The organism is Paracoccus caeni, from assembly GCF_016629665.1.
In the GTDB taxonomy this organism is placed as follows: domain Bacteria; phylum Pseudomonadota; class Alphaproteobacteria; order Rhodobacterales; family Rhodobacteraceae; genus Paracoccus; species Paracoccus caeni.
On the sequence record NZ_JAEPRQ010000005.1, the window covers coordinates 109,347 to 163,665 of the forward strand.

55 protein-coding genes, 2 tRNA genes, 2 pseudogenes and 1 riboswitch (2 of these 60 only partly in view) are annotated in these 54,319 nt (G+C 62.7%); of the genes and pseudogenes, 33 read left to right on the forward strand and 26 right to left on the reverse strand.

The features are described from left to right. Positions 1–32: pseudogene (locus tag JJJ17_RS13985) on the reverse strand (transposase) (its annotated part extends 196 nt beyond the left edge of the window); the annotation flags it as partial. A 515-nt stretch (positions 33–547) separates the two neighbouring features. On the opposite strand from JJJ17_RS13985, the pseudogene JJJ17_RS13990 reads away from it, so the two are divergent. From JJJ17_RS13990 to JJJ17_RS14000, 3 genes and pseudogenes are all read left to right on the forward strand, one after another. Beyond that, positions 548–1,198: pseudogene (locus JJJ17_RS13990) on the forward strand (IS5 family transposase); the annotation flags it as partial. Positions 1,199–1,228: 30 nt separating this feature from the next. After that, positions 1,229–1,873 (forward strand): hypothetical protein, encoded by a 645-nt coding sequence (locus JJJ17_RS13995; protein WP_200687717.1) that lies wholly within the window; start codon positions 1,229–1,231, stop codon positions 1,871–1,873. A 156-nt stretch (positions 1,874–2,029) separates the two neighbouring features. Next, positions 2,030–2,509: a hypothetical protein gene (locus JJJ17_RS14000; protein ID WP_200687475.1), complete on the forward strand. Its 480-nt coding sequence runs from the start codon at positions 2,030–2,032 to the stop codon at positions 2,507–2,509. A gap of 85 nt (positions 2,510–2,594) precedes the next feature. Here JJJ17_RS14000 and JJJ17_RS14005 read toward each other — a convergent pair whose 3' ends face one another. Both JJJ17_RS14005 and JJJ17_RS14010 read right to left on the reverse strand, forming a co-directional pair. Further along, positions 2,595–2,894, reverse strand: a complete 300-nt coding sequence (locus JJJ17_RS14005; RefSeq protein WP_200687477.1) for a hypothetical protein — start codon at positions 2,892–2,894, stop codon at positions 2,595–2,597. A 105-nt stretch (positions 2,895–2,999) separates the two neighbouring features. Then, positions 3,000–3,073 (reverse strand) — tRNA-Cys (locus JJJ17_RS14010). A 124-nt stretch (positions 3,074–3,197) separates the two neighbouring features. On the opposite strand from JJJ17_RS14010, the gene JJJ17_RS14015 reads away from it, so the two are divergent. The 4 genes from JJJ17_RS14015 (at position 3,198) to cobT (ending at position 8,049) form a co-directional block, all read left to right on the forward strand. After that, entirely contained in the window at positions 3,198–3,851 is a 654-nt protein-coding gene (locus JJJ17_RS14015) for a protein-L-isoaspartate O-methyltransferase family protein (RefSeq protein ID WP_200687479.1), read from the forward strand. Continuing rightward, on the forward strand, positions 3,851–5,245 hold the full coding sequence (locus tag JJJ17_RS14020; RefSeq protein ID WP_200687685.1) for a TolC family outer membrane protein: 1,395 nt from the start codon (positions 3,851–3,853) through the stop codon (positions 5,243–5,245). The genes JJJ17_RS14015 and JJJ17_RS14020 overlap by 1 nt, the downstream gene beginning before the upstream one ends. Before the next feature lie 23 nt (positions 5,246–5,268). After that, on the forward strand, positions 5,269–6,066 hold the full coding sequence (locus JJJ17_RS14025; protein ID WP_200687481.1) for a hypothetical protein: 798 nt from the start codon (positions 5,269–5,271) through the stop codon (positions 6,064–6,066). A gap of 114 nt (positions 6,067–6,180) precedes the next feature. Further along, a complete protein-coding gene (gene cobT, locus JJJ17_RS14030; RefSeq protein ID WP_200687483.1) occupies positions 6,181–8,049 on the forward strand; it encodes a cobaltochelatase subunit CobT in 1,869 nt (622 codons plus the stop codon). Between the two features lie 40 nt (positions 8,050–8,089). Here the strand turns inward: cobT and JJJ17_RS14035 are convergent, their stop codons facing one another. Beyond that, positions 8,090–8,905: an NAD-dependent epimerase/dehydratase family protein gene (locus JJJ17_RS14035; RefSeq protein ID WP_200687485.1), complete on the reverse strand. Its 816-nt coding sequence runs from the start codon at positions 8,903–8,905 to the stop codon at positions 8,090–8,092. Beyond that, a complete protein-coding gene (locus JJJ17_RS14040; protein WP_234464106.1) occupies positions 8,905–9,786 on the reverse strand; it encodes a glycosyltransferase in 882 nt (293 codons plus the stop codon). The genes JJJ17_RS14035 and JJJ17_RS14040 overlap by 1 nt, the downstream gene beginning before the upstream one ends. Before the next feature lie 139 nt (positions 9,787–9,925). Between JJJ17_RS14040 and JJJ17_RS14045 the strand changes: the two genes are divergently transcribed. The 8 genes from JJJ17_RS14045 to JJJ17_RS14080 all read left to right on the forward strand — a co-directional run bounded on the left by JJJ17_RS14045 (position 9,926) and on the right by JJJ17_RS14080 (position 18,449). Further along, positions 9,926–11,305 (forward strand): FAD-binding oxidoreductase, encoded by a 1,380-nt coding sequence (locus JJJ17_RS14045; protein WP_200687486.1) that lies wholly within the window; start codon positions 9,926–9,928, stop codon positions 11,303–11,305. Positions 11,306–11,351: 46 nt separating this feature from the next. Then, on the forward strand, positions 11,352–11,621 hold the full coding sequence (locus tag JJJ17_RS14050; RefSeq protein WP_200687488.1) for a hypothetical protein: 270 nt from the start codon (positions 11,352–11,354) through the stop codon (positions 11,619–11,621). 213 nt (positions 11,622–11,834) lie between these two features. After that, positions 11,835–12,617, forward strand: coding sequence for a glycoside hydrolase family 25 protein (locus JJJ17_RS14055; RefSeq protein WP_200687490.1), 783 nt, complete (start codon positions 11,835–11,837; stop codon positions 12,615–12,617). Continuing rightward, positions 12,590–13,252 carry a CPBP family intramembrane glutamic endopeptidase gene (locus JJJ17_RS14060; RefSeq protein ID WP_200687491.1) on the forward strand — a complete coding sequence of 221 codons (663 nt, stop codon included), beginning with the start codon at positions 12,590–12,592 and terminating at the stop codon, positions 13,250–13,252. Before JJJ17_RS14055 ends, JJJ17_RS14060 begins: the two co-directional genes overlap by 28 nt. Before the next feature lie 68 nt (positions 13,253–13,320). After that, entirely contained in the window at positions 13,321–15,096 is a 1,776-nt protein-coding gene (aspS, locus tag JJJ17_RS14065) for an aspartate--tRNA ligase (protein ID WP_200687689.1), read from the forward strand. A 74-nt stretch (positions 15,097–15,170) separates the two neighbouring features. After that, positions 15,171–16,529 carry a DUF1800 domain-containing protein gene (locus JJJ17_RS14070; RefSeq protein WP_234464107.1) on the forward strand — a complete coding sequence of 453 codons (1,359 nt, stop codon included), beginning with the start codon at positions 15,171–15,173 and terminating at the stop codon, positions 16,527–16,529. Between the two features lie 4 nt (positions 16,530–16,533). After that, entirely contained in the window at positions 16,534–17,712 is a 1,179-nt protein-coding gene (locus JJJ17_RS14075) for a DUF1501 domain-containing protein (RefSeq protein ID WP_200687493.1), read from the forward strand. A gap of 20 nt (positions 17,713–17,732) precedes the next feature. Beyond that, entirely contained in the window at positions 17,733–18,449 is a 717-nt protein-coding gene (locus JJJ17_RS14080; RefSeq protein ID WP_200687495.1) for a GNAT family N-acetyltransferase, read from the forward strand. Between the two features lie 3 nt (positions 18,450–18,452). Here the strand turns inward: JJJ17_RS14080 and JJJ17_RS14085 are convergent, their stop codons facing one another. Beyond that, positions 18,453–19,187 carry a response regulator gene (locus tag JJJ17_RS14085; RefSeq protein WP_200687497.1) on the reverse strand — a complete coding sequence of 245 codons (735 nt, stop codon included), beginning with the start codon at positions 19,185–19,187 and terminating at the stop codon, positions 18,453–18,455. Between the two features lie 132 nt (positions 19,188–19,319). Here JJJ17_RS14085 and mce point away from each other — a divergent pair, with 132 nt between their 5' ends. Continuing rightward, positions 19,320–19,724 (forward strand): methylmalonyl-CoA epimerase, encoded by a 405-nt coding sequence (gene mce, locus JJJ17_RS14090; protein WP_200687498.1) that lies wholly within the window; start codon positions 19,320–19,322, stop codon positions 19,722–19,724. After that, on the forward strand, positions 19,724–19,993 hold the full coding sequence (locus tag JJJ17_RS14095; RefSeq protein WP_200687500.1) for a DUF1467 family protein: 270 nt from the start codon (positions 19,724–19,726) through the stop codon (positions 19,991–19,993). The genes mce and JJJ17_RS14095 overlap by 1 nt, the downstream gene beginning before the upstream one ends. Here the strand turns inward: JJJ17_RS14095 and JJJ17_RS14100 are convergent. Together JJJ17_RS14100 and JJJ17_RS14105 are read right to left on the reverse strand one after the other, a co-directional pair. Then, the gene (locus JJJ17_RS14100; RefSeq protein WP_200687502.1) at positions 19,950–20,666 is read right to left on the reverse strand and encodes an EI24 domain-containing protein; all 717 of its coding nucleotides are present in this window, start codon (positions 20,664–20,666) and stop codon (positions 19,950–19,952) included. The two genes, JJJ17_RS14095 and JJJ17_RS14100, sit on opposite strands and share 44 nt — an antisense overlap. After that, positions 20,666–21,235 carry a nitroreductase family protein gene (locus JJJ17_RS14105; RefSeq protein ID WP_200687504.1) on the reverse strand — a complete coding sequence of 190 codons (570 nt, stop codon included), beginning with the start codon at positions 21,233–21,235 and terminating at the stop codon, positions 20,666–20,668. The genes JJJ17_RS14100 and JJJ17_RS14105 overlap by 1 nt, the downstream gene beginning before the upstream one ends. A gap of 108 nt (positions 21,236–21,343) precedes the next feature. Here JJJ17_RS14105 and JJJ17_RS14110 point away from each other — a divergent pair, with 108 nt between their 5' ends. Beyond that, positions 21,344–21,595, forward strand: coding sequence for a DUF167 domain-containing protein (locus JJJ17_RS14110; RefSeq protein WP_200687506.1), 252 nt, complete (start codon positions 21,344–21,346; stop codon positions 21,593–21,595). Here JJJ17_RS14110 and JJJ17_RS14115 read toward each other — a convergent pair. Beyond that, positions 21,592–21,837 (reverse strand): hypothetical protein, encoded by a 246-nt coding sequence (locus JJJ17_RS14115; protein ID WP_200687508.1) that lies wholly within the window; start codon positions 21,835–21,837, stop codon positions 21,592–21,594. The genes JJJ17_RS14110 and JJJ17_RS14115 overlap by 4 nt on opposite strands. A gap of 256 nt (positions 21,838–22,093) precedes the next feature. Here JJJ17_RS14115 and JJJ17_RS14120 point away from each other — a divergent pair, with 256 nt between their 5' ends. Continuing rightward, entirely contained in the window at positions 22,094–22,747 is a 654-nt protein-coding gene (locus JJJ17_RS14120) for a M48 family metalloprotease (RefSeq protein ID WP_234464108.1), read from the forward strand. Positions 22,748–23,038: 291 nt separating this feature from the next. Further along, positions 23,039–23,389, forward strand: a complete 351-nt coding sequence (locus JJJ17_RS14125) for a hypothetical protein (RefSeq protein ID WP_200687511.1) — start codon at positions 23,039–23,041, stop codon at positions 23,387–23,389. Between the two features lie 10 nt (positions 23,390–23,399). Here the strand turns inward: JJJ17_RS14125 and ilvN are convergent, their stop codons facing one another. The 3 genes from ilvN to JJJ17_RS14140 form a co-directional block, all read right to left on the reverse strand. After that, a complete protein-coding gene (ilvN, locus tag JJJ17_RS14130; RefSeq protein WP_200687513.1) occupies positions 23,400–23,960 on the reverse strand; it encodes an acetolactate synthase small subunit in 561 nt (186 codons plus the stop codon). Positions 23,961–24,023: 63 nt separating this feature from the next. Further along, positions 24,024–25,778 carry an acetolactate synthase 3 large subunit gene (locus JJJ17_RS14135; protein ID WP_200687515.1) on the reverse strand — a complete coding sequence of 585 codons (1,755 nt, stop codon included), beginning with the start codon at positions 25,776–25,778 and terminating at the stop codon, positions 24,024–24,026. A 170-nt stretch (positions 25,779–25,948) separates the two neighbouring features. Continuing rightward, positions 25,949–26,785 (reverse strand): arginyltransferase, encoded by an 837-nt coding sequence (locus JJJ17_RS14140; protein ID WP_200687517.1) that lies wholly within the window; start codon positions 26,783–26,785, stop codon positions 25,949–25,951. Positions 26,786–26,984: 199 nt separating this feature from the next. On the opposite strand from JJJ17_RS14140, the gene JJJ17_RS14145 reads away from it, so the two are divergent. Continuing rightward, a complete protein-coding gene (locus tag JJJ17_RS14145) occupies positions 26,985–29,783 on the forward strand; it encodes a [protein-PII] uridylyltransferase family protein (RefSeq protein ID WP_200687692.1) in 2,799 nt (932 codons plus the stop codon). Positions 29,784–29,821: 38 nt separating this feature from the next. Here JJJ17_RS14145 and JJJ17_RS14150 read toward each other — a convergent pair whose 3' ends face one another. Together JJJ17_RS14150 and carA are read right to left on the reverse strand one after the other, a co-directional pair. Next, complete coding sequence (locus tag JJJ17_RS14150) at positions 29,822–31,939, reverse strand: glycosyltransferase (protein WP_234464109.1); 2,118 nt, start codon at positions 31,937–31,939, stop codon at positions 29,822–29,824. 116 nt (positions 31,940–32,055) lie between these two features. Then, the gene (gene carA, locus JJJ17_RS14155) at positions 32,056–33,201 is read right to left on the reverse strand and encodes a glutamine-hydrolyzing carbamoyl-phosphate synthase small subunit (RefSeq protein ID WP_200687519.1); all 1,146 of its coding nucleotides are present in this window, start codon (positions 33,199–33,201) and stop codon (positions 32,056–32,058) included. A gap of 146 nt (positions 33,202–33,347) precedes the next feature. On the opposite strand from carA, the gene JJJ17_RS14160 reads away from it, so the two are divergent. Then, entirely contained in the window at positions 33,348–33,809 is a 462-nt protein-coding gene (locus tag JJJ17_RS14160) for a GatB/YqeY domain-containing protein (RefSeq protein ID WP_200687520.1), read from the forward strand. Positions 33,810–33,854: 45 nt separating this feature from the next. After that, entirely contained in the window at positions 33,855–34,043 is a 189-nt protein-coding gene (locus JJJ17_RS14165; protein WP_200687522.1) for a DUF3008 family protein, read from the forward strand. 62 nt (positions 34,044–34,105) lie between these two features. Here the strand turns inward: JJJ17_RS14165 and JJJ17_RS14170 are convergent, their stop codons facing one another. The 5 genes from JJJ17_RS14170 to lipB all read right to left on the reverse strand — a co-directional run bounded on the left by JJJ17_RS14170 (position 34,106) and on the right by lipB (position 38,255). After that, positions 34,106–34,606 carry a DUF2244 domain-containing protein gene (locus tag JJJ17_RS14170; protein WP_200687524.1) on the reverse strand — a complete coding sequence of 167 codons (501 nt, stop codon included), beginning with the start codon at positions 34,604–34,606 and terminating at the stop codon, positions 34,106–34,108. Between the two features lie 3 nt (positions 34,607–34,609). Next, positions 34,610–36,286: a cytochrome c oxidase subunit I gene (gene ctaD / locus JJJ17_RS14175; RefSeq protein ID WP_200687526.1), complete on the reverse strand. Its 1,677-nt coding sequence runs from the start codon at positions 36,284–36,286 to the stop codon at positions 34,610–34,612. A gap of 216 nt (positions 36,287–36,502) precedes the next feature. Continuing rightward, a complete protein-coding gene (locus JJJ17_RS14180; protein WP_200687528.1) occupies positions 36,503–36,865 on the reverse strand; it encodes an MliC family protein in 363 nt (120 codons plus the stop codon). Positions 36,866–37,030: 165 nt separating this feature from the next. Further along, on the reverse strand, positions 37,031–37,498 hold the full coding sequence (locus tag JJJ17_RS14185; RefSeq protein WP_234464110.1) for a c-type cytochrome: 468 nt from the start codon (positions 37,496–37,498) through the stop codon (positions 37,031–37,033). Positions 37,499–37,577: 79 nt separating this feature from the next. Continuing rightward, on the reverse strand, positions 37,578–38,255 hold the full coding sequence (lipB, locus tag JJJ17_RS14190; RefSeq protein ID WP_200687530.1) for a lipoyl(octanoyl) transferase LipB: 678 nt from the start codon (positions 38,253–38,255) through the stop codon (positions 37,578–37,580). 96 nt (positions 38,256–38,351) lie between these two features. Between lipB and JJJ17_RS14195 the strand changes: the two genes are divergently transcribed. The 3 genes from JJJ17_RS14195 to JJJ17_RS14205 all read left to right on the forward strand — a co-directional run bounded on the left by JJJ17_RS14195 (position 38,352) and on the right by JJJ17_RS14205 (position 39,779). Beyond that, positions 38,352–38,438 (forward strand) — tRNA-Leu (locus JJJ17_RS14195). A 145-nt stretch (positions 38,439–38,583) separates the two neighbouring features. Then, entirely contained in the window at positions 38,584–38,979 is a 396-nt protein-coding gene (locus JJJ17_RS14200; protein WP_200687532.1) for a hypothetical protein, read from the forward strand. A gap of 105 nt (positions 38,980–39,084) precedes the next feature. Further along, positions 39,085–39,216, forward strand: a riboswitch (FMN riboswitch). Between the two features lie 74 nt (positions 39,217–39,290). Beyond that, on the forward strand, positions 39,291–39,779 hold the full coding sequence (locus JJJ17_RS14205) for a 6,7-dimethyl-8-ribityllumazine synthase (RefSeq protein WP_200687533.1): 489 nt from the start codon (positions 39,291–39,293) through the stop codon (positions 39,777–39,779). 239 nt (positions 39,780–40,018) lie between these two features. Here JJJ17_RS14205 and JJJ17_RS14210 read toward each other — a convergent pair whose 3' ends face one another. The 4 genes from JJJ17_RS14210 to JJJ17_RS14225 are packed head-to-tail and all read right to left on the reverse strand — an operon-like array spanning position 40,019 to position 44,286. Beyond that, positions 40,019–40,966 carry a D-ribose ABC transporter substrate-binding protein gene (locus JJJ17_RS14210; protein WP_200687535.1) on the reverse strand — a complete coding sequence of 316 codons (948 nt, stop codon included), beginning with the start codon at positions 40,964–40,966 and terminating at the stop codon, positions 40,019–40,021. A 41-nt stretch (positions 40,967–41,007) separates the two neighbouring features. Continuing rightward, a complete protein-coding gene (locus tag JJJ17_RS14215) occupies positions 41,008–42,048 on the reverse strand; it encodes an ABC transporter permease (protein ID WP_200687537.1) in 1,041 nt (346 codons plus the stop codon). A gap of 25 nt (positions 42,049–42,073) precedes the next feature. Continuing rightward, on the reverse strand, positions 42,074–43,615 hold the full coding sequence (locus tag JJJ17_RS14220; RefSeq protein ID WP_200687538.1) for a sugar ABC transporter ATP-binding protein: 1,542 nt from the start codon (positions 43,613–43,615) through the stop codon (positions 42,074–42,076). After that, positions 43,612–44,286: a DUF2291 family protein gene (locus tag JJJ17_RS14225; RefSeq protein ID WP_200687540.1), complete on the reverse strand. Its 675-nt coding sequence runs from the start codon at positions 44,284–44,286 to the stop codon at positions 43,612–43,614. Before JJJ17_RS14225 ends, JJJ17_RS14220 begins: the two co-directional genes overlap by 4 nt. Before the next feature lie 610 nt (positions 44,287–44,896). Here JJJ17_RS14225 and JJJ17_RS14230 point away from each other — a divergent pair. From JJJ17_RS14230 to JJJ17_RS14260, 7 genes are all read left to right on the forward strand, one after another. Beyond that, complete coding sequence (locus tag JJJ17_RS14230; protein WP_200687542.1) at positions 44,897–46,492, forward strand: FGGY-family carbohydrate kinase; 1,596 nt, start codon at positions 44,897–44,899, stop codon at positions 46,490–46,492. Beyond that, the gene (locus tag JJJ17_RS14235; protein WP_200687544.1) at positions 46,482–47,999 is read left to right on the forward strand and encodes a glycerol-3-phosphate dehydrogenase; all 1,518 of its coding nucleotides are present in this window, start codon (positions 46,482–46,484) and stop codon (positions 47,997–47,999) included. The genes JJJ17_RS14230 and JJJ17_RS14235 overlap by 11 nt, the downstream gene beginning before the upstream one ends. Continuing rightward, positions 47,996–48,928, forward strand: coding sequence for a sugar phosphate isomerase/epimerase family protein (locus JJJ17_RS14240; protein WP_200687546.1), 933 nt, complete (start codon positions 47,996–47,998; stop codon positions 48,926–48,928). Before JJJ17_RS14235 ends, JJJ17_RS14240 begins: the two co-directional genes overlap by 4 nt. A 25-nt stretch (positions 48,929–48,953) precedes the next feature. Further along, a complete protein-coding gene (locus JJJ17_RS14245; protein ID WP_200687548.1) occupies positions 48,954–50,111 on the forward strand; it encodes an iron-containing alcohol dehydrogenase in 1,158 nt (385 codons plus the stop codon). Beyond that, entirely contained in the window at positions 50,111–51,061 is a 951-nt protein-coding gene (locus JJJ17_RS14250) for a sugar-binding transcriptional regulator (protein ID WP_200687550.1), read from the forward strand. The genes JJJ17_RS14245 and JJJ17_RS14250 overlap by 1 nt, the downstream gene beginning before the upstream one ends. A 95-nt stretch (positions 51,062–51,156) precedes the next feature. Beyond that, a complete protein-coding gene (locus JJJ17_RS14255; RefSeq protein ID WP_200687552.1) occupies positions 51,157–52,095 on the forward strand; it encodes a DnaJ C-terminal domain-containing protein in 939 nt (312 codons plus the stop codon). Between the two features lie 5 nt (positions 52,096–52,100). After that, the gene (locus tag JJJ17_RS14260; protein ID WP_200687553.1) at positions 52,101–52,463 is read left to right on the forward strand and encodes a hypothetical protein; all 363 of its coding nucleotides are present in this window, start codon (positions 52,101–52,103) and stop codon (positions 52,461–52,463) included. Between the two features lie 16 nt (positions 52,464–52,479). Here JJJ17_RS14260 and JJJ17_RS14265 read toward each other — a convergent pair whose 3' ends face one another. The 3 genes in view from JJJ17_RS14265 to ccmI are tightly spaced (at most 4 nt apart) and all read right to left on the reverse strand, a layout consistent with a single transcriptional unit that may run on beyond the window. Next, on the reverse strand, positions 52,480–52,656 hold the full coding sequence (locus JJJ17_RS14265; protein ID WP_325168818.1) for a DUF1289 domain-containing protein: 177 nt from the start codon (positions 52,654–52,656) through the stop codon (positions 52,480–52,482). A 4-nt stretch (positions 52,657–52,660) separates the two neighbouring features. Continuing rightward, positions 52,661–53,131, reverse strand: coding sequence for a Holliday junction resolvase RuvX (gene ruvX, locus JJJ17_RS14270; protein ID WP_200687554.1), 471 nt, complete (start codon positions 53,129–53,131; stop codon positions 52,661–52,663). Next, positions 53,128–54,319 carry the 3' portion of a c-type cytochrome biogenesis protein CcmI gene (gene ccmI, locus JJJ17_RS14275; protein WP_200687555.1) on the reverse strand. Its footprint extends 29 nt past the window's final position, so only the last 1,192 of its 1,221 coding nucleotides appear in the window; its start codon lies beyond the right edge, outside the window; the stop codon is at positions 53,128–53,130. Before ccmI ends, ruvX begins: the two co-directional genes overlap by 4 nt.

The window sequence follows — 54,319 nt, forward strand, 5'->3', positions numbered from 1 at the left end:
GGGATCATTGGCAGGGCGTTGCGGCTTTCGATGAAGTTGGTTGCAACGCCATCGTGAAAGGGCTGGCGGGATAGATGCCAGCCCTCTATCAACACCTTTTGATTTCAAAGGCCATTTTTCAGACTACGAATCTGGGGGTCGGGCGTTCGAATCGCTCCGGGTCCGCCATTTAATTCAAAGGGTTAGCCAGAAACGGCTAGCCCTTTATGTGCTTCCTTGAATATCTGGGTAACGCCGGGGTATCGATCTAAGCTGCTGCGCGCGATTCAGGCTTCTGTAAGCTCCGATTAGATGGTTGTACGCTCTTACAAGATTGCCAATACACTAAGGTGTATTGATACATCGTGGCGAATCGCGAACGTAAGACGAGGCATAGATCTTGCACTGCTACGCGCGGGAAAATTGAAAGTATCTGCATTTGGTGGAATTTACTGAGAGCAGCAACGTTCACATTAAATAGTTAATGCGTTTTGTGATTTCCTTAGGCTCAGGACCCATTGATTTCAGACCTTTGGCATGATTCAGGCCTCGCAAGGAGACCTGAACGATGAGCAACCTTTACTGGCTGTCCGATGCCCAGATGGAGCGCCTCAAGCCTTTCCTTCCGAAGAGCCATGGCAAGCCCCGCGTCGATGATCGTCGCGTCCTGAGTGGCATAATCTTCATAAATCGCAATGGGTTGCGCTGGCGTGACGCGCCGAAGGAATACGGCCCGGCAAAGACACTCTACAACCGGTGGAAGCGTTGGAGTATCACAGGCAAAGCGCCAATGGTTCGAGCGTGCCTGTGATGAAGGGTGTCTTCGCCCGGATCATGGTGGGCCTGGCCACCGAGAGCGCCGAACACAAGACGATCATGATCGATGTCGAGCCGTGGCAGCGCCATTGGTTCGAGCGCCACGGCGAGGGTATCTCAAGGCACACCGCACGGCGTCGAGCCTGCGGGTCAAAAAGGGGGGCGTGAACGTCAGATCGGGCGGACCAAAGGTGGCATGAACACCAAATTGCACGCCGTCGCTGATGCAAAGGGGCGGCCGATCGGGTTCTTCATGTCGGCCGGTCAAGTCAGCGATTACACTGGTGCAGCGGCTCTGCTGGGCAGCCTGCCGAAGGCGGGGTAGCTGCTGGCCGACAGAGGCTATGACGCCGATTGGTTCAGAGCTGCCTTGAAAGACAAGGGGATAAAGGCCTGTACCCCCTTCATCGCAACTCCTCAGACGAGAAAAATCATGCAGAACAATGAATCTCTGGTGGTGCCGTTCTTCAAGACGGTTGCCGTTGAAAACCCGATTGCGAGCAAGCGCCAAGGGCGTCCGATCTTCAAGGACGTTGAGATGGTCGAAATTCGCATCGCAGGTGATCGCAACTTCGCCCCGACCTTTCCGGCAAAGTCGATGTGGAAGCGGGTGGATGGCGAGGAATTATCATATGCTGACCGCTGGCCCGAAGCATATGGCCGGTTCAAGCAAGGGCAAGAGCAGGTCGCACAGGGCACGCCGCTGTCGGAACTGCCGTTCCTGACCGAAGCGCGCCGCCAAGAACTGCGGATGCTGAAGGTCTATACCGCCGAGGCTCTGGCATCGCTGGACGGCAAGAACCTGACCAACCTTGGCCCGCAAGGCCGCGAGATGAAGGATCAGGCAACCGCCTATCTGGAACGCGCTGGTGGCTTGGCAATGGATATCGCTCTGCGCGAGGAACTGGCCGACCTGCGGGCGAAGCTGGCGGAAATGCAGGCGGAAAAGAAGCCCGAGCCGGATCAGGACGAGCGCGAGAGCCTGAAAGCACAGATCGCGGAAAAGACGGGCGCGCGGCCTCGCGGCAACCCGTCAGTTGATACGCTTCGCGACATGCTGGCCGATCTGGAGGCCTGACAATGGCTGTATTCGACGCCATCAAGAAAGCCGTCCTGCGCGCTGAAGGTGCGAACATTCAGGAGGCATAAGGGGATCAAGGAGGGCAGCGCGGCTTGGAACGCCGAGATGGAGCGGATGCAGCGCCAGAACACCGATGCGCGGCTGGCAACCATCATGGCGGGCGGTCAGGAACAGCAACGCATGGTCGATATGGCGCGTCAGGCGGCGCAGTTCGGCAATGATGCGATGCTGGGTCAATTCGGGGCACAGAACACGGCCCAACTGGCTGGCGCGCAATTCGGCAACGACGCACGCACGCAACAGGGCCTGTTCGGTCTGGGCGCGCAGCAGGCGGGCAATCAGGCAGCCATGCAGTCGGCGCAGTTCAACAACGCCGCGCGGTCGCAGGGACTGCAAGAGATGACCAACATCCGCAATCAGCCGATCAACGAGCTTAACAGCCTTCTGACTTCGTCGCAGGTGCAGGCTCCGAATTATACGTCAACGCCGCAGGTTGATGTTGGGAACACGAACGTTGCTGGCCTGATAAATCAAAACTACCAGCAACGGCTGGCCCAAAGCCAGAGCATGAACAACTCCCTAGGTGGTCTGTTCGGCCTTGCTATGAACCCACTCGGCGGCTTCTTCGGATAGGGTTCGCTGCGAGCATCCGCGTCGTCCAAGTCAGTGAACGAGTAGGTCATGCAGTATTCGTCGGACGCGATTTGGGTCCAGCGGGTCATGCGGCACCTGCCTTCCGCTCTGCGCGAGCCTGTTCGCCAGCAGCGGGAACCTCGCGCAGATAGTCCAGCGAAGGGTCAAGCGGATCGACAAGGGCGGAGAGGAATGCACGGGTTAGCGCGCCAACGGCCCCACCCTCGCAAAACGGATACTTTTCGTAGGCAGCCGCAGCATAAGAGCCAGCGAGTATCACGCGGTCGGTAAGCTCTTTCTGCGCGGACGTGATCGGTTTGCCGCTCATGAACGCCTCGTAGGCGGCCAACATTTCGGCTCCGGCTTTTTCGGCGGTGAGGGTCATGCGGCACCGCCGATCAGCGAGTCACGCTGCTGCGGAACAGAATGAATACAGAACGGGAATGTTGCCAGCCGTGTTGCCACGGCACTAGCCAATTTGGCTAAGCGTTGGAGGCGGGTACCGGAATCGAACCGGTCTTCACGGATTTGCAATCCGGTGCGTAACCTCTCCGCCAACCCGCCGCCGTCGAGAGTTGCAACCGGATAATGGATTGCCGCGCGCGTTGCAAGTCAGGAACGACCGCCGTTGCCCAGCCCGGTAAATCGTGTCAATAAGTCCGCAAGACAGGCCGCAGAGGTTCCCGAGATGACCGATTTCGCCGAACGGCGCACCATGATGGTGGATACGCAGGTCCGCCCGAACGATGTCACGAAATTCCCCGTGATCGAGGCGATGCTGACAATTCCGCGCGAAGATTTCGTGCCCGCGTCGCGTCGCGCCGTCGCCTATTCCGGCGAGAACCTTGATCTTGGACGCGGGCGGGTTCTGCTGGAGCCGCGGACGCTGGCCAAGATGGTTGATGCGCTGGACATCCAGCCCGGCGATCTGGTTCTCGATCTGGGCTGTGGCTACGGCTATTCGGCCGCCGTCGTGGCGCGGATGGCAGAGGCCGTCGTCGCGATCGAGGATGATGCCGAAATGGCCGCCGAAGCCGAAACCCGGCTGGCCGAGGCGGGCGTTTTCAATGTCGCCGTCCTGAACGCCGAACTGCCCGAGGGTGCGCCGGGGCAGGGGCCCTATGATGTGGTGCTGATCGAAGGCGCGGTCGAGGAAATTCCCTCGTCCATTGCCGATCAGTTGAAGGAAGGGGGGCGGATCGCCGCCCTGTTTAGCGAGGGGTCGCTTGGTGTCGCACGATTGGGGCAGAAGCTGAACGGCCGGATCAACTGGCGTTACGCCTTCAATGCCCATGCGCCCTTGCTGGCGGGCTTCAGCCGACAACGGGGGTTCTATCTGTGATCTCGTCCTTACGAAAACTGGCCGCTGCGACCATCCTCAGCATCGGCGTGGTGCTTCCCGCCCATGCAGATTCGCTGGCCGACGCCATGGTCGCGGCCTATCGTCACTCGGCGCTGATCGAACAGAACCGCGCCGTGCTGCGCGCCGCAGATGAGGATGTCGCCTCCGCAATCGCGCAACTGCGCCCGGTCCTTGAATGGGTAGCAGGTCATTCGGTGGCCCGAAACGAGACCTCAGCGGGACATTTGACGACCCGCACGACCTCGCTGGAACTGGCGGCAAGCATGCTGCTCTATGATTGGGGGCGCTCGCAGATCGCTATCGACGCCGCCAAAGAGCAGGTTCTTGCCACACGTCAGGCGCTGGTCGCGGTTGAGCAGGACATCATGCTGGCGGCAACCAGCGCATTCTTTGATGTTCGTTCGGCGACCGAGCAGGTGGCCCTGCAACAGAACTCTGTCGAGGTTCTGGGCCGCGAAAGACAGGCGGCTCAGGATCGTTTCGATGTCGGCGAAATCACCGTGACAGACGTGGCTTTGGCCGATGCACAGCTTGCTGCAACGCAGGCAAGTCTTGCTGTGGCTCAGGGCGACCTTGAGATTGCGCGCGAAAGTTATCTGGCAGCGACAGGCCGTCGCGCGACCAATCTGAGCGCGCCGCCGCCGCTGCCACAACTGCCCGCATCGGTTGACGCCGCGCGTGAGATTGCACAGCGTAACCACCCGCTGATCAAGCAGGCGCAGCGTCAGGCGGCGGCTGCAGAATTGGCGGTCGCGGGTGCTGCGGCGGACCGCAATCCGACATTGTCTGGATCTCTCAGAGCAGGTGTTTCCCGCGGCTTTGATCAGAGTTCGCAAGACTATGACACCCGCGATAATGCCGCTCTGTCGCTCGAGATGAGGCAGACCATCTATTCCGGAGGCCGGTTGCCCTCTGCGCATCGCAAGGCGATGGCGCAGCGCGATCAGGCGCGTTCGGCGCTTTTGAACCTGTCGCGTCAGGTCAGTCAGCGTGTCGGAGAAACCTGGGCCAATATTGCGGTCGCGCGTGCTCAGATCAGCGCGATCGATGAGCAGATTTCGGCTGCGCAACAGGCCTATGACGGCGTTCGCGAAGAGGCGCTTTTGGGCGCGCGGACGACGCTGGACGTGCTGGATGCCGAGCAATCTCTGCTTGAGGCGCGCGCCGACAAGATCTCGGCTGAAGCCCAGTTGCAATTAGCACATTATCAACTTCTCTCCGCTATGGGTTTGTTGACGGTAGAACACCTGAAACTGGGGATTCCCACATATGACCCTTCGCAATACTACAATGCCGTGCGCGACGCGCCGCATACCAGCAAGCAGGGCCGCGATCTTGATCGCGTGCTGCGGGCAATCGGTCAGGACAACTGATCTTAGCGAAAAGCGGGGGCGTCATGATTGACCCCCGCTTTTCTTCCGCCTCGCGCCTTTCCGAAGACATTGGTGACGTCCTGTCCGCGATCCGCCGCATGATCGCCGAAGACGAAGCGCTTATCGCTGCCCGTGACCGTCTGTCAGAAGGCAGCAAGGTTGATGGTCCGTTTTGGCGGGATACCGTTGCCGCGGAAGAGGTTCTGAATGGCGCCGCGACCGAGCAGGCAGAGATCATCCCGCTGGCGCCGCTTCGCCTTGAAACCCCGGTTGTGTCCGATGATCCGCTGACTGTGCCTGATGGGGCGACACATCAGTTCGAAGCGCTGGTCGATCTGGAAGAGGACGATTTCGCCGAAGCCTTCGATTGGAAGCAGCGGATGCGGCCCGAAATGATCCGTCCGGTTCTTGTGCCGCCAGTGGTTCAAGATCCTGTGCCGTCTGCCCCGGAAGAGCTGGGGATGGCCGAGGCCGTGCCTCTGCTACCGAAGATTGAAGACATCGAGCCGTTGAACCGGCATCTGGCGATGTTCTCTCTGCCTTGGCGGCAAGTCACCACCGGCGCAAATCTGGACCATATGCCACAGGTCGCACCGACCGAGGATAAGGTTTCGCCGGTTACGGCAAGCGCCGACATTGCGTTGGACAAAGCGGTTCGCGAGCCGACGGAGCTGCAGGCGGAAATGATCCGCAAGATGGTCCGGTCGATGGTCCGCGATGAATTGCATGGCAGTCTTGGCGAGCGCTTTTCCCATAATCTTCACGCGGTGATCCGCCGCGAAATCGCAACTGCGATCGACGAACATCTGACATTCCGCTGACCGTGGACGCCTGATCGGGGCGGGGGCGGGTGGTGCGTCTTTCTCAAGCGATCTTCGCGCGGGAAGCATCGACTTGCCCTTGCTCCGCGCGGCGGGCGGTGGTCTATGGAGGGTATGAAAAAGTCTGACAACCCCGCCGATCCTTTCAAGAAAGCATTGTCCGAGGCGACTCGTGCGCTGGCGGATGATCGTGACCTGAACGTGACCTTCAGCGCCGATCCGGCCGGGGTCACGGGCGACACGATGCGGCTGCCGCAGATCAGTCGCCGGATGAGCCGCGACGAGATTCTGATGGCGCGGGGCACGGCGGATGCGTTGGCGATGCGGCTGCGCCATCACGATGCGGCGACGCATTCGAAATTCGCACCCTCGGGGCCGATGGCGCGCGAGCTTTACGAGGCGCTGGAAACGGCGCGCTGCGAAGCGCTTGGTGCGCGTGACATGCCGGGGGCGCTGTCGAATATCGACGCGCGGATCGGGGCCGATGCCGAGAAGAAGGGCTATGCCCAGATCAAGACGCCGTCGGATGCGCCCTTGTCCGTCGCTGCGGGTTATCTGGTGCGTCAGGCGGCGACAGGGCGCGCGCTTCCGCAGGCGGCGCAGCATGTGGCCGATTTGTGGCGTCCATTCGTCGAAAGTCAGGCTGGCGACGCGCTGGCCGGAGTGAACGAGGTTCTGGCCGATCAATCGGCCTTCGCGCGGTTGTCGCGGCGGGTGATCAGCGATCTGGGCTATGGCGACCAGCTTGGCGACGATCCCGATGAGCCCGAGGATGACGACTCGGACGAGAATGCCGAGCAGGATGAGGAAGCGGGCGACAACCAGTCGCGCGATCAGGATGACGGCGAGGACGCGGAAGCCTCGCCCGAGCGTAGTCAGGAGCAGCAGCAGGACGAGCGGCAAGCTCAGGTCAGCATGGATGACCAGTCCGAGGATGAGATGAGCGACGAGGCCGAGATGCCAGAGGCGGACACGCCCCCGGACATCCCGCCGCCGGTCAGCGACGCCTCGCCCGATTACAAGGTATTCACGCAGAACTGGGACGAAGAGATCAAGGCCGAGGATCTGGCCGATCCCGCCGAGTTGGAGCGTTTGCGCGCCTATCTGGACAAGCAGCTTGAGCCGTTGCGCGGCGCGGTGAGCCGATTGGCCAACAAGTTGCAGCGCCGCTTGCAGGCGCAGCAGAACCGAAGCTGGGAGTTCGACAAGGAAGAGGGGGTTCTGGATGCCGGGCGTCTGGCCCGCGTGGTCGCGAACCCGACCATGCCCCTGAGCTTCAAGGTCGAAAAGGACACCGAGTTTCGCGATACGGTGGTGACGCTGCTGATCGACAATTCCGGGTCGATGCGGGGCAGGCCGATCTCGATTGCGGCCATCTGCGCCGATGTTCTGGCCCGGACGCTGGAGCGGTCAAGCGTGAAGGTTGAGATTCTGGGCTTTACCACGCGCGCCTGGAAGGGCGGGCAGGCACGGGAATTGTGGCTGCAGAACGGGCGTCCGGCCAGTCCGGGGCGGCTGAACGATTTGCGCCATATCATCTACAAGGGCGCCGATGCGCCCTGGCGGCGGGTGCGGCCCAATCTGGGTTTGATGATGAAAGAGGGCCTGCTGAAGGAAAACATCGATGGTGAGGCGCTTGAATGGGCGCATCGTCGGCTGATCCGGCGCACAGAGCAGCGCAAGATTCTGATGGTGATCTCGGACGGTGCGCCGGTGGACGATTCGACCCTGTCGGTCAATCCGGCGAATTATCTGGAGAAGCACCTGCGTGACGTGATCACCATGGTCGAGCGCAAGAAGCTGGTCGAGTTGCTGGCTATCGGGATCGGCCATGACGTGACGCGTTATTACGAGCGTGCGGTCACGATCACGGATGCCGAGCAGCTTGCCGGGGCGATGACCGAGCAATTGGCGGCGCTGTTCGATAGTGATCCGCGCAAGCGTGCGCGTGTGTTGGGTATGGCGGCGATGAGGCGCGCCTGACATTGCATTCCGACGTGGCGGCCTGCCACGAGGGATATTTTCATGAAGAAGAAAGCAAATCGGGCAGCGTTGCGCGCAGTTTCGCCATGCCGCCCGGTTGCCAGCCAAGATCGTGGAGGCGCTGGCAGGACTGGACCTTGAGCGGGGTCGGGTCGGCGCGGGCGGGCAGGGGGTGCGATGAGCCGGTGAGCGACCGGACCTCTGCCAGCAGATCGTGGCGATCCAGCGTCAGGTCGCTGGCGTTGACCGCGTCAGGAAGTTTGCTTGTGCCAAGAAGCAGCAGGATCGCAGTTGCGAGATCGTCGCCGTGAAGCTCGGTCGCGATGCGGGGAGGTATCGGGCGTCCGGCGAGGTAGTCGTTGAAAAGCCCGTGCCATTTATGGCCGCGACCGGGGCCATAGATGCCCGTCGCTCGGATCGAGCAGGTCGGCAGCGGCATAGCCGTCAGATATGCCTCGGCTTCGGCCTTGATCTGGCCGTAGAGATTGGCGGGGCGGGGTGGAAGGTCGTCGGGAAGCGTCGTACCTTCCGGGTAGCCGTCATGGACCGCGCGGGATGAGAGGAACAGGATACGCCCGACGCCGTCACGGTGCGCGGCATCGAATAGCGTTTTGCTGCCGTCGAGGTTCAGGCGGGTGAAACTGTCGGCATCGTCGCCTTCGCCGCCGCGATAGCGACCCGGCAGATGGGCGAAGGCGCTGTGGATCAGGGCGTCGTGACCTGTCAGATCGGGGCTGTCGCCGAGGTGATAGCCGGTGGCGCGGTCAAGTGCCGCGACCTGATGACCTGCCGCCCGTAATCCGCGCAGGATGAAGCCGCCGACGATGCCCGTCGCGCCAGTCAGGGCGATGCGCATCAGGCTGCCGGACGCTCCTGCGCCATCAGGTCGGGGACTGGCTGACCGGACGCGACCGAACGCCACAGATCGATCAACGGGCGCACCAGATGCGCCTTGTCATGGTTCTGCCACGGCTTCTCATACTGGAAATGAAGGATGCGGATGTCTTTCCAGCTCCACAGGGCCGGCAGCTTGAACCAGACATACTGCATCGTGTTGTGGTGGATCGAAAGACCGTGCCAGTCGGGGAAATAGGTCTCAAGGAAGGTCTGGTCGGTGCGCCGCCAGAAGACGCCGGGGCGGTCAAGTTCGGCCAGCATGTCGCGATAGGTTTCAGGGTTCGGGCGCGCGGTGAAGACGCCGGAGTTCATCCGGTGAAAGCCGTCCAGCCCTTCATAGACGTTCGGCGCGGCACAGAATTCGGGCATCTCGAACAGCTTCTCGACCTCGCGCAGCACGATCGCATCGGCATCGATGAAGACGCAGCGGTCGTAATCAAGCTGCCACAGCCGTAATTTGACGAAGTTCTCCAGCGGAGTGTGGAAATCGGGCTTGGCGCCGCGGGTGAAGGCAGCGCGGGCGTGCAGTTCCTCGCGCGCATGAGCCTTGTCGAAGGCGGCTGAGGTCGGCAGCAGATCGGCGGCGATCAGCCGCGCGCCAAGTGCTTTCAGCCGGGCTTTCTGCGCGGGTTCGATGGTGCGGTGCAGCACGACCAGATCGGCCTTGGTGCCGGTGAGGTTCAGCGACCGCAGCAACGCCTCGGCGCCCACGACATAATCGGGATTGCTGACCAGCGTGACATAGGCGTGATCGCTGCGGGCCGGGCCATCGGCGATCAGGCCGTCGGGCAGGCTCGCGCGCGCGCGCATCGGAGAAGAGTTCAGCGACGAGGGTTCCATATTCGCTCCTGCACGGTTTGAAGCCTTCCGGTCGGACATATATGACGTCATGATCGTGATGCTGTGATGACAGAACGCCGAAGGGTTTGCCAAGGATCCCATGTGCGTCAAGTCATTGAGAATAAGCGGAGTATTGCCGATGTCTTTGCCCGAAAACCTGCGCAATCGACTGTGCGACCTGTTGGGCGACCGCCTGTCCGAGGGCGCTGCCGACCGTGATCACCATGCGCAATCCGAAAGCTTCCACCGGGCGCCACCGCCGGATGCCGTCGCATGGCCTGAAACCACGCAGGAAGTCTCGGCGATCCTTGCCGCATGCGATGAAGTCGGGGTTCCGGTGATCGCATGGGGGGCGGGCACCTCGCTGGAGGGGCACGCTTTGGCGGTCAGGGGCGGGCTGACGTTGGATTTCGGGCGGATGGATCGGGTGCTGGAGGTCCGGCCCGAGGATATGACCGTCTCGATCCAGCCCGGCGTCACACGAGAGGCGCTGAATCAGGAATTGCGGGCGACGGGGTTGTTCTTTTCGGTCGATCCGGGCGCGAATGCCAGCCTTGGCGGGATGGCCGCGACAAGGGCCAGCGGCACGACTGCGGTGCGCTATGGCACCATGCGCGACAACGTGCTGGCGTTGGAGGTGGTTCTTGCCGACGGGCGGATCATCCGCACCGGCACGCGCGCGGCGAAATCCAGCGCAGGTTACGACCTGACCGCGCTGTTCGTCGGGTCCGAGGGCACGTTGGGCATCATCACCGAACTGACCTTGCGTCTGCATGGTCAGCCCGAACAGGTTGCCGCTGCCGTCTGCGCCTTCGACGATCTGGACCGGGCCGTCGAATGTGTCAGCACGACGATCCAGTCGGGCATTCCGATGGCGCGGATCGAATTCGTCGATGCCGCCACGGCGCGGGCCTTCAATGGCTATGCCGGGGCCAGCCTGCCGGAACTGCCGCATCTGATGGTTGAATTTCACGGCTCTCCCGGTGCTGTGCGCGAGGATGCCGAGCGGTTTGGCGAGATCGCAGCCGATTACGGCGCGAAGGGTTTCGACTGGGCAACCACGCCCGAGGATCGCGCCCGGTTGTGGCGGATGCGGCATGGTGCTTATCACGCCTGCCTGTCGCTGAGGCCGGGTGCCTCGGGGGTGCTGACGGATATCTGCGTGCCGATGTCAGAACTGCCCGCTGCGGTTCACGCCGCCGCCGAGGATATCGCGGCCAATGGCTTCATCGGTCCGATTGTGGGCCATGTCGGCGATGGCAATTTCCACTCGATCCTGCTGGTCGATCCCGGCGACGAGGCCGAGGTGGCCCGCGCAAAAGAGGTCGCGTTTCGTATGGCCGAGCGTGCGCTGGCCGTCGGCGGCACGATTACCGGCGAGCATGGAGTTGGCTTGGGCAAGCGCGCGTTGATGCCCGCTCAGCATGGCGAGGCGTGGCAGGTGATGGGCGCGATCAAGGCCGCTTTGGACCCGCGCGATACGCTGAACCCCGGCAAGCTGGTGCCGGATCGGAACTGATTCGCGGCGCTGCCGTTGGGTTCGGGCAACCGAAAGGGAAAGCGCCATGTCCAGCAATGAACCGAATGTGCCGCAAGAGGCGCGCCGCCACCGGCCCGCGATCATCGCCATCGTGATCGCGCTGGTCGTCGCGGTGCTGGCCTTTCTGATTCTCAGCCCCGGAGCGGATGAGCAGAACGACGGCATCGCCACGACCGAGCCGCCCGCCGGAACCACCCTGACGCCCGCAGAAGGCACTGATGGTGCAGCAGAACCTCAGATTGCGCCCGATGATGCGGCACCGACCGATCAAGAGACGGCACCCGCCACGAACTGAGCTTTCCAGCATCGACGACGGATTTAGCCCGGCCTTTTCGAAGGCCGGGTTTTGCATTTGCGACACCCCTTTCGACACGCCCTTTGCGCCGGTTCGCCCAATCAGATCATGACGCAGACGTGAGCGTCACGGCCCGGTGACTTTTGCTCACGTCTTTGCGATAACCAGTGTTAAGGCGCGGAAAGCGTCATCGGGCAGACGATCGAGGACAGGATGCGAATTTTCACGAAATTTCTGCTGGGGTTCATGCTGGTGCTGGCGGTTGCCTGCGCCCGGACTCCGGCGCGGGGGCCGGCACCGGGGCCGGGGGCCAATCCGCAACTGGGCGATTCACAGCCCCATGCATGGTCGTCGGGCAGCCCCTACGGCCATCAGGTCCACGGGATCGATATTTCCCGCTGGCAGGGCCATATCGACTGGAATCAGGTGCGCGGGGCCGGGATCAGCTTCGCCTTCATCAAATCGACCGAAGGCGCCGATCACAGCGATCCGAACTTCCAGCGCTACTGGCGCGAGGCGGCGAATGCGCGCATCCCGCGCGGCGCCTATCACTATTACTACTTCTGCCGTTCAGGCGCGGAACAGGCCGCATGGTTCATCCGCAACGTCCCGCGCGAGATCGGTTCGCTGCCGCCGGTGATCGATCTGGAATGGACCAATTCGCGGACCTGTCCGCGCCGTCCGCCCCCGCAAGAGGTGAAACGGGAAGCGTCGATCTTTATGGATATCGTGGGCCGCCACTATGGACAGCGTCCGATCATTTACACGACGGTCGATTTCTACAGGGATAACCAGTTGGGCGACATGCGGGCCGAATTCTGGCTGCGTTCGGTCGCGGATCATCCGCGCGTGCGTTATCCGGGCCAGCGTTGGGCCTTCTGGCAATATACCGGAACCGGCATCGTGCCGGGGATCCGGGGCGATGTGGACCTGAACGCCTTCGCGGGGTCCAGGGCGGATTGGGCAAGATGGTTGCAGACGCGACTGACACGTTAAGATCAAACCTCTGGCTGAGGATCGAGTTCGCGGCGCTCTATATCGGGGCGCCGCTGGCTATTGCGCTGTTTCTGCCGCCGCGGCAGATGTTCAGCGCGCTGTTTCTGTTCACCATCGCTGGCCTGTTGCTGCTGTGGCGAACCGGCAGGTTCGACTGGCGCACGCTGGTTCGCGGGTGGAGCAGGGTCGGCTGGCTTTTCGCCGCGCTTTTCACCCTCGCGGTCGGGGTTTTCGGCTACAGCCTGATGAGCGCCACGAATGCCGACTATATTCTTGAGCCGACACCCGCCCGCCTGCGTTTTCTGGGGGTGATCTGGGTGCTTTACCCGCTGCTCTCGGCGCTGCCGCAGGAGCTGATCTTCCGGGCGCTGTTCTTCCACCGCTACGGCTCGCTGTTTCACGAACCGCGCATCGCAATTCTGGCGAATGCTGCGATCTTCAGCTTCGCGCATCTGATGTATTGGAGCCTCGTCGTCAGCATCATGACCTTTGTCGGCGGGCTGATCTTTGCGCTGGCCTATCGCTGGCGCGGCTTTGCATCGGCCTGGGTGTTGCATGCGCTGGCGGGCAATATGCTGTTCTCGGTCGGGATGGGCTATTATTTCTGGTCCGGCAACGTCGTGCGCCCCTTCTGAGCGGTTGACTTCCGGCCCATCCCGCGCTTGATGCGTGCCGGAACAAGAGGCCCGGAAGGGGAATGATGATGCACGCCTATCGCAGCCATACCTGCGGCGATCTGACCGCCGCCAATGCCGGTGAAACCGTCCGTTTGTCGGGTTGGGTCCACCGCGTGCGCGACCACGGCGGCGTGCTGTTCGTTGATCTTCGCGACCATTACGGCATGACGCAGGTGCTGGCCGACAGCGACAGCCCGGTCTTTGCCACGATGGAGAAGCTGCGCGCCGAAACGGTGATCCGTATCGATGGCCGGGTGAAACTGCGCGATGCCTCGCTGGTGAACCCGAAGCTGCCCACCGGCGAGATCGAGGTTTATGCGACCGATCTGGAAGTGCTTGGCCCCTCAGACGAGCTGCCGCTGCCGATCTTCGGCGATCTGGACTACCCCGAGGAAACGCGCCTGACCTATCGCTTCCTCGATCTGCGCCGCGAGTCGCTGCACAACAACATCATGCTGCGGTCCAAGGTGATCCGCAGCTTGCGCAACCGCATGTGGGACACCGGCTTTACCGAGTTTCAGACGCCGATCATCACCGCATCCTCGCCCGAAGGCGCGCGCGATTTCCTTGTCCCCTCGCGTCTGCATCCGGGCAAATTCTACGCGCTGCCGCAGGCACCGCAGCAGTTCAAGCAGTTGATCATGGTTGCGGGCTTCGACCGCTATTTCCAGATCGCCCCCTGCTTCCGCGACGAAGATCCGCGCGCCGACCGCTCGCCCACCGATTTCTATCAACTCGACCTCGAAATGTCCTTTGTCGAGCAGGAAGATGTTTTCGCCGCGATCCAGCCGGTCATTCAGGGCCTGTTCGAGGAATTCGGCGGCGGTCGCGCCGTCGATGCCGACTGGCCGCGCATTCCCTATGCGGTGTCGATGCAGAAGTACGGCAGCGACAAGCCCGATCTGCGCAACCCGATCGAGATGCAGGACGTATCGGATCATTTCCGCGGCTCCGGCTTCGGCATCTTCGCCAAACTGCTGGAACAGGACGGGACCGAGGTTCGCGCCATTCCCGCCCCGACCGGTGGCAGCCGCAAATTCGCCGACCGGATGAACGCTTATGCCCAGAAAGAGGGTCTGCCCGGCATGGGCTATATCTTCTGGCGCAAGGCCGAGGATGGCTCGACCGAGGCTGCTGGCCCGATTGCCAAGGCGCTCGGCGCCGAGCCGACAGAGGCGATCCGCGCCCAGCTTGGCCTTGGCGAAGGCGATGCGGCCTTCTTCCTTGGCGGCAAGCCCGAGCATTTCGAGGCCGTCGCCGGTCGTGCCCGCAATGAAATCGGGCGCGAGCTTGGGTTGACCGACGAGAACCAGTTCAAATTCGCCTGGATCGTCGATTTCCCGATGTATGAGAAAACCGACGACGGCAAGATCGACTTCAGCCACAACCCGTTCTCGATGCCGCAGGGCGGGCTGGACGCGCTGAACGGCGATCCGCTGACGGTGAAGGGTTATCAATATGACCTCGCCTGCAACGGCTATGAGCTGATCTCGGGCGCGATCCGGAACCACAAGCCGGAGATCATGTTCAAGGCGTTCGAACTGGCGGGCTACCCGGCATCCGAGGTCGAGAAGCGCTTTGGCGGCATGGTCAAGGCCTTCCGCTATGGCGCGCCGCCGCACGGGGGCTGCGCTGCGGGGATCGACCGGATCGTGATGCTGCTGGCGGATGAACAGAACATCCGCGAAGTGATCATGTTCCCGATGAACCAGCGCGCGGAAGACCTGATGATGGGCGCACCGTCCGAGCCGCTGAACGAACAGCTTCGCGAATTGCGCCTTCGGGTCTTGCCGAAAGAGTGATCTGACACCGACTCGCCCGCTATGGCATAAACCCCGTGAGGAATGATTTTCTCGCGGGACAAGCCAGAGGGCTGATGTTGGACTATTCCAAACTTGCCGCGATCCGGCTGGGTTACGGGCTGTCGCCAGTGATCGAATCGCCTGCCGACCCGCAGGCTTTGGTCGCGACTGTGGCTGAGGCCGGGCCGAAATCGGGCGATATAACCATGGATGTTGCGCGTCAGGTGCAGCTTCAGGTGAAGGCGATCCGGGACGAGAACGCCGATGACCGGCTGGAACAGCAGCGCGCGTTGAGCCGCGAGACGCTGACACGCGGGGCGCGTCAGGTGAAACGCCGCCTTGCCCGCGCGGTCCGTGATCCCGGCGGTTTCGGTGAGCGGCTGGTGCAGTTCTGGGCGGACCACTTTACCGTGCGCGCGGGCAACGGGATCGAGACGCTGACCTCATCCGCCATGGTGACCGAGGCGATCCGCCCGCATATCACCGGCAAATTCGGTGACATGATGTTTGCCGCCGAAACGCATCCGGCGATGGTCTTGTATCTGGATCAGCAACGCTCGGTCGGGCCGAATTCGAGGGCGGCGCAGCGCGCGCCTAACCGCAATCTGGGCCTGAACGAAAACCTTGCGCGCGAAATGATTGAACTGCATTCGCTGGGCGTCACCGCCGACTATTCGCAAGAGGATGTGCGCGAACTGGCCAGCCTTCTGACCGGGCTTTACTATGATCCCGCCTCGCCGCGCATCTTCCTTCCCGGACGCGCCGAGCCGGGGGCAGAGACGGTGCTGGGCGTTGACTATGGCGGCGAGGAACCGGCGCGGCTGGAAGATATCCGCGCCGTCATCGCGCATCTCGCCGCGCATGAGGCGACGGCGGCCCATATCGCCCGCAAGATGGCGGTTCATTTCATCGCCGACGACCCGCCGCAACCGCTTGTCGATCGTTTGACCCGGGTTTTCGCGGATACCGAGGGCGACCTTGCGGCGATGAACCTGACCCTTGCCGAAGCCCCCGAGCTTGAGACGCATCTGCGGCAGAAGGTTCGCCAACCGCTTGATTTCATGGTCGCTTCGCTTCGCGCCATCGGGCTTGATGGCCCGGACGTGATGGCCTTGACCGAGCAGGAGGTGCGGGGCTGGCTGATGCGCGGTCTGACCGCGATGGGCCAGCCATGGAGCCAGCCGCGCGGGCCTGACGGCTGGCCGGAAGAGGCGCAGGCATGGGCGACGCCGCAGGGCATCGCCGCGCGGACCGACTGGATCATCCGGCAGTTGCCACGCCTGCGCAAGGATATGCCCGATCCGCGTGATTTGATGCACGCAGCCTTTGGCGATGCCGCGTCCGAGGCGCTGCAATGGGCCGTCCCCAAGGCTGAGAATGCGCGCGAAGGTATCGCCGTGGTTCTGGCCTCGGCCGAATTCAACCGGAGGTGACATCATGCTGTCACGACGCCTGTTTCTGAAATCCGGCGCGCTGCTGGGCTGTTCCGCCGCAGCGCATCCGTTTCTCAGCAGCATCACCTTTGCCTCTGCTCCGGGCGATAACCGTCTGGTCGTCATCATCCTGCGCGGGGCGATGGATGGGCTGGACGTGTTCCAACCCTACGGCGATCCCGAACTTGCGCAACTTCGTCGTAAATTATCGGTCGGTCCGCAGAACGGCGCGCATGATCTGGACGGCTTCTTCGCGCTGCATCCCGCGCTTGGCGATCTGATGCCGTTGTGGAAGGCGGGCGAGCTTGGCTTCGTTCCCGCCGTTTCGACGCCTTACCGCGACAAGCGCAGCCATTTCGACGGTCAGGACATTCTTGAGGCGGGGTCGGGCACCGACATGCCCCTGCGTGCGCAGCGCGATGGCTGGCTGAACCGGCTGCTGCAGAACATGCCCGGCGTCGAATCGCATACCGCCTATTCGGTCGGGCTGGATGAGATGCGGATCCTCGAGGGTCCGGCAGCAACCCGGAGCTGGTCACCGGCCACGCAATTCCGGCTTAGCCCGCAGGGCCAGCGTCTGTTGCAGCATGTCTGGCATGACGATCCGCTGTTTCGCGAAGCCGGTAGTCAGGCGGTTCAGATCATCTCGGACGGGATCGAGGCTGTGAATGAACCCGGCGGGCCGACCCGTGATGCAAGGGCGATTGCCCAGTTCGCTGCTGCCCGGCTGAACGAAGAGACGCGGATCGCCTCTTTCTCGATCTCTGGTTGGGACAGTCACGCGCAGCAGGAAAAGACGTTGCAGCGGCCGATGCAAAGGCTGGCTGCGGCGATCCTGACGCTGAAAGAAGGGCTTGGCGCGAACTGGGGGCGGACAACCGTGCTGGCGATGACCGAATTCGGGCGCACCGTGCGCGAGAATGGCGGCGGCGGGACCGATCACGGCACCGGCGGGGCGATGCTGATGGCAGGTGGCGCCATTCGCGGGGGACGCGCCTTGGGCGACTGGCCGGGGCTGCGCGAATCCGATCTGTATGCCGGGCGCGACCTGATGCCGCTGCGCGATATTCGTGCCTATGCGGCTTGGGCGATGCATGATTTGTTCAACGTTCAGAATGACATTCTTGAACGCGCGGTCTTCCCCGATCTGGACATGGGCGACAATCCGGGCATTCTCGCCTGACCAAAAGTCAGGAGGCATCAATGTCCGCAACCGCGCGCAGCTTGGGGGAACAGGTCGAAACGGTTCAGGCGGTTCTGCCGGGTGAGGCCGGGTTCGATGCCGGTCCGGTCCGCTTCGAGCGTCTTTCTGCCGCGCGACATGCTGCCCAGATATTCGAAGCGCAGCAGGGGCAGGACTGGGTCTGGGATTACATGCCGATCGGGCCTTTCGCCGATGAGGCATCGTTTCGGCTTTGGATGAAGGGGGCGGAAAGCTCTGCCGATCCCTGCTTTTACGCGATCATTCGAAAGCAGGACGATAAGACGGTTGGGTATGCGTCCTTCATGCGGATCGAAGCTGCGAATGGCGTGATCGAGATCGGGAACATCCTGCTGACGCCGGAATTGCAGCGTAGCCGCGAGGCGGGGGCGGCGCTGATGGCGATGGTCGGATGGGCTTTCGAGAATGGTTACCGACGGCTTGAATGGAAATGCAACGCGTTGAACCTGCCGTCGCGCCGGGCCGCGCTGCGGCTTGGTTTCAGCTATGAGGGCACGTTCCGGCAGCACATGATCATCAAGGGCCGCAATCGCGACACGGCATGGTTTGCGATCACCGATGCCGATTGGCAGGCGCTGGCCCCTGCTTATGCGGCATGGCTGGCGCCCGACAATTTCGGGCCGGATGGAAGCCAGCGGCAAAGTTTGTCCGTGCTGACCGAAGCTGCTCTGCCGGGCCGCCGCGACCCGGCGCTTTGAACCTTACAGCGTCGCCACGCGCGCCAGACGGTCATGCACCATGCCGCTGATGCGGGCCAGATCGGTCGCAAGGGCGTGCCCCGCCTGATGATCCTGCGCCAGCGCCGTGGCTGCCTGTTCCAGCGCCTTGTCATGCGCAGAGCGCGCCACCCCGGCAAGAAAGCGGGCGATATAGTCGATCTCGGTCGTGTCCTGCGCGTTTGAAAGGATCTCTGCCACATGCGCCAGATCGTCGCGCAGGCCCGAGGGATCGGGCTGGATCACGTCGTCCGGCAGCACCCGCAGGCCCGTCGCCCGCGCCGCCTCTGGCAGGACGGACAGGATCGCCTGCTGGAACACCGCAAGATTTTCGATCGGCTTTTCCAGAAAACCGTCCGCCCCCGCCGCCATCGCCGCATCGACCAGATCGGGATTGCCCGAAATCCCAAGGATGACCGGCACCCGGGGCGAGGTCGCGGCAATCTGCCGGATCAGGCTGGCCCCGTCGCCGTCAGGCAGTCCCATATCGACCAGAACCACTGTCGGCCGATAGGTCTGAAGATGCCGCGCGGCAGAGCGCAGGCAATCCGCCCGCCTGATCCGTGCGCCTGATCGCAGGCAAAGCAGCCGCACCGCCTCGCTGGAAAAGCGCGAATCTTCTACCATCAGCACGGTCAGTCCCGTCAGCGGACGTCCCGGCATCGCCGCTCGCCATAGCGGGAAATGTTCCTGCGATCCTTGTCCCGTTTCCGTCAGCATTCTGCTGTCCCCGTCTGAACCTGTCTGACCCTCAGTGAAGCAGCGATTCTCTAAGATCGGGTTAATCCAGCCCCGGTTTTCCTTCCGTTCCCCGGTCGGTGCCGTTAAAACGACATCAGCAGGGAGAGTGTGATGATCGGACGTCTGAACCATGTGGCCATTGCCGTGCCTGATCTGGCGGCGGCGTCGGCGCAATATGCGGATGTGTTGGGCGCGACTGTCGGCGCGCCGCAGGACGAGCCGGATCACGGTGTAACCGTGGTTTTTATCGAACTGCCCAACACCAAGATCGAACTGCTTTACCCCTTGGGCGACGACAGCCCGATCCGTGGATTTCTGGACAAGAACCCCTCGGGCGGCATCCACCATATGTGTTTCGAGGTCGAGGATATCATCGCCGCCCGTGACCGCCTGAAGGCCGAAGGCGCGCGCGTTCTGGGCAGCGGCGATCCGAAGATCGGTGCCCATGGCAAGCCTGTGCTGTTCCTGCATCCCAAGGATTTCAACGGCACGCTGATCGAACTGGAGCAAATCTGATGAACCTGACCGGCGCTGTCGTCATGTATGCGATCCTGTGGTTCCTGACCCTGTTCATCGTCGTGGTGATCGGGCAGCGCAGTCAGCAGGATGCGGGCGAGATCGTGCCCGGCACCCATGCCGGTGCGCCCGCCGATCTGAATTTCAAACGGAAAGCGTTGTGGACCACGCTGATCGCTGCGGCGATCTGGGCGGTGCTGGCCTGGATCATCCTTGGCGGGGTGATCACCCGCGCAGATGTGGCGAATTTCGACCGGCTGTTCCGCTGACCAGATGAAAGAGATGGGTGAATGCCGCCGCCGCCAGCAATGGCACGGCGATATTGACCAGCGGGATGCTCAGCCCGATTGCGACCAGAATGCCGGTAAAGGCGATCCGGCCCGCATATGCTTTGCGCAGGGCCGCCGCGTCCGGTTTTGACAGATGCCGCCTTGCCGCCATCTGAAAGAATTCTCGCCCCAGCAGCCAGCCATTGACGGCGTAGAACAGGACCGGGGCCAGCGGTCCCAGAACCGGCGTCAGCAGCAGCGACAGGATCGCCACCAGCAGAACCAGCGCCATCAGGGCAATTGATTCCGATAGCCCGTCAAGGATGCTAAGCGATGTCCCGCGCCGGTCGGGATAGTGGATCTCCTCGACCGCCTCGGCGACATTTTCGGCAAATAGCCCGGCGAAGCCAGCCGCAACCGGGGCCATCAGGAAAAACCCCATCAGCGGAAACAGCGCCAGCGATCCCCATGAGAGGGCATTGCCCAGATCGATGGCACCGATCCACGGCAAGGCGAAATCCCCCGGCAGAAAAGCGCGGATTACCCAGAAAAGTCCGGTCTGCAGCAGGATGAACAGCAGGATCGTCAGCGCGATCCCGATCAGCACCAGCCGCAGGATGCGGGGTCGCAGCAGGTCGCCCCAGCCAAGCGCCAATGCGCGGAATGCCTGCATCACAGCCAGGTTGTCCGGGCAGTGACATCGGGGCGCGGCCGTTCCGGCGGGGTGTCGCCGCGGCTGCCGATATGAACCATGCCGACGATCCGCTCTTCAGCGCCAAGGCCCAGATGTGCGCGGCCAAAGTCCTGATCAAGCGCCACCAGCCCGGTCAGCCACGCAGCCCCCCAACCCGAGGCCAGCGCCGCATTCACCAACCCAAGACAGACCGCGCCTGCCGACAGGAACTGTTCCCATTGCGGAACCTTGGGGCTTTCGACGGGCGAGGACACCACCGCGACGATCACAGGCGATGCAAGGGCCGAGGCCGCTTTGTCCGCCGCTGCCTCATCCTGACCAAGGCTCAATGCCTGCGCGCGCAGCAGCGGGGCCAGCCCGTCCAGCGTCTCGCGGCCAAGGACGATGAACCGCCACGGCTCCAGCTTGCCGTGATCGGGAACCCGCGCGGCCAGTTCCAGCAAGCGCAGGATTTCGTCGCGACCCGGTGCCGGTGCCTTCAGCAGCTTCGGCGGATGCGAGCGGCGGCTGCCCAGAAATTCCAGCGCTGCCTCGTTTCGGTGTTCCATCCCGTTCTCCTTCCGCCTCGGCGATCCTTGTCCGGAGTTTTTACAGACCGGCGAAACGGGTGCAAGCCGGGGCTTGCAGGGCAGGGCGCGCGCCCCGATGCTGCCATCATGACCGATCTTTCGCATCTTGCCGTCTCCGGCGCTGAATTTACTTTGCGGGTCACCCCGAAAGCCCGCCGAAATCAGATCGCGCTGGACGAAACCGGCAGGATCAAGGTGCAGGTGACCGCCGCGCCCGAGGATGGCAAGGCGAATGCCGCAGTCCTCAAACTGCTGGCGAAATCGCTGGGCGTGGCCAAATCGCGTCTGGTGCTGGTTCGCGGTGCCAGTGCCCGAGACAAGCTGGTGCGGCTGGATTAGCTCTGCTGCTCGATCCGATAATTGCCCTCTGGCAGGTTCAGCGCCAGCCGCAGTTCGGCCAACTGATGCATGGTGAACGTGACGCGGACAACCTCGTCTCCGTCGGGGCTCATCTGTTCAACGACGACACGGTCGTCGAAGGTCAGGATCACGATATCCTCGTTCAGCGGACGGGTGTTCGGCTCTGCCTCATCGATCAGCGTGATGATGCTGGCGTCGAAGTCGTGCTCGATGGTGAACATGGCGTTCTCCTTTCACCTCCCGACATTTGCGTGAAGTTGCGCCGGGAGCAAGCCACAGTATTTGCGCACGCCCTCGGCTAAAGATAAGCTGTGCTGACTCGGTCGAACCGCGCGAAAAAATCTCGGGACCGGGCAGGCGAGCAGGGGCATTATCTTCATGAGTAGGATTGCGTGGGTCTTTTGTGTGGGTGCGCTGGCGGTAGCCGGTTGCGCGCCCGGATCGATGCAGCAGGCAAATTCGCCTGCGGGAACACCATTGCCAACGACGCCCGCGCCGGTGTTGACCAATGACGGCTCGCCGCAATCTGCGGCACGGATGTTCGTCGAGGTGATGCGCCGGATGGAGCCTGCGGTCGAACGCGAATGCCTGCAACGCCGCACGCAGCCGATCAATTGCGATTTCCAGTTCGTCGTCGATGACCGCCCGGGGATGGAGCCGAACGCCTTCCAGACCATCGATGCCAGCGGTCGCCCGATCATCGGCATGACGCTGTCGCTGATCGCGGCCACCCGCAACGGTGACGAGGTGGCGTTTGTCGTCGGCCACGAAGCCTCGCACCATGTTCTGAACCATCTCGACCGCAAGGCCGGGGCGGCGGCGGCAGGTGCCGTCATTCTGGGCAGCCTTGCCTCGGTCTATGGCGGCAACGATTCGGCGATCGAGACCGCGCAGCGCATCGGCGCCTCCGTCGGGTCGCGCTATTATTCGCGGGACTGGGAACTGCAGGCCGATTATCTGGGTGCGATCATGACGCTGAATGCGGGCTTCGATCCCGTCAACGGCTCACGCTTCTTCGAGCGGCTTCCCGATCCCGGCAATCATATCCTTGGCACACACCCGCCGCGCGCCGAGCGTCTGACGCAGGTTCGCCGCGCGGTCGAGGATGTGCGCAGCGGTCGCGCGCACTGAACGGCGATCCACAGATTCACGCTGTGTGATTCGAGCGGTAAATGTGAATGCGGCCCTTAACGACTTCATAAATCGAGTTGCTTGATTTAATCATTCCGCCCCGGACGGGTTCTGTGTTATCGTTAGCGTCGGCTAAATAGGGCGCGGGGCTGAAAAAAATGCACAGTTTGTAAAAAAAGGCTGGCATGACGGCGGATTTCTGCTTTAGTCCGTACAAATAACAATAAAATGATCAAGCATGTTGACAAAGACCGCTTGCCTTCGGGTGATCGGGGGGGAGTAAGAAGCGTAATGATTGGGGTCATTGTCTGGAGCAGCGAGGACCGCGAAAAAGCGGTCATCTGGTGTGAGGATCACGCATCGCTGGCATATCTTCAGGGAAGAAGCAGTCTGACCGATCCGCAGACCTGGCCGGGGCCGGGCGATCTGGTCGAACTGGAAAGCGAGATCGTCGGCGCGCTGCGATATGCGCGTCATGTCGCGATGGTGTCAGAAAATGGCAGGCCGGATCTGGGTGAGATGCTGAAGGCGCAGCCGGTTGCGTCCAGAGAATCCCATCTGCGTCTTGTCGCTTCAAGCGATGTCGAGCCGACGGATCGGATCGCGCGGGCGCCAGCCTGGCGGGTCGGCGCCGCGCGCTAAGTCGCGTTGTTCAGGCGCCGCGTGCCAGCGCGGCGACCCCGGTGCGGGCCATATCGACAAGGCCCAGCGGACGCATCAGATCGGCGAAGGCATCCAGCTTCGCCGGAGTGCCGACCACTTCGAAAACAAAGCTTTCCAGCGTTGAATCAACCACATTCGCGCGGAAGATTTCGGCGATGCGAAGCGCTTCGACGCGCTTGTCGCCTTGACCCCGAACCTTGAACAGGCCCAGTTCCCGTTCGACCGCCGGACCTTCGGCGGTCAGGTCGTGAACCTCATGCACCGGCACGATACGGCCAAGCTGCGCCTTGATCTGCACGATCACACCCGGCGTTCCGCGGGTGACAACGGTGATCCGCGAGCGGTGCCCGGTATGATCCACCTCGGCCACGGTCAGGCTGTCGATGTTATAGCCGCGCCCGGAAAACAGCCCGATCACGCGGGCCAGCACGCCCGGCTCGTTCTCGACCAGAACCGCCAGCGTATGGCTTTCCTCGATCTGCGCATTCGGGTCGCGAAGGTCGTAGGCCGAATGGCTCGACGCACCTTTTTGAATATTCAAAGCATTCATGGTTCTGCCTTCTTCGTTGCAGAAATACCGCGGGGGTGCGGGGGCGGCGCCCCCGCGACGATCTCAGACCAGCACTGCGCCTTCGGCCTTGATGGCGTCTTGCGTTTCGGCGTCGCCCAGCAGCATTTCATTATGCGGTTTGCCTGACGGGATCATCGGGAAGCAGTTCTCATGCTTTTCGACCAGCACATCCAGAATGAACGGCCCGTCATAATCCATCATCTGCTGAATTGCCGCATCCAGATCCTTCGGATCGCGGACCTGCGCGCCTTTGCAGCCGAAAGCCTCGGCCAGCTTGACGAAATCGGGCAGGCTGTCCGACCAGCTTTGGCTGTAACGCTCGCCATGCAGCAATTGCTGCCATTGCCGGACCATGCCCAGCCGCTCATTGTTCAGGATGAACTGCTTGACCGGCAGACGGAACTGCACCGCCGTGCCCATTTCCTGCATGTTCATCAGCCAGCTTGCATCGCCCGCGACATTGATGACCAGCGCCTCGGGATGCGCCATCTGCACCCCGACCGAGGCCGGCAGGCCATAGCCCATCGTGCCAAGCCCGCCCGAAGTCATCCAGCGGTTCGGTTCATCGAAATGCAGGAATTGCGCCGCCCACATCTGGTGCTGGCCGACCTCGGTGGTGATGTAGCGATCCCGGTCCTTGGTCAGCTCTTGCAGGCGCTGCAGGGCGTATTGCGGTTTGATGATCGTGTCGCTGTTGCGGTAGAACAGCGAGTTCTTGGTTCTCCAGCCCTCGATCTGTTCCCACCACTTGCCCAGACCAGCCTTGTTGACCTTGGACCCGCGCGCCTTCCAGACCTCCAGCAATTGCCCCAGAACCGAGGCGACATCGCCGACGATCGGCACATCGACCTGAATGACCTTGTTGATCGAGGACGGATCGATATCGATATGCGCCTTGATCGAGCCGGGGCTGAAATCGGCCAGCCGCCCGGTGATCCGGTCATCGAAGCGCGCGCCGATATTGATCATCAGATCGCAGCCATGCATCGCCAGATTGGCCTCGTAAAGACCGTGCATCCCCAGCATTCCCAGCCAGCCCTTGCCCGAGGCGGGATAGGCGCCCAGACCCATCAGCGTCGAGGTGATCGGGAAGCCGGTCGAATCCGCCAGTTCGCGCAACAACCTGCTGGCTTCGTTCCCCGAATTGATGACCCCGCCGCCGGTATAAAGGATCGGCCGCTCTGCCTGTTCGATCAGTTCGACCAGACGGGTGATCGCGCCGATATCGCCCTTGCGCTCGGGCTGATAGCGGCTTGTCTCGACCTCGGTCGGCGCGACATATTCGTCGGTCGCGAATTGAACATCCTTCGGAATATCGACCAGAACCGGACCCGGACGGCCCGAGGTGGCGACATGGAACGCCTTGTGGATCGTCTCGGCCAGCTTGCCCGTATCCTTCACCAGCCAGTTATGCTTGGTGCAGGGGCGGGTGATGCCGACGGTATCGGCCTCCTGAAAGCCATCGGTGCCGATCATGAAGGTCGGAACCTGACCCGACAGAACGACAATCGGGATCGAATCCAGCAGCGCATCGGTCAGCCCGGTGACCGCATTGGTCGCGCCGGGGCCAGAGGTAACCAGAACGACGCCGGGTTTCCCGGTCGAGCGGGCATAGCCTTCGGCCATGTGAACCGCGCCCTGTTCATGGCGGACCAGAACATGGGTGATGTCGTTTTGCTGAAAAATTTCATCATAAATGGGTAGTACCGCCCCGCCCGGATAGCCGAATACGGTATCGACGCCCTGATCGCGCAGCGCTTCGACAACCATTCTCGCACCCGTCATCATTCGGGACATGTCTCTTACTCCATTAAGTTAACCCCACCCGGACAGAATCCCGCCCGCGCGTCGGCGCAAACTATGGAGACCGCCGGAAAGGGTCAATGGGCATTCTGGAGAAAGTAACGCTGTGATGCCGAAATTTGAAATTATCTTGCGTGATTTGGTCGGGCGTATTGCGTGCCCGGCTACCGATCAAACTGCGGCAGCGCGATCCGCGCCACCTGTTCGATGATCGGATCGACCGACAGCGGATGCGCTTCGTTCGAGTGTTTCTGCGGATCGCCGATATTCTGCCAGACCCCGCCCTTATAGATCTCCAGCGCCGAGAACCGCGCCTTGTAATCCATCTTCCGGCTGCCCGGCACCCAGTAACCCAGATAGATATAGGGCAAGTTGGCCGCACGGGCGATCTCGATGTGATCCAGAATGATATAGGTGCCAAGGCTGGCCGCCTGCATCGCCGGATCATAGAAGCTGTAAACAAGGCTCAGCCCGTCATCCAGAACGTCGGTCAGGCAAACCGCGACCAGATCGTCATCGCTTTTCGCTGCCCCCGGATTGCCGCCATCGCGCCGATACTCGATCACCCGGGTCTTGACCGGGGTTTCCTCAATCATGGCGGCGAATTCGAAGATATCCATGTCGGCCATGCCGCCATCGGTGTGGCGACTGTCCAGATACATGCGGAACAGTTCGAACTGCTCTTCCGTGGCCCAGGCGCTGGTGGCGATCCGGCGCAGATCGTCGTTGCGCCGCTTCAGCCGCCGCTGCGTCCGCGACGGATGGAAATCCGCGATCCTTATTCGCGCCGACATGCAGGCCACGCAGCTTTCGCAGCTTGGCCGATACAACACGTTTTGCGAACGCCGGAAGCCCTGCCGCGACAGTGCATTGTTAAGCTCGGTCGCGTTATCCCCGTGCAAGGCCGTGAACAGCTTGCGCTCGGCCCTGCCGTGCAGATACGGGCAGGGCTGCGGAGCCGTGACATAGAACTGTGGCGCGTGGGGAAGAGTGTGCCGCATCAGGAACACACCACGCGACAGAATGGCATAACGGGACTGATCATGCGGGAAACGATGTCCGACTGCGCCTCATGGTTGAACTGGGCAAAGCCTAACAACGATTCCTGCACAGGGAAAGCCGGGAAAGGATTAAAGCCTTCATCGATATTTCGGTGTCTGGGTCGTTGACGCAACAAAGGCAATGGCTACTGTTCCCGGCATGAATTTCAGCAGCCGCATCACCCGCCATCCGATCCCCGCCGATAGCGCCCGCGCCGCCGATCTGGCGGGCCTGTTCACCGGACTGCCGGGGCCGGTTGTCGATCTGATCGCCGCGACCGCAGGCAGTAGTCCCTATCTGGCGGGGTTGCTGGCGAAAGAGGCGGAATGGCTGCCAGAAGCTCTTGATCACGACGATGTTGTGGCGCGCGAGACGGCGGGTTTCGAAGAGCTTGCACCGGATGACCTGTCCATCGCCCTGCGCCGGGCCAAGCGTCGCATCGCGCTGATGACCGCTTTGGCCGATATGGGCGGTGTCTGGCCGCTGGAGCAGGTCACCGGCGCGCTGTCGGATTTTGCGGATCGCGCCGTCGATCTGGCGCTGCGGGTCCATGTCGCGCATGAGCAGCGGCGCGGAAAGCTGCCCGAGACCCAGGCCGATGCCGGTGGCATCTTCGCCTTGGCCATGGGCAAGGGCGGCGCGGGCGAACTGAATTACAGCTCCGACATCGACCTGATCGTTCTTTTCGACGAAACCGCCTATGCCGATGCCGACCAGCAAGAGGCGCGCGCCGCCCTGATTCGTGCCACCCGCAAGATGACCGCGACGCTGTCGGACGTGACCGGACACGGCTATGTCTTCCGCACTGACCTGCGCCTGCGCCCGGACGCGGCGGTGACGCCGGTCTGCATCTCGACCGCCGCGGCGCTGGCCTATTACGAGGCCGAGGGCCGGACATGGGAACGCGCCGCCTTCATCAAGGCGCGGGCGGCGGCGGGCGACATCAAGGCGGGCGAGCGTTTCCTGCGCGAACTGCGCCCCTTCGTCTGGCGCAAGCATCTGGATTTTGCGGCCATTCAGGACGCCCATGACATGCGCCTGCGGATTCGCGACCATAAGGGGCTGGGCGGCAAGCTGTCGGTGCCGGGTCACAATATGAAGCTGGGGCGTGGCGGCATCCGCGAGATCGAATTTTTCACCCAGACCCGCCAATTGATCGCTGGCGGTCGCGACCCCGATCTGCGGCTTCGCGATACGGTCGGCGGCCTTGCGGCGCTGGCCGCGAAGGGCTGGATTCCGCCCGAAGTGGCCGAGGAACTGACCGCCCATTACCGCGAGCATCGCGATATCGAGCATCGCATCCAGATGGTGAACGATGCTCAGACCCATTCTCTGCCAAAGGATGCCGAGGGGCTGCGGGTCATCGCCGCCATGATGGGCGAGGGCGATCCCGACGCCTTCGAGACAAGACTGAAATCGCGGTTGGAGCGGGTCCACGATCTGACCGAATCCTTCTTCGCGCCCGGCGAGACCCCGGATCGCCCCGATCTGTCCGAGGAATCCCGTACCATCATCTCGCGCTGGCAGTCCTATCCGGCGCTGCGTTCCGCCCGCGCCCAGCAAATTTTCAAGCGGGTCGAGCCAGAGCTTCTGTCCCGCATGGCCCGCACCGGCCATCCGCAGGATGCGCTGGCCCGGTTCGACAGCTTTCTGTCGGGTCTGCCCGCGGGGGTGCAGCTTTTCGCGCTGTTCGAGGCCAATCCGCAATTGATCGACCTGATCGTCGATATCTGCGGCACCGCGCCGGGCCTTGCCTCTTATCTGGCGCGGCATTCGGCGGTGCTGGACGCGGTTCTGGGCGGCAGCTTCTTCGCACCTTGGCCGGGGGCCTCGGGGTTGCGCGATGCGCTGACCGCCAGCCTTCAATCCATGCTCACCAGTCCGGGCGGCGGGTATGAACAGGCGCTGGATACTGCCCGTCGCTGGGCGCATGAATGGGAATTTCGCATCGGCGTTCACCATCTGCGCGGGCTGATCGATGCGGATGAAGCCGCGTTGCAATATGCCGATCTGGCCGATGCCTGCATCGCCGCGCTGTTCCCGATCACCGCCGAGGATTTCGCCCTGCGTCATGGAGCCCCTCCGGGTCGGGGGGCGGTGGTGCTGGGCATGGGGTCGCTTGGCGCGCGGAACCTCAATTCCGGCTCGGATCTCGATCTGATCGTGATCTACGACGCCGCGGGCGAGGACAGTTCGGACGGAAAACGGCCTCTGGCGACGCGCGCCTATTATTCACGCCTGACGCAGGCGATGATCACCGCGATCTCTGCACCCACAGCCGAGGGGCGGCTCTACGAGGTGGATATGCGGCTGCGCCCTTCCGGGCGGCAAGGGCCGGTCGCGACCTCGATCCAGAGCTTCGAGAATTACCAGATGACCGAGGCCTGGACATGGGAGCATCTGGCCCTGACCCGCGCCCGTGTCGTTGCCGCGACGGGATCGGATGGCGAGGGGCTGTCCGCCGATGTCGAGGCGCTACGGCTGCGGATCCTCAAGGAACGCGGCGGCGATGCCCGCGTGCTGCCGGATCTGGCCGAGATGCGGACGCGCATTTTCGCGGCGAAAGCGACCGATGGCGCATGGGAAGCGAAGGTCGGACCGGGGCGATTGCAGGATATCGACCTGACGGCGCAAAGCCTAGCGCTTCGGGCGGGCGATCCGGCGCGATCAACGCTGGCGCAATTACGAGCGGCGCGACGGGCCGGGCTGATCGATGCCGAGACGGCCGACAGCCTGTCCTCGGCCTGGCGGTTCCTGTGGCGGTTGCAGGCCTCTGGGCGATTACTGACGGCAAAGCCGCTGGATCTGGACGAGCTGGGCCGTGGTGGGCAAGAGCTTCTGCTGCGCGAGACGGGGCAGCCGACACTCGACGCGCTGACCGATGAGCTTGCGCGAAAGGTGAAGCTGGCTGCCGGGATGATCGACGCTCTGCTGCCACCGCACGAGAGCGGGAAGTAAGGCCCGCTCCTCTGTCCCGGCCCAACGGTGTGTCGCCTTCAGGCAGTCGCTCGCTCACTTGCCACCAATGGTGCCGTGCCGGTGCCGTTTTCGGCAGCCGCCGCAACCGGCCACATATCGCAATTTGCTGCATCTTCGGTCGGACGCGCCTCGCCGATCTGGCCCAGAAACTCTACGGTAGCCGTGCCCTCGAGCATCACCACCACCGGCTGTCCCTCGGTCGCGTCATAGATGCCATGCGCCGTCTTGTCCCAGTAAAACGGCTTCACAACCACCTCGTAAATCGCCTTCCAACCGGCAAGACAGCCTAGCGGGAAATAGAAATGCATCCCCGGCACCCAGGCCAGCAAATGACGATGCTTCTTGCCGCGCACCGCCCACATGCCCACCGCGATGCTGATCAGTTCCGAGATGATGAAGGTTCCGAACAGCAAAACCGTCGCATATCCGCCCAGAACATCCTGCAGCGGTGCGCGCAACGGATGCGGCAGGCCAAGGCTGAGCAGCCAGAAGCTCCACAAGACAGGGGCCAGCAAATATTGCGACAGCGCGCCGAAAAACTGGATCTGGAAGCCTATGAAACGCCACGCGCCAAGTTCGCGCCACAGCACGACCGGCTTGCGCATATGGACGCCCCAGGTCATCGCATAACCCTTGAGCCAGCGCGAGCGTTGCTTGACCCAGGGCAGGGCGCGGCAATTCGCCTCTTCGTCGGTGGTGGTATCGATGATCTCGGTCCGCCAGCCGCGACGGGCCAGACGGACGCCCAGATCGGCATCCTCGGTGACGTTCCACGCATCCCACGCGCCGACATCTTCCAGCGGCTGGCGGCGGAAAAACAGCGTCGTCCCGCCCAGCGGCACCACCAGCCCAAGCCGCGCCACGCCGGGCAGCAGCACCCGGAACCATGTCGCATATTCGATGGTAAAGCAGCGGGCGAGCCAGTTGGTGCGCGGGTTGTAGTAATCCAGCGCCCCCTGCAGGCAGGCCACATCCGGCGGCGCGAAGTGGAAGCGTCGGGCGACCTTGTGAAGCTGATCGGGGTCTGGCCGGTCCTCGGCATCCCAGATGCCGATGATCTCGCCCCGGCAGAAGTTCAGCGCATAGTTCAGCGCGCGCGGTTTGGTTTGCACCGGGCCATCGGGCACTTGCACGACCCTGATCCAACCGGGCAGGGTGGCACCGTCCAGCGCCTTGCGGGTGACCTGATCGCTGGCCTCGATCACCAGCAGGATATCGGTCAGCTCGCGCGGATAATCCAGCCGCGCCAGCCGCGCGACCAGCTTGCCCGCCACATCGCTTTCCTTGAACAGAGGCACCATGACCGAGATCAGCGGCAGCGGTCCGGTCATCTCGGGCGCGGCGACCGCACGGCTGGCTAACGCTTCGCGCAGCGCCTGATCCTCGGCGTTCTTGGCCAAGGTGGCACGGAACGCCGCCAGCTTCAGCCCGCTTTGGGCGATCAGGCTGATCGTCGCCCAGATCGTCAGGACCGATAGCACCGCCACCGGCGTCAGGCAAAGACCCGCGACCATCAGGGCGATCAGCCCCATTGCGATCTGTCCGGTCCGCGCCTCGTTCCTTGTGCGGCAGCTTTCCTCGGCCGGGACGCGCAGTTCGGCGCGGCGGGTCAAGGCGATCCGGCGGGTTGCAAGAACGCCCGACTGCGCCTGTTCATCGCTGCAAAGCACCATGCGGACCTGCCCGAAAGAAGCCGGAAACTGTGGGGTCAGGGCTTCGAAATGTTCGGGCCGCGCGGTTGCGACCCAAGTGACACCGCCGATCCGTCGCCAAGGCAGGATGCCATGGCGCAGGCAGAATTCGGCGCCAAGCGCATCAATCAGGCGCGGGTCGGGCGGGGATTGGATTGGGTCAATGGCCGAGGTGCGCCACTGCCGGGTCAGGGCGCGCAGCAGCGCCTCGGGCGTGACCCAGCCTTGCGACAACAGGATCTGGCCCAGCCTGACATTCTGACGCTGCCGCATGACCACGGCTTTCAGCAGGTTGCCGGGATCGACTGCCTCGTCCTCCAGCAACATTCGTCCCAATTGTCGCTGATTGTGCGATGCAAGCCGGGCGACCATTTTCGCCGACGAGTCATCATCCTGCGCCGGACGGCGAGCGGTCGAATTCGGCAGGCGCGCAATCTCGGCCATGGGCGATTCCCTTGTGGATCGACCAAAGGTTGCATGGCGCGAGTTAAGAACAGGTTAAGCGTGATCTGAGGGCGTCATCGCCCGATTTAAGCTCGGGCGATGTCTAATCTCAGCCTTCAGCGGCGGGCGCGCATCGAATCGGTGAAGCGCTGGAACAGATACAGGCTGTCCTGCGGGCCCGGCGCGGCCTCGGGGTGATATTGCACCGAAAAGACCGGACGATCTTCCATGCGGATGCCGCAATTGCTGCCGTCGAATAGGCTGACATGCGTCTCGATCACGCCCTTGGGCAGGGTCTGGCTGTCCACCGCGAAACCGTGGTTCATCGAGGTGATCTCGACCTTGCCGGTCTCGACATCGCGGACCGGGTGGTTGGCACCGTGATGGCCGTGACCCATCTTTACCGTCTTCGCGCCAAGTGCCAGCGCCAGCATCTGATGGCCCAGACAGATGCCGAAAATCGGCATGTCGCGGTTCAGCAATTCCTGAATCATCGGCACGGCATATTCGCCGGTCGCCTCGGGATCGCCGGGGCCGTTCGACAGGAACACGCCTTCCGGCTCATGCGCCAGAACGTCCTCGGCCGTGGCGGTCGCGGGCAACACGGTCACATCGGCACCATAGCTGACCAGCGAGCGCAGGATATTGCGTTTCGCGCCGTAATCCAGCGCCACCACCTTGAACGGCTTGTCCTCGGTCCGCGCGGCAAAGCCCTTGGCCCATTCCCACGCACCTTCGTCCCAGTGATAGCTTTGCGCGCAAGAGACGACCTTGGCCAGATCCAGCCCAACCAGACCCTGCCAGTCGCGGGCGCGGGCGATCATTGCCTCGATGTCGAAATTGCCGTCCGGGTCATGGGCCAGAACCACATGCGGCGCGCCCAGTTGGCGGATCGCGCGGGTCAGGCGGCGGGTATCGACGCCGCCCATGCCGATACGGCCACGCCGCGCCATCCAGTCGGGCAGATCGCCTGCCGCGCGCCAGTTCGACGGCTCGGTCGGATCCCAACGGACCACGATGCCGCTGGCCACCGGATCGGCAGCTTCGTCATCTTCCGGGGTGATGCCGGTATTGCCGATATGGGGGAAGGTGAAGGTGACGACCTGGCTGGCGTAAGAGGGATCGGTCATGATCTCCTGATAGCCGGTCATCGCGGTATTGAAGACCAGCTCGGCGACGGTTTCGCCGGTTGCGCCAAAGCCCTGGCCGTAGAAGACTGTGCCGTCGGCAAGCACGAGGCAGGCGGTCGGTTTTTTGGCCATGTCGGCACCTCTGTCTGAATCAGGCGGTGAATAGGCGTCACACGCTTCAAGGTCAAGGCGTCCCGCCCGCTTGATTTATCGGCACCCCCGCCCTACATCGCGATCTTTCCCGGCCCCATGCGGGCACCAGCCGTCAGAGATGTATCATGGAACTGCGAGCCAAGCTGCAAGCTGCCACCAAAGACGCGATGAAAGCCAAGGACAGCGAACGTCTGTCAACCTTGCGCCTGATCGGCGCGGCCATCAAGGACCGCGAGATCGCGCTGCGCGGGGGCGATACCGATGGCGTGCTGACCGAGGGTGATCTGGTCGCAATACTGTCCCGGATGGTCAAGCAGCGTCAGGAATCGGCCAAGGCCTATGAAGAGGGCGGTCGTCTGGAGCTTGCCGAGAAGGAAGAGAACGAGATCCGCATCATTCAGGAATATCTGCCGCGTCAGTTGGACGAGGCAGAGACTGCGAATGCGATCGACACCGTGATCGACGATCTGGGCGCCACCGGCATCCGTGATATGGGTCGGGTGATGGCCGAATTGCGGGTGCGTCACGCCGGGCAGATGGATTTCGGCGCGGCTGGCCCCAAGGTCAAGGCGCGGCTTCTGAACTGAACCCTTCGGGGATAAACAGCGTTTGGCGGGCAGGAGGATCAACCCATGCCCGCCAAATCCAAAGCCCAGCAGCGAGCCGCAGGAGCGGCTCTTTCCGCCAAACGTGGCGAGACCAAGGTCAGCGAATTACAGGGTGCCTCGCGCGAGATGTATGACAGCATGACCGAGGATGAGCTGGAAGATTTCGCCTCGACCAAGCTGGACGGTTTGCCTGATCGCGTCGATGACGATTAACGCTGCTTGAGGTGGGTCTGCGCAGCATCGAAGGTGAACCCGGACGTGGCATTGCCCTCGACTTACCTTCGCAGCCGTCCCAGCCGATCCTGCAATTCATCCCTTAGCGCCACCCGCTCTTCGGGGGTCAGAAACGCGCCCAGCTCTACCTCGCGCTGACCGTCGGTCAGGGTCAGGTAATGCTCGACCGGGCCATTGCGCAGGCTTGCCCTGACCCAGTAGCTGTTGGTCTTCCATTCACGCACCGGGCGCTTTGGGTCATGCCGTTGCAGATGCAGCGCGTTGTGGTTCATGTCGAGAAGCTCGTAGGTCTGACCCTTCCGATAGCTGCGCTGAAGCGCGAACCAGATCGCCCAGATCGCCAGCCCGGCAAAGGGTAGCAGCCCCCACAACGCCGTCGTCCCGACCACCGCCAGCATCGGCAGCGACAAGAGCCCCGCCGTGATGCCGATGAACCAGACGAAGCCCGTGGCGGGCAGCGACTGATAAGGCCACAGCCTCAGACGATAGGAAACGGCCCCGGAATCCTCCGGGGCCGTGTCGATTTGCCATTCATAGGGCATCGATCAATGCGCGTGGCTGCGATCCCAGTCCTCACGCTTCGGAAGCTGCTCGAAAGTATGCTCCGGCGGCGGCGAGGTCAGGGTCCATTCCAGCGTGTCCGCATATTCGTTCCAGTAGTTGTTCTCGGTCACGCGCTTGCCTGCGAACAGGGTGTAGAACACGATGCCGATGAAGAACAGGAACGAGGCGAAGGACAGATAGGCGCCCAGCGAGCTGATATTGTTCCAATACGCATATTCGACCGGATAATCGATATAGCGGCGCGGCATCCCCTGACGGCCAAGGAAGTGCTGCGGGAAGAAGGTCAGGTTTGCACCGATGAACATCATCCAGAAATGCAGCTTGCCAGCCCATTCGGGATACTGACGGCCCGACATCTTGCCGATCCAGTAATAGATGCCCGCGAAGATCGCGAAGACCGCGCCAAGGCTCATCACATAGTGGAAGTGGGCAACGACGTAGTAGGTGTCATGGTAAACCCGGTCCAGCGGCGCCTGCGACAGAACCACGCCGGTCACGCCGCCGACGGTGAACAGGAACAGGAAGCCAAAGGCCCAAAGCATCGGCGTCTTGAACTCGACCGAACCGCCCCACATCGTTGCGATCCACGAAAAGACCTTGATGCCGGTTGGCACGGCGATCGTCATCGTTGCCAGCATGAAGTAGCTTTGCTGGGTCAAAGACATGCCGACGGTGTACATGTGGTGCGCCCAGACGACAAAGCCCAGCACACCGATTGCGGCCATCGCCAGCACCATCGGCAGGTAACCGAAGACCGGCTTTTTCGAGAAGGTCGCGATGACGTGGCTGATGATCCCGAAGCCGGGAAGGACGATGATATACACCTCCGGGTGGCCGAAGAACCACAGGATGTGCTGATACAGGATCGGATCACCGCCGCCAGCCGGGTTGAAGAAGTTGGTCCCGAAATTGCGGTCCATCAGCAGCATGGTGATGGCCCCGGCCAGAACCGGCAGCGCCAGAAGGATCAGCCAGGCGGTGATGAAGACCGACCAAGCGAACAGCGGCACCTTGAACAGCGTCATGCCGGGGGCGCGCATGTTCAGGAAGGTGGTGATGATGTTGATCGCACCAAGGATCGACGAGGCGCCCGAGACGTGGACGGCGAAGATCGCCAGATCCATCGAATAGCCGGTTTCGGTCGTGGAGAGCGGCGGATACAGCACCCAGCCAACGCCCGAGCCCGGCTGGTCAGAGCCGCCCGGAGCCAGCAGCGAGGCAATGCCAAGCGCCACACCGGCCACATACATCCAGTAGGAAAGGTTGTTCAGGCGCGGAAAGCTCATATCCGGCGCGCCGATCTGCAGCGGCATGAAATAGTTGCCGAAGCCGCCGAAAAGCGCCGGAATCACCACGAAGAACATCATCAGGACGCCGTGATAGGTGATCATCACGTTCCACAGATGCCCGTTCGGCGTACATTCCTGAGTCGCATCGGCAATCAGCCGCGCGCCCTCAAGACACATATACTGGACACCGGGATGCTGCAGTTCCATCCGCATATAGACGGTGAAGCAGACCGAGATCAGCCCCACGATGCCAGCGGTGAAAAGGTAAAGGATCCCAATGTCCTTGTGGTTGGTGGACATGAACCAACGGGTAAAGAACCCGCGCTGGTCGTGATGGTCGTCGTGGCCATGTGCGGCTGCGTCTGCCATACCCGAACTCCTCAAAGTATCGTCATGCCGGCGCTCTCACGCCGACGTCATCACGCTTTCTTTAGACCAGCCGACCCCACCCGGCAATCCGTCAGAGGCGTTCCCATAAACTAAGTGGGCGCATTGTATCAGAATAGTTGCCCCGAGGCGCAGCCGGGTTGCCATCTTTTCCGGGGGTGCGACGCCGGGTCGCACCCACTGGCCCGGTCGCCACCCTTACTGGCTCTCTGTCGCAGCCGTTTCGGTGCAGTCCTGCGACGTATCCGCCATCTCGTCGCGCAGCGTCGCGGTCTCGCCCTTCGACCACCATTCATACTGACCCGAGACATAGCGCGCGCCCGAGCCGGAGATCACGTTGACGAAGACGCGCTCTTCCCCGTCGATCGGCAGCAACGCCAGATTGTTGGTCTCGCTATTGATGTATTGAACCGGAAATGCCGCGCCGCCGTCGCAGGAATAGCTGGCCGAGACGATGCCGCCCTCGGCCCCGGTCTTCAGCGAAAGCGACAGGGTTGCCTCGGCGAAAGCAGGCGAAGATATTGCGCCAAGCGCAAGAAGGGGCAGGAAAAATCTGGTCATCGAAGGATTCCATTCTGGGTGTTGGATGGGGGCAAGAAAGGCAGGGCGCCCGATCGTGGTCAACACACAAGGGCGGGATCGCCCGCAGCTTCGATCAGATAAAACGAGGTTTTCTTGCTTGAATGCAGCGGGGAGAGGCGCAGTATTTCGTGCCGATCAGAGGCGCTATTCGGTCGCCGCTTCCGTCTCACCTGCACCTGACGACACGCTTGCCAGATAGGCCGCCAGATCCGCCTGACCCTCGCGCAGCCGGAAGGTCATCTTGGTCCGGGCCGCCGGATCGCCGCTTTGGGCGCGCAGCCACCCGTTCGGATCGGTGATGTAGCTGACCAGTTCATCTTCGGTCCAGACCAGATCGGGTTTAGCCTCTGCCACCTCCAGAATGCCCGGCCCATAGCGATATTCCTCGTCCGAGGCGATCCTGCGTCCGATGACATTCCACAGATTCGGCCCGGCTTTGCCGCCGCGCTGAATATCCACCCCCTGATCGTCCTGAATCATATGGCAGGCCCGGCATTTTCGAAATTCGTTCTCACCGGCGACGGGATCGCCTGCATCCTGCGCATGTGCCGGATTGCCAAACCCGGTCCAAAGAAGGACCGCAAGAAACATCAAGGGGGTCAGGGCTCGCATCGTCTTTCCTTGCTGGCTCCGGTTCATGACCCTGTTCTACGCCCGCCCGCGCCGGATGGCACCGCCGCGGAATGTCGCATCACCCGGTCGCGCCGAAAACCTGCTCGAAGCCGCGTTTCAGTGCGAGGTCCAGATCCTCCATCCCGACCGGCAGGCCCAGATCGACCAGACTGGTCACCCCGTGCCCGCTGATGCCGCAGGGGACGATGCCGCTGTAATGGGCCAGATCGGGTTCGACATTGATGGCGATGCCGTGAAAGCTGACCCACCGGCGCAGCTTGACCCCGATTGCCGCAATCTTGTCCTCGCGCGGACTGCCATCAAAAAGCGAAGGCTTTTCGGGCCGCGCCACCCACACGCCCACGCGACCGTCCCGAATTTCTCCGGTCACGCCGAACTCGGCCAGAGCGGCGATTACCCATGCCTCAAGCTGGGCCACGAACTGCCGCACATCCCGCCCGCGCCGGTTCAGATCCAGCATCACATAAACGACGCGCTGTCCCGGTCCGTGATAGGTATATTGCCCGCCACGCCCGGTTTCATGAACCGGAAACCGCGCCTCCAGCAGATCGGCGGCCTTGGCGCTGGTGCCTGCGGTGTAAAGCGGCGGATGCTCGACCAGCCAGACGGCTTCATCCGCTGTGCCCTCATGGATCGCGGCCACGCGCGCCTCCATGAAGGCCACGGCCTCGTCATAGCCGGTCAGTCCGTCCGAGATGATCCATTCCACCATGCCCGCGATCTGGGCCTTTCTCATGGCCTCGTCAAGCCACCCCGGTCTTTCGCGGGTGGCATCGAAAAAGCCTCTTTTCAATCTCCGACGCCTCGGCTATCACCCCGGCACTGCCCGGATGCGGTCGTGGCGGAATTGGTAGACGCGCAGCGTTGAGGTCGCTGTTCCTTAACCGGAGTGGAAGTTCGAGTCTTCTCGACCGCACCATTTACACCCCAGCATTTTATACGACGCGGTCGTTGTCGTGGCCAAACTGGCCGACACTGACGGCCGAGTAATGATGAGCCTCTTTACGACGGCGGCCAGATCGACTTCTGTTCGGTCTATTATTTCGACTCCAGAGGATATTTTCATGAGAAGCATATCGATTGCTGCCTGCCTCGCCTTCATACCCTCGCTTGTCTCTGCAGATTTGCCGCGAGCGGCACAATGTTCGCCGGTCGATATGTTGGGGATGCTCGTCGAGAGCGCCTCTTGGACATATGATGACGCATCGGGCGCAGCAGCGGGAACGATAACCGTTCGTGGCGAGGAGTTTCCCGCGACGACCGTCTGGCAGCGCCCACATGACGTCGGCTTCAAGGTAAATCTTCGGTTCGAAATGCCGCAATTCGGTACATACGAAGTGGTCGTGTTCCAACTCGACGCGGAGCCACGGATCGCGGTGCTTGGCTATGAGAGCCACGAGAGCGACCGGTTCGTGTCGTTCACGACCGGCTTCGCCGAAGCGACCTGTGAGTTCGGATAGGCGGCGTCCTTTCTGCTGCCCGGCGGAGAGAACATCTTTGACGTAAAGTGACGAAACTTGCCGCTTTCTTTCCCTTGGACTCGCGCAATCGAGGTGATATTTAGGTTACGTTCTCAGGGCGGGGTGCAATTCCCCACCGGCGGTTACAGCCCGCGAGCGCCTTCCCGGTTGGGAAGGGTCAGCAGATCCGGTGAAATTCCGGGGCCGACGGTATAGTCCGGATGGAAGAGAATCGTGGCTGTTTCCCACCCAGGGGCCGGTCATGATGCGTGCTCTGGGACCTGACGCAATTTAACGTAAGGTTCCGAAAGATGACCAAGACCAACCCTACCAAAACCAACGCCCGCATTGCCTTTATCAAGGCCCGCTGGCATTCCGACACCGTTGACCGCGCCTATGACGGCTTCATGGCCGAAGTGCCGAAGCTGATCCCCGGCGCCGAGGTTGACGCCTTCAACGTCCCCGGCGCGTTCGAGATGCCGCTCTTGGCGAAAAAGCTGGCCCAGACCGGCAGATACGACGCCGTGGTCGCAGCCGCGCTGGTCGTGGACGGCGGCATCTATCGCCATGATTTCGTGGCTTCCGCCGTTGTGACTGGCCTGCTGAATGTCGGGCTGGAAACCGGCATTCCGGTCTTCTCGGTCTCGCTCACCCCGCACCACTACCGCGAGGAAGAGGTCGTCGCAGGCTTCTTCCGCGAGCATTTCGTGAAGAAAGGCGCCGAAGCCGCAGAGGCCGTCCGTCAGGTTCTGGCGCTGGATGCCGAACTGGCTGCAGGCGACCGTTCGGACGCTGCCTGATCGGCGACACTGAAAGGAGTGTGCTTGCCCGGAACAAGGTGCCGCAAGCACCGCCGGGCAGTGCCTGTCCGTCCCACCGAATGGGCACTTCGTCGCCGTTTCGCGCAATAGACAAGGTTCGGCGGGATGGCACCATAAAGTGCCGGGAAAGACTGTAGCAGTGCCCATCCGACGGACGGGCACCGCTCTCATCTCGATCTTTCCGGTAGGGTGGGCTTTCGGCCCACCCCTCTGTCATCTCATTCCGACAGAACGAACGGCGAGGTATATTTGTCCGCGTTGTCTGCGGTGATCAGCAGGCAGTCGAACAACTGCTTCTCGCTATCCGCGCCGGTTTCGCCTGTCTTGATGAAGTTGTCCGCCTGACGCACCGCCTCGGCCGAGAAGATCGCGACGGGTTGCAGCACGGTATATTGCAGCTCACCGGCCTTCACCGCCTCGACCGCATCGGGCGAGCCGTCGAAACCGCCGACCTTCACCTGATCCAGACGCCCGGCCTCTTTCAACGCCGCGATCGCGCCAAGCGCCATCTCGTCATTGCCCGAGATCACGCCATTGACCTCTGGGTTGGCTTGCAGCAGCGACTGCATCTTCTGATAGCCCTGCGTGCGGTCCCAGTTGGCGACTTCATGGCCAACCTTCTGCAGATCGGGATACTGGGTCAGCACGGTTTCGAAACCGTTCGAGCGGGTCTGGGCGTTGTTGTCGGGCGGTGCGCCGAACAGTTCGACATAGGTGCCGCTATCGCCCATCGCCTCGACCCAGGCCTGCGCGCCAAGGGCCGCGCCTTGCGCGTTGTTCGAGACGAGCTGCGCCTTGGCCAGACCTTCCTGATTGATCTCGGCATTGATCAGGAACACCGGAATGCCGGCATCGACCGCCTTCTGCACAGCACCGACGGAGCCGTCGGCATTGGCCGGGTCAAGAATCAGCGCCACCGATTTGTTGGTGATTGCCGTATCGACCAGCGTGCTTTCGGTATTGGTGTCGCCGCGATGCGCGGACAGATTGGCGGTATAGCCAAGCTCTTCCGCGGTTGCCTTGGCGACCTCGCCCTCGGTGAACCAGTAGGGGTTGGCGGGATCGTTCACGATGATCGTGATCAGCCCCTCCGCCGAGGCGGCAGCCGCCATCAGCGGAACCGAAGCGGCTGCGGCAAGCAGCATCCGGCGTGTCATTTTCAACATTATCTTCCTCCCATGATGTTGAGTGATAGGCGTTCGGGGGGTCAGCTCTTGCGGCCTCCCCGCCCGTATTGAAGCGAGTTCATCAGCACGGCGAGAACGATCACCGCGCCGGTAAAGACGGTCTGCCAGTAGGATGACACCCCGACGATGACGAGGCCCGCCGACAGGAAACCGATGACGAAAGCACCCAGCATGGTGCCACGCACATTGCCGCGCCCGCCGGTCAGCGCTGCGCCGCCAATGACGACGGCGGCAATGGCCGTCAGTTCATAGGTGGTGCCCGCCGTCGGCCCGGCCGAGGTCAGTTGCGAGGCCAGAACCAGCCCCGCCACCGCCGAGAGCATTCCCGACAGCGTATAAACCACGATCTTCACCCGCCGGACCGGCACGCCCGACAGTTCGGCCGCGCGCTCGTTCCCGCCCGAGGCGTAAAGCCAGCGCCCGAAGGCTGAGCGTGACAGCATCAGCCCCGCAAGGATCGCGACCGTCGCCAGCACGATGACCGAGATCGGGATCCCCCAAAGCCGGTTGAAGCCCAGCCATGAAAAGCCGGTATTGCCGAACTCGGCCTTGCCGCGCAGGTTGTTATAGGTCAGACCGTTGGTCATCAGCAGCGCGACGCCCCGTGCCACATACATGACGCCAAGCGTGGCGACGAAGGGCGGCACCTTGAAGATCGCGATCAGCACACCGTTCAGCGCGCCCACCGCCGCGCCGACGCAAAGTGTCAGCACCACCACCGCCCAGACGGGCGGGTAAAGGATCACCCCCGCCGCATCCAGCGTGATGCCCTGCATCATCGCCCCGGCACAGACCCCGGCCAGCGCAAGGATCGAACCGACGGACAGGTCGATCCCGCCATTCAGGATCACCAGCAGCATGCCGATAGACAGGATGCCGTAGATCGCCACCTGACTGGACATGATCAGGAAATTGCTGACGGTGAAATAGTTGGGCGAATAATATGAAAACACGGCGATAATCGCGATCAGTGCCAGAAAGGCGCGGCCTTCCAGCAACAGATGGCCAAGGCTGAAGCCGCTGTTTTTCTTCTTCGGCGTGGCGGCGGTCGTCTCGGTCATAGGGTGTTATCCTTCGTCTCGATTGTCAGGCGGCCACGGACTCGCCCGAGGCGGCCATGATCTGTTCCTTGGTGACGGTGGAATCGAATTCTGCGGTGATCCGGCCCTTGTGCATGACGATGATGCGGTGGGCGATGGACAGGCATTCGCTGACTTCCGATGTCGAATAAAGCACCGCCAAGCCTTGCCGCGCCCCCTCGGCCAGTAGCCGGAATACCTCGGCCTTGGCGCCGATATCGATGCCGCGCGAGGGCTCGTCCAGCATGATGACCCGAGGGCGGGTGGCAAGGATCTTGCCGATCACCACCTTCTGCTGGTTGCCGCCGGAAAGCGAGCCAATCGCCGCGCTGCCACCCGAGGTTTTCACCGTAACCTCACGGATTGTATCGGCAATCAGCCGTTTCTCGGCGCCGCGTTGGGTGATGAAGCCCTTGGTAAATCGCGCAATCGAGGCAAGCGAAAGGTTCTGCCCGACGCTCATCGTCTGCACCAGACCGTCGCGCTGTCGGTCCTCTGGCACCAGCGCCAGCCCGCGTGCAATCCGTTCGGCGATGGAGAGGCTGGAAACCTCGCGACCTTCCAGCACGATTTCCCCGGCCGAGGCGCGCAGGCGGCCTGCACAGGTCTCCAGCAATTCGGTGCGGCCCGCGCCCATAAGCCCGTAGATGCAGACGATCTCGCCCGCGCGGACATCAAGCGACAGCCGGTCCACCAGCTTGAAGCCCGCCGGATCGGGCACCGACAGATTGCGGATCGACAGCGCGACTTCGCCCTGGTCGCTGTCGGGCGGGGAGCCCAGATCGTAATTCTCGCCCACCATGTTGCGGACAATCCATTCCAGATCGATCTCGGCCCGGGGGGCATAGGCGGTCATGTTGCCGTCGCGCAGGACCACCGCGTGATCGGTGATCGTCAGCGCCTCTTCCAGATGGTGCGAGATATAGACGATGCTGACGCCCTTGGCGGTCAGGTCGCGAATGACCTTGAACAGCACCTCGACCTCGCTGGCCGAAAGCGCGCTGGTCGGCTCGTCCATGATCAGGATGCGGCTGTCCACCGATAAAGCGCGGGCGATTTCAACGATCTGCTGCTGGCCAAGGCGCAGTTCCTCAACCGGGGTCAGCGGGTCGATATCCTCTTCCAGTTCTGTCAGAAGCCTGCGGACCTGCCGCTCTTCCTCGGCAAAATCCACTCCGGTGGCGCCGATGATTTCGCGCCCCATAAAGATATTGTCGCGAACCGACATATTCGGGGCGAGGCTCAGTTCCTGATGGATGATCGAGATGCCCCGGTCGCGCGCGTCGTTCGCATTGGCGAAGCTGACCGGCTGACCGTCAAGGATGATCTCGCCCGTCGAGGGTTGGATCACGCCCGAAAGGATTTTCATCAAGGTCGATTTGCCCGCGCCATTTTCGCCGAAAAGCGTGGTGACCTGACCGCGATGAATGTCGAAATTCACGCCCTTCAGTGCATGGACCGAACCATAGGACTTGGCGACATTGCGCGCGGCCAACACGACTTCTCGCGCGTTCGGTTCGGTGGCGGGTGGGGCGTTTTCCGGGGTCATTGGACGTTCACCTCGACCGGAGTGATCATCCAGTTCTTCGGATTGATCAGCCTGAACGCGCCCACGACCTCGACGGTCTTGCCCTGCAGCGTGGCCGTGTCGATGGGGTCAAGGATCGCGGCCTTCATGGCCCGGTTGATGCCGGAACCGGCGTCCTGATATTCGATCTGGTTCTTGAACTGGCCGAAGGCGATATCGCCCGGCACGTCACGCAATTCGGTGCCGTTGATCGCGGGGCCGGTTTGAACGCGGATGGTGATATCCTCGGGCACGCCCTCGACCGTCAATGGATAGACGCCCGAGCGGGCCTCGCCGGCGATGCCCGAAACGCGGATCGGGATGATCGCGCCGGTGCTGGCCGCGGTGCCGTATTCGGTGACGGCGGCGTCCTTGTCGGCTGTGATCGCTTCGGCCAGCGTCTGCGCATCGACGGCCTTTTCGGTGACGAACGTCTGAATACGCGGGAATTGCTCGGTCCCGTAGGTGTCGGGCGAAAACGCCTGCTGGCGCACATCGGCGTCAGAGCCGATATGAACAACCGTCGTGTCAAACGCGATCCCGGCAAGAACCAGCGCTGCGGTGGCGACTGTAATATAGATCCCGCGCCGTGAAGGTCGCAGCGCTTTGGGCGCGGCGGCACGCGGCTGGTTCGGGGCTGTGTGGTCGGTCATTCTGCAGCCTCGCGATTGGTCGGTCCGGCATTCGGCACGGTGATGCACCGCAACATGCCGATCTTACAGCGGAACTCGCCGTCGGGCGCCGTTCCTTGATCAGTTGAGGGTAGGCCAGCGGCCGAACTTTCGCAACAATCCGCCCATGCCAGAAGCGGCAGGGGGCGAGGCTGATTTCGGGACCGATTCGTGGCCGCAGGTCGATTGAACATGGCCCCTACGATATGGCCGCGACCCGATCGCGCGCCGGATATCATGGTGGAACGCCGTTCCTTACAAAGCATTTCGACCTGCCTCCCTTGTTCTTCCGTTGCAGAGATTGCCTGTCCGAAGACGCTGGCAAAAGCCGCTGTTCCGGTCGGAATCTCCTCATTCCGAATTGCCGGTTCGAGTTAACCTATCTGAATTAAATTTCTTTGTAAGTAAAAAAATACACTTCCGTGTCGGAGGTCGTGCGAATATACAAAAGTGCAGGGAAGATCGTCCGTTCGAGTTTTTCGAGCATCTCAGCGCTTTGGCCTTTATGGCGGTGCAGACGAATCGGACGGGAGGAAAAGCATGCGGCACAGGCTTCAGGCGGGCCGTAAAATGAACAGGGTCGGGGTGGTGAATGGCATCTGCTGACATCCTCATCGGGATCGATGCCGGAACATCGGTCATCAAGGCGGTGGCCTTCGATCTGCGTGGTCGTCAGATTGCGGCGGCCTCGGTGCCAAATCGTTATGCTTCGGGTGCAGATGGCTCGGCCACGCAATCCTTGCGTCGGACATGGGACGATTGCGCGACGGCTTTGCGCAGCCTTGGCGACAAGGTCGAGGGGCTGGCGGCACGGACGGCGGCGCTGTCGGTTACGGCGCAGGGCGACGGGACATGGCTGGTCGGGCGCGACGGGCCGGTGGGCGATGCGTGGCTGTGGCTTGACGCCCGTGCCGCGCCGACGGTCGAGCGGCTTGCGGCAAGCGATACCGACCGCGCCCGGTTCGAGGCGACGGGAACCGGGCTCAACACCTGTCAGCAGGGCACGCAGATGGCGCATATGGATCGCCACACGCCCGCGCTTCTGGACGGGGCCGAGGTGGCGCTGCATTGCAAGGACTGGCTCTATCTGAACCTGACCGGCATCCGCGCCACCGACCCGTCCGAGGCCAGCTTCACCTTCGGCAATTTCCGCAACCGCCGTTACGACGACACGGTGATCGAGGCGCTTGGCCTCAGCCATCGCCGCAAGCTGTTGCCAGAGATCATCGACGGGACCGTCACCACACATCCGCTGACCGCGGAGGCTGCGGCCCGGACCGGGCTGCTGGAAGGCACGCCGGTTTCCTTGGGTTATGTGGATATGGTGATGACGGCGCTTGGTGCCGGGGTCTATGGCGGGGCGGGCGATATTGCCTGCTCGACCATCGGATCGACCGGCGTGCATCTGCGCGCGGTCAGTTCAGACCGGGTGCATCTGAACGATGCAGGCACCGGCTATGTCATCTGCCTGCCGATCCCCGGCATCGTCACTCAGGTTCAGACCAATATGGCGGCGACGCTTAACCTCGACTGGATTCTTGGGGTGGCGGCAGGAATTCTGTCCGATGTCGGCAAGCCGGTCAAGCATGGCGAAATGGTTGCCCGGCTGGAAAGCTGGCTTGCGGCCAGCGCGCCGGGGCAGCTTCTCTATCACCCCTATATCTCGGAAGCGGGAGAGCGTGGACCATTCGTCAATGCCGATGCGCGGGCGGGTTTCATCGGGCTGGCCCAGCATCACCGTTTCCCCGATCTGCTGCGCGCCGTGGCGGAAGGTCTGGGGATGGCGACGCGCGATTGTTACGGCGCAATGGGACCGATGCCATCCGAATTGCGGCTGACCGGGGGCGCCGCGCGCTCGCCGGGTCTGCGCGGCATCGTCGCGGCGGCGCTGGACCGGCCGGTGCGCGTCTCGGATCGGGACGAGGCCGGGGCGGCGGGGGCTGCGATGATGGCGGCGGTGGCGAATGGCGTCTATCCCGACATGCAGGCCTGTATCGCCGAATGGGTCACGCCGCTGCTGGGCGCGCCTGAACAGCCCGATCCGAAACTTGCCGAAACCTATCAACGACTGTTCCCGGCTTTCGTCGCAGCGCGAGAGGCGCTGCCCGAGGCTTGGGAGAAACTGGCAGATGCGCGCTCCGGCGCTTCGGCCCAAGAAAAGCAGGAAGGAACGCAGGATGAGCCCTGATACCGACATGATCGACCTTTTCGTCATTGGCGGCGGCATTAACGGAGCGGGCGTCGCCCGTGACGCCGCCGGCCGCGGGCTGAAGGTGGTGCTGTGCGAAAAGGGTGATCTGGCCGAGGGCACCTCGTCCCGTTCCGGCAAGCTGGTTCACGGCGGGCTGCGCTATCTGGAATATTACGAATTCCGCCTTGTGCGCGAGGCGCTGATCGAACGCGAAGTGTTGATGCGCAATGCGCCGCATATCATCTGGCCGATGCGCTTCGTGCTGCCCCACAGCCCGCAGGATCGCCCGGCATGGCTGGTCCGTCTGGGGCTGTTTCTTTACGACAATCTGGGCGGCCGGAAGAAACTGCCCGGCACCCGCACGCTGGATCTGCGCCGCGATCCCGAAGGGGCCCCGCTGCTGGACCGCTATTTCAAGGGGTTCGAATATTCCGACTGCTGGGTCGATGATGCACGTCTGGTGGTCCTGAACGCCGTCGATGCCGCCGAACGCGGGGCCGAGGTGCTGACCCGTTCCGCATGTGTCTCGGCACGGCGAGAGGGCGGTGCCTGGACCGTCGAGACGCGCGATGAAAGAAGTGGAGAGATCCGCAGCTTCCGTGCCCGCTGCATCGCGAATTGCGCAGGGCCGAGGGTCAGCGATGTGATCAACAATGTCGCGGGTGGCAATTCGGCGCGGAATGTCAGGCTGGTCAAGGGCAGCCATATCATCGTGCCGAAATTCTGGAAGGGCAGCCATGCCTATCTGGTCCAGAACAACGACAAGCGCGTGATCTTCATCAACCCCTACGAAGGTGACATGGCGCTGATCGGCACCACCGATCTGGCCTATGAGGGTCGCCCCGAAGATGTGGCCGTCGATGAAACCGAGATCGATTATCTGCTGGCCGTGGTGAACCGCTATTTCAAGGAAAAGCTGCGGCGGGGCGACGTGCTGCACAGCTTCTCTGGCGTGCGTCCGCTGTTCGACGACGGCAAGGGCAACCCCTCGGCGGTGACGCGCGACTACGTGTTCGATCTGGATCAGAATGGCGGCGCGCCGATGCTGAACATTTTCGGCGGCAAGATCACCACCTTCCGCGAACTGGCCGAGCGGGGCATGCACCGGCTGAAAGCGATCTTCCCCGAGATGGGACCGGACTGGACCGCCGAAGCACCGCTACCGGGCGGTGAGATCGCCAATGCCGATTACGAATCCTATATCGAGCTGCTGCGAGAGCTTTATCCATGGATGCCGCGCAAGCTGGTTCACCATTACGGGCGGCTTTACGGTGCGCGGACCGGCGATGTCGTGGCGAATGCGATGAGCCTCGACGCGCTTGGCCGTTACTTCGGCGGCCAGCTTTACGAGGCCGAGGCGCGCTATCTGGTCGCAAAGGAATGGGCGAAAACGCCCGAGGATGTTTTGTGGCGGCGGACCAAGCATTACCTGCATCTGACGCCGGAAGAGCGGCAGGCATTCGCGGAATGGTTCGACAGCGCTGATCTGGCGGAGGCGGCATGAACCTGACGCTGTCCTTGAACACCAATCCGCTGGTTAACCGTTTTGCCGATCCCGATGATCTGATCGACACCGTTGCCCACCAACTGCGGATCCGCGATCTGCAACTGACCCATGAATTCATCAACCCGTCCTGGCCCGCCCCGGTCATCCGCCGTCTGACCCGGCAGATGGGCGCGGCCTTGGCGCGGACCGGGGTGCGGGTGACCAGCGGCATGACCGGGCCTTACGGGCGGCTTAACCATTTTGGTCATCCCGATGCCGATGTCCGCCGCTATTACGTGGACTGGTTCAAGACCTTCGCCGACATCACCGCCGATCTGGGCGGGCTGTCGGTCGGCACGCAATTCGCGATCCTGACCTATCGCGACTATGACGATCCCGCCCGCCGCGAGGATCTGATCCGCATAGCCATCGACTGCTGGGCCGAGGTGGCGGAACATGCCAAACGCGCGGGCCTTGCCTATGTCTTTTGGGAACCGATGAGCGTGGGGCGTGAATTCGGCGAAACCATTGCCGCCTGCATGGAATTGCAGGACCGTCTAACCGCCGCCGACATGGCCGTTCCGATGTGGATGATGGCCGATATCGATCATGGTGATGTGACCAGCGCCAATCCCGACGACTATGATCCCTATGCCTGGGCGCGGGCGGTGCCGAAGGTTTCGCCCATCATCCATATCAAGCAGTCGCTGATGGACAAGGGCGGCCACCGGCCGTTCACCGCCGAATTCAACGCGCGAGGCCGTATCCAGCCCGAACCGCTTCTGGCTGCCTTTGCCGAAGGCGGGGCGCAGGATAACGAGATCTGTCTTGAACTGAGTTTCAAGGAACGCGAACCGAATGATCGCGAGGTCATCGCCCAGATCGCCGAAAGCGTAGATTTCTGGGCGCCGCATATCTATACGGGCTCGGACAGGCTACATATTTGACATATACATTGGCTGACGAGGTTCGATGACGCTTCCCCCCTTCGCCTTCGCTACAGCCACGGAAGTTCTTTTTGGCAGGGGGCAGGCCTTGGCCGCGCCCGACCGGATTGCCGCGATGGGCCGACAAGTGCTGCTGGTCCATGGCAGCCGGGCCGAGCGCAGCGACTGGCTGACGAAAGCGCTTCAGGAACGCGGGTGCGGCGTGACCGGCTTTGCCGTGTCGCATGAGCCGGATGCGGAATTGATCGAAGCCGGTGTCGCGCTGGCGCGTCAATCGGCGGCGGATGTGGTGGTGGCATTAGGCGGCGGCTCGGTCATCGATGGCGGCAAGGCCATCGCCGCGCTGGTTCCGGCGACGCGGCCGATGCTGGATCATCTGGAGGTGGTGGGGCAGGGCCTGCCGCTGGATCATCCGCCATTGCCCTTCGTCGCCATGCCGACGACCGCAGGCACCGGGGCCGAGGTCACCCGCAATGCCGTCATCGCCATCCCCGAACACCGGCGCAAGGTCAGCCTGCGCGATGCCCGGATGCTGCCCGCTCTGGCGGTTGTCGATCCGTCGCTGACCGATGATTGCCCGCGCGCGATCACGCTGGCCTCGGGGCTGGACGCCATTACGCAGGTGATCGAGCCATATGTCTGCACCCGGGCCAATCCGCTGACCGATGCCCTGTGCCAGGACGCGATCCCCCGCGGGCTGGCCGCGCTGCACCGGCTGATGCAGGCCGAGGATGCCGATGCACGCGACGAAATGGCCTGGGTCAGTCTTTGCGGCGGTCTTGCGCTTGCCAATTCCGGGCTGGGCGCTGTCCATGGGCTTGCAGGGCCTTTGGGCGGGCTGACAGGTGCTGCACATGGCGCGATTTGTGGTATATTGTTGCCGCAGGTCATGATTGCGAACCGAACCCTCGTGACCGATCCCCGGCTCGCGCGGCGGCTGGATCAGGTCGGACGATGGATCGGTGAAATTTTTGAAGACACGGATTCTTCTGTCGAACTTGCGGCGGGCAAACTTATTTCATGGTCGCACGACGCGGGTTTGCCGGCGCTTTCGGGTCTTGGCATCGATCGTCAGGCGATGGCAGCAGCAGCCGGGGCTGCGGCGTCTTCATCATCTATGAAGGCCAATCCGGTACATTTGAGTGAGCAAGACCTTTTTGAGATCATGGAGAAAGCAGTTTGATGAGACGTCGTGGTCAGGTTGATCCGGAACAGAGCCTCGCGGTGCGCGCGGCATGGTTACACTATATTGGCGGCTTGACGCAGACGACGGTGGCGAAACGGCTGGGCCTGCCTTCGGTCAAGGCGCATCGGCTGATCGCCAAGGCGCAGGCAGAGGGGCTGGTCAAGGTTTCGATCGACGGTGACATCATCGAATGCGTCGAGTTGGAATACCGGCTCGGCAAGCGCTACGGCCTCGATTATTGCGAGGTCGCCCCCGATCTGGGCGAGGATGAATTGCCACTGCGGGCGCTTGGACTTGCGGGGGCCAATTTCCTGCGGCGCGAGATTGCGCTGGGCGAACATCGTGTAATCGGGCTTGGTCACGGCCGGACGATGGCGGCCATGGTGCAGCATCTGCCAAGGTTCGATGCGGGCGGGGTGCGGTTCGTGTCGGTGCTGGGCGGCTTGACACGGAACTATGCGGCCAACCCGCATGACGTGATGCATTCGCTGGCCGAAAAGACCGGGGCGCAGGCCTATGTGCTGCCGGTGCCGTTCTTTGCCAATTCGGAAGGCGACAGGCGGGTGCTTCTGGCGCAGCCGGGTGTGGCCGAGATCATGAATCTGTCAACAGGCGCGACGTTGAAGCTGGTCGGCGTCGGCTCTGCCGATGCCAGCGCGCAACTGGTCGCGTCCGGCATGATCGAACCGCAGGAGATCGCCGAGATCGTTGCCGCCGGGGCGGCGGGCGAGATGATGGGCCATTTCTTCGATGCCAGCGGCCGGATCGTTGAAACCATGCTCAGCGCGCGAACCCTGTCGGCACCGCTGGACGATGCCGAAGACACGCGCGTCGTCGTCATCGCCGGAGGAACCCACAAGATCGACGCGATCCGGGCGGTGCTGAACAGCGGGCGGGTGAACGGTCTGATCACCGACGAACTGACCGCGCAGGCGCTGTTCGGTTAAATCAGCCGCTGCCGGGGGCGTGTTTCGTGCCCTATTGATGAAACCGGCCCTGCGCTTATCTTGTTGAGTTGTAGCGTGTTGTGACGGGGGCCGGGATGGCGGGCGATCCATATGAAGCGTTGGGTGTGGCGAAGACCGCCTCTGACGCCGAGATCAAGAAGGCGTATCGCAAGATCGCCAAATCCGATCACCCCGACCTCAATCCCGATCCCTCGGCAACTGCCCGTTTCAAGGCGGCCTCTGCCGCCTATGATCTGCTGAAGGATGCCGAACAACGCCGCCGTTTCGACGCGGGAGAGATTGACGCTCAGGGTCAGGAACGCCCGCAACGCCACAGCTACCGCGAACATGCCGAGGCGGCGGGCAATCCCTATGCGCGCAGCTATGGCTTTGACGGCGATCCCGATCTGTCGGGTGTCTTCTCGGACCTTTTCGGGCGACGTGGCGGGCGCGGGGGTTTTTCGGGCTTCCAGCAGGAAGAGTTCAGCGATCCGCGCGACTTTCACGTTCGCGGACAGGATTATCGCTTCAATCTTGAAATCGACTTCATGACTGCGGCCAATGGCGGCAAGACCCGGATCACCCTGCCGGACGGCGGCGATCTGGGCGTCACCATTCCCAAGGGCGTTCGCGACGGCCAGACCATCCGGCTGAAAGGCAAGGGCGGCAAGGGGATCGGTGGCGGGGGGCCGGGCGATGCCTATCTGACCGTCTCGATTGCGCCACATCCCGAATTCACCCGTGACGGCAATGACGTGTTCCTGACGCTGCCGATCTCTATCGATGAGGCGATCCTTGGCGGCAAGGTGCCGGTGCCGACCATCGACGGGCCGGTCAATCTGACGATCCCCAAAGGGGCCAGTTCCGGTCGCAAGCTGAGGCTGAGGGGGCGGGGCATCAATGGCGGCGATCAGCATGTCGAGCTGAAAGTAGTGATGCCCGCGAAACCCGACGAGGCGTTGGAGGCTTTCATGGAAGAATGGCGGAAGGATCACGGCTATGATCCCCGCGCCGGAACGAAGGCCGGAGGATGATGCAGATGCCACGTTATTACAGCGAATCGCAGATCCTCGCGCTGGTGGACGATCTGACCGCCCCCCGGCTGAAGGCTTTCGTCCGCGCCCGCATCGTCACCCCTCTCAGCACCGCCGACGGTCCCGCCTATCGCGAAACCGACCTCGCGCGGTTGCAACTGCTCTGCGACCTTGCCGATATCCATGAACTGCCCGAGGACAGCCTGCCGCTGGTGATGTCGCTGATCGATCAGTTGAACACCGCCCGTGGCGATATGCGGGCGCTGATGCAGGCCGTCGCCGCCGAACCGGACGAGGTGCGGGGCCGTATCCGCACCGTCATCCGCCATATGCGGATCGTGACGGTCGAGACGGGGCAGGGCGGTTAAGCCCCCAAGTGCATTCTCAACCGGGCCGTTCGTCCAGCAACGGCTTGCGCGCGGGCAGTTCAGCCATGATCCTGCGGCGCTGCTGATCGGTCATCCCGGCCCAGCCGATGATTTCATCGATGCTGCGGTAACAACCGATGCAAAGCGTCTTCACCGGATGCATCACGCAGACATTGATGCAGGGGCTTTCCACGCCGTTAGCCGTTCAGATAGCGCAGCCGGTCAAGCGCGCCCTGCAGGATATAGCCCGCCGCAACCTGATCGATCACCTCGGCGCGGCGTTTACGTGAGGTATCGGCTTCCAGCAGTGCGCGTTCGGCGGCGACGGTCGAAAGCCGCTCGTCCCAGTAACTGATCGGCAGATCGGTGAGCCGGGTGAGATTGCGGGCGAAGGCGCGGGTGGACTGCGCACGCGGCCCCTCGCTGCCATCCATATTGCGCGGCAGGCCAAGCACCAGCCCGATCAGCCCTCGCTCGCGGACGATGGACAGCAGTTCTTCGGCATCCAGCGTGAATTTCTGCCGCCGGATCACCTTCAACGGCGAGGCCACCTGACGCAGCCCGTCGCTGACCGCCACGCCGATAGTCTTGGTGCCCAGATCAAGGCCCGCGATGGCACCTGTCGCCCGCAGCGATTTGGCGAAATCGGCGATATCTTCATGGATCATTCGTCAATCCCCGATTGTTCAGCCGCCGCGCGGATCGTCGCAACTGCGTCGGGCGAGGCTGCAAAGACCTGCAGCGCCTCGTCCCGGATCGCCCGAGCATGATCGGTCTTGCCGATGATGACCAGCGAGGAAATCAGCCGCGCCCATTCCTCGGGCGAGCCGCCCTGCTGGGCCAGCCGCGCCTCTAGCTGCGAGACCATCCCGGCGACAAATTCCTGCCGCTCTTCATCGGACATTTCAGAGGCGGCGGCGATGTCGTCGCCACTGGGGCCGGGCAGGGGATCACCCGCTTCGGGCGCAACATAGTCCGGCTGACCGGCAAGCCATGCCAGATCGGCGATGGCTGGGCGTATCCAGGTATTCCATTGCGGGTTAGACGGTTCCCGCTCCAAAAGTCGTCGCCATATCTCGAATGCCTTGTCGGGGCGGCCATTCTGCAGATGAAGAAGCCCGACGAAATAGTGGCCCTGCTGCTGATCGGGATCAATCTTGATCAGCCGGGCCAGCACGGCCTCGGCCTCGGGGGTGACAACTCCGTCTGCCGCATCTACCATCAGCGCAACCAGCCGCAGCAGATCGGCGCTGCTGGCAGCTTCGCCCCGTAGCGCGACCAATTGTTCCTGCGCCGCGCGGGCAGCAACGGCATTGCCGATCTGCATCTCCTGCATCGCCAGCAATTCCAGCCCCTGCGGATCGGGCTGTTCGGCGACGCGATCACGAAGCTGCTGCATCAGTTCGGCATCCTCGGGACGAAGTTGCGGTGCCGGCGTGGCCGAACGCTGCGCCTCGGCCTCGGCCTGTGAGGGACGGTTCTGATAGCTCCGCTCGGCCTCGGCAAAGCGGGCAGAGATCGGCTGATCATCCGCGCCCGGCGCACCCTCGGCGATGTAAAGCGCGACGCCGCCGCCCAGCAGAACCGCCAACACGGCCCCCGCAGCGACAACCTTGCCACCGGAACCGGCGGGGCGGGCGGCAGAGAGACGACGATCAGCCTCCAACACCTTACGTCCGATTTCGGTCCGCAGACGGCCAGCATCTTCGGCATTGATCACGCCACGTTCCAGATCGCGGTCCACCTCGCGCAACTGATCGCGATAGACGCGCAGGTCAAAAGCGGCGGCAGGCTCGGACGCGCTGCCCTCTTGCGCACGCAACAGCGGCGCAAGGATGGCAGCCGCCACCACCACG

Excerpts from the sequence above, each read along its gene's own strand:
- JJJ17_RS14110 (WP_200687506.1), top strand. The coding sequence starts at position 21,344 with ATGACCGATCTTTCGCATCTTGCCGTCTCCGGCGCTGAATTTACTTTG.
- JJJ17_RS14035 (WP_200687485.1), bottom strand. The coding sequence starts at position 8,905 with ATGCGCATCGCCCTGACTGGCGCGACGGGCATCGTCGGCGGCTTCATC.
- cobT (WP_200687483.1), top strand. The coding sequence starts at position 6,181 with ATGAAAAAGTCTGACAACCCCGCCGATCCTTTCAAGAAAGCATTGTCC.
- JJJ17_RS14100 (WP_200687502.1), bottom strand. The coding sequence starts at position 20,666 with ATGCAGGCATTCCGCGCATTGGCGCTTGGCTGGGGCGACCTGCTGCGA.
- JJJ17_RS14160 (WP_200687520.1), top strand. The coding sequence starts at position 33,348 with ATGGAACTGCGAGCCAAGCTGCAAGCTGCCACCAAAGACGCGATGAAA.
- JJJ17_RS14040 (WP_234464106.1), bottom strand. The coding sequence starts at position 9,786 with ATGGAACCCTCGTCGCTGAACTCTTCTCCGATGCGCGCGCGCGCGAGC.
- JJJ17_RS14215 (WP_200687537.1), bottom strand. The coding sequence starts at position 42,048 with ATGACCGAGACGACCGCCGCCACGCCGAAGAAGAAAAACAGCGGCTTC.
- JJJ17_RS14250 (WP_200687550.1), top strand. The coding sequence starts at position 50,111 with ATGAGACGTCGTGGTCAGGTTGATCCGGAACAGAGCCTCGCGGTGCGC.
- JJJ17_RS14170 (WP_200687524.1), bottom strand. The coding sequence starts at position 34,606 with ATGCCCTATGAATGGCAAATCGACACGGCCCCGGAGGATTCCGGGGCC.
- JJJ17_RS14055 (WP_200687490.1), top strand. The coding sequence starts at position 11,835 with ATGCGAATTTTCACGAAATTTCTGCTGGGGTTCATGCTGGTGCTGGCG.
- JJJ17_RS14070 (WP_234464107.1), top strand. The coding sequence starts at position 15,171 with ATGTTGGACTATTCCAAACTTGCCGCGATCCGGCTGGGTTACGGGCTG.
- JJJ17_RS14085 (WP_200687497.1), bottom strand. The coding sequence starts at position 19,187 with ATGCTGACGGAAACGGGACAAGGATCGCAGGAACATTTCCCGCTATGG.
- JJJ17_RS14000 (WP_200687475.1), top strand. The coding sequence starts at position 2,030 with ATGGCGGGCGGTCAGGAACAGCAACGCATGGTCGATATGGCGCGTCAG.
- JJJ17_RS14185 (WP_234464110.1), bottom strand. The coding sequence starts at position 37,498 with ATGCGAGCCCTGACCCCCTTGATGTTTCTTGCGGTCCTTCTTTGGACC.
- JJJ17_RS14260 (WP_200687553.1), top strand. The coding sequence starts at position 52,101 with ATGCCACGTTATTACAGCGAATCGCAGATCCTCGCGCTGGTGGACGAT.
- aspS (WP_200687689.1), top strand. The coding sequence starts at position 13,321 with ATGCACGCCTATCGCAGCCATACCTGCGGCGATCTGACCGCCGCCAAT.
- JJJ17_RS14220 (WP_200687538.1), bottom strand. The coding sequence starts at position 43,615 with ATGACCCCGGAAAACGCCCCACCCGCCACCGAACCGAACGCGCGAGAA.
- JJJ17_RS14025 (WP_200687481.1), top strand. The coding sequence starts at position 5,269 with ATGATTGACCCCCGCTTTTCTTCCGCCTCGCGCCTTTCCGAAGACATT.
- JJJ17_RS14180 (WP_200687528.1), bottom strand. The coding sequence starts at position 36,865 with ATGACCAGATTTTTCCTGCCCCTTCTTGCGCTTGGCGCAATATCTTCG.
- ilvN (WP_200687513.1), bottom strand. The coding sequence starts at position 23,960 with ATGAATGCTTTGAATATTCAAAAAGGTGCGTCGAGCCATTCGGCCTAC.
- JJJ17_RS14045 (WP_200687486.1), top strand. The coding sequence starts at position 9,926 with ATGTCTTTGCCCGAAAACCTGCGCAATCGACTGTGCGACCTGTTGGGC.
- JJJ17_RS14135 (WP_200687515.1), bottom strand. The coding sequence starts at position 25,778 with ATGTCCCGAATGATGACGGGTGCGAGAATGGTTGTCGAAGCGCTGCGC.
- JJJ17_RS14105 (WP_200687504.1), bottom strand. The coding sequence starts at position 21,235 with ATGGAACACCGAAACGAGGCAGCGCTGGAATTTCTGGGCAGCCGCCGC.
- JJJ17_RS14240 (WP_200687546.1), top strand. The coding sequence starts at position 47,996 with ATGAACCTGACGCTGTCCTTGAACACCAATCCGCTGGTTAACCGTTTT.
- JJJ17_RS14225 (WP_200687540.1), bottom strand. The coding sequence starts at position 44,286 with ATGACCGACCACACAGCCCCGAACCAGCCGCGTGCCGCCGCGCCCAAA.
- ctaD (WP_200687526.1), bottom strand. The coding sequence starts at position 36,286 with ATGGCAGACGCAGCCGCACATGGCCACGACGACCATCACGACCAGCGC.
- JJJ17_RS14075 (WP_200687493.1), top strand. The coding sequence starts at position 16,534 with ATGCTGTCACGACGCCTGTTTCTGAAATCCGGCGCGCTGCTGGGCTGT.
- JJJ17_RS14150 (WP_234464109.1), bottom strand. The coding sequence starts at position 31,939 with ATGGCCGAGATTGCGCGCCTGCCGAATTCGACCGCTCGCCGTCCGGCG.
- JJJ17_RS14095 (WP_200687500.1), top strand. The coding sequence starts at position 19,724 with ATGAACCTGACCGGCGCTGTCGTCATGTATGCGATCCTGTGGTTCCTG.
- JJJ17_RS14050 (WP_200687488.1), top strand. The coding sequence starts at position 11,352 with ATGTCCAGCAATGAACCGAATGTGCCGCAAGAGGCGCGCCGCCACCGG.
- JJJ17_RS14080 (WP_200687495.1), top strand. The coding sequence starts at position 17,733 with ATGTCCGCAACCGCGCGCAGCTTGGGGGAACAGGTCGAAACGGTTCAG.
- JJJ17_RS14060 (WP_200687491.1), top strand. The coding sequence starts at position 12,590 with ATGGTTGCAGACGCGACTGACACGTTAAGATCAAACCTCTGGCTGAGG.
- JJJ17_RS14200 (WP_200687532.1), top strand. The coding sequence starts at position 38,584 with ATGAGAAGCATATCGATTGCTGCCTGCCTCGCCTTCATACCCTCGCTT.
- JJJ17_RS14235 (WP_200687544.1), top strand. The coding sequence starts at position 46,482 with ATGAGCCCTGATACCGACATGATCGACCTTTTCGTCATTGGCGGCGGC.
- JJJ17_RS14255 (WP_200687552.1), top strand. The coding sequence starts at position 51,157 with ATGGCGGGCGATCCATATGAAGCGTTGGGTGTGGCGAAGACCGCCTCT.
- JJJ17_RS13995 (WP_200687717.1), top strand. The coding sequence starts at position 1,229 with ATGCAGAACAATGAATCTCTGGTGGTGCCGTTCTTCAAGACGGTTGCC.
- JJJ17_RS14140 (WP_200687517.1), bottom strand. The coding sequence starts at position 26,785 with ATGCGGCACACTCTTCCCCACGCGCCACAGTTCTATGTCACGGCTCCG.
- carA (WP_200687519.1), bottom strand. The coding sequence starts at position 33,201 with ATGGCCAAAAAACCGACCGCCTGCCTCGTGCTTGCCGACGGCACAGTC.
- JJJ17_RS14245 (WP_200687548.1), top strand. The coding sequence starts at position 48,954 with ATGACGCTTCCCCCCTTCGCCTTCGCTACAGCCACGGAAGTTCTTTTT.
- JJJ17_RS14125 (WP_200687511.1), top strand. The coding sequence starts at position 23,039 with ATGATTGGGGTCATTGTCTGGAGCAGCGAGGACCGCGAAAAAGCGGTC.
- lipB (WP_200687530.1), bottom strand. The coding sequence starts at position 38,255 with ATGAGAAAGGCCCAGATCGCGGGCATGGTGGAATGGATCATCTCGGAC.
- JJJ17_RS14205 (WP_200687533.1), top strand. The coding sequence starts at position 39,291 with ATGACCAAGACCAACCCTACCAAAACCAACGCCCGCATTGCCTTTATC.
- JJJ17_RS14145 (WP_200687692.1), top strand. The coding sequence starts at position 26,985 with ATGAATTTCAGCAGCCGCATCACCCGCCATCCGATCCCCGCCGATAGC.
- JJJ17_RS14165 (WP_200687522.1), top strand. The coding sequence starts at position 33,855 with ATGCCCGCCAAATCCAAAGCCCAGCAGCGAGCCGCAGGAGCGGCTCTT.
- JJJ17_RS14115 (WP_200687508.1), bottom strand. The coding sequence starts at position 21,837 with ATGTTCACCATCGAGCACGACTTCGACGCCAGCATCATCACGCTGATC.
- JJJ17_RS14005 (WP_200687477.1), bottom strand. The coding sequence starts at position 2,894 with ATGACCCTCACCGCCGAAAAAGCCGGAGCCGAAATGTTGGCCGCCTAC.
- JJJ17_RS14230 (WP_200687542.1), top strand. The coding sequence starts at position 44,897 with ATGGCATCTGCTGACATCCTCATCGGGATCGATGCCGGAACATCGGTC.
- ruvX (WP_200687554.1), bottom strand. The coding sequence starts at position 53,131 with ATGATCCATGAAGATATCGCCGATTTCGCCAAATCGCTGCGGGCGACA.
- mce (WP_200687498.1), top strand. The coding sequence starts at position 19,320 with ATGATCGGACGTCTGAACCATGTGGCCATTGCCGTGCCTGATCTGGCG.
- JJJ17_RS14015 (WP_200687479.1), top strand. The coding sequence starts at position 3,198 with ATGACCGATTTCGCCGAACGGCGCACCATGATGGTGGATACGCAGGTC.
- JJJ17_RS14210 (WP_200687535.1), bottom strand. The coding sequence starts at position 40,966 with ATGTTGAAAATGACACGCCGGATGCTGCTTGCCGCAGCCGCTTCGGTT.